Origin of the sequence: Terasakiella brassicae, from assembly GCF_014641495.1 — a bacterium.
GTDB lineage: Bacteria > Pseudomonadota > Alphaproteobacteria > Rhodospirillales > Terasakiellaceae > Terasakiella > Terasakiella brassicae.
The window spans coordinates 114,149-166,578 of record NZ_BMHV01000006.1 but is presented as its reverse complement, the minus strand read 5'-3'; the positions used below and the strand labels follow the sequence as shown (position 1 = coordinate 166,578).

Below are 52,430 nucleotides of genomic sequence, written 5' to 3'. Positions count from 1 at the left end.
TCGATTTTACAATCCCAAACGCCGACATTCATATCTGGGAAACATAAGTCCAATGCAGTTTGAATTGAACGCCGCCTAAATGGAGAAGGTGCTCTCCAGTTTTAGGGGACGGGTCCAGGGAACCGCTATGAGGCGGGTAACACCGACATTACGTATCCTTGGCGTTCATGCAGAAAAAGGCAAGATACAAGGAAACCGACATTGGATCATTAACAAGAATGATACCGAATAAATAAAAGATTGAGGGGCTGTTGCTCCTCTTTTTTTATACATCAATCCCGCCCCCTCTCTGCTCTGAAAGCCGCAATGTGCCTCACATGACCCGCGCGAAACCTGATGCCATGTCACGTTTGGTCTAAAACCGCGACAGTCTATAGCACTTACCCCCCCCTGATACAGGTAACGGGTCCTTCTGGCCAATGAGTTGAGGAGCGGGTAATGCACACCCCGACCTGTGAGAGAATATGTATTATTTTTTTGGTTGTGGTTGTTGTTGTGGTTGTTGTTTTTCTTATTGCTTAACAAGGCCTTAAGCGTATTTTATCCATTTAACACATAATTATATTTCAAGAATTTAGGGGGTTTTTCGGATATCCGGACAGGTGTTGGACAGGTTAAAATCAAAGGTGCCCCTATTTAACTATCTGATTTTGCAGGAATTAGGACACTTGGACACGTTGGACACCTTGTTTTCTATAGAATCTTAGAAAAATAAGAAAAGACGTAATATAATTACCAAGGAAGAAGGTCGTGAAATCGCGCCAACTGCGTCCAAATTGCGTCCAAATGAAAAATGGCCTAGCGTTGGATATACGCTAAACCATTGAAAATACTGGTGCCGAAGAGAGGATTTGAACCTCCGACCTACTGATTACGAATCAGTTGCTCTACCCCTGAGCTACTTCGGCAACCTGCTTTGATTTTAAGCTATGATCACCCTTTGGAAAAGGGGGAAATACGTACAAGGGTCTCATCGCGGTCGATAAAGTGATGTTTCAGAGCTCCCACCACATGCAAACCCAGCAGAACGAATGTTAGCGGTACCATTGCTTTATGGATGCTTTCAAACAGCTCGCCTAGGTCTTTGCTTTTTTCGACCATCGGGGCCAGTTCGAACAGGCCGAAAAAGGCCGCAGGATAGCCTTTAAACCAAGACATGAGCACCCCGGAAATCGGCAAGACAATCATCACGATATACAAGGCAATTTTCACAAGCTTTGCGGCCCAGACTTCCCAGTTCGCATGGCTTTCAAGGGCAACAGGTTGTGCGCTACGCACCCATTCTAAAAGACGGAGGGCAACCAGTCCCAGAACAGCCAATCCAAGGCTTTTGTGAAAAAACATCAGTTGGAATTTTTCCGGCCCCCGTGCCATATCTTCCATGACAATTCCCAAAACAAGAGCCGCAACAAAAACAAGCCCGCCGATTATGTGCAGGTTTCGCAAAATAAAAGAATATTTGGTTTTCTGTTCCATAATATTTAAAGTCCTCTAGAGTTCCACGCAACCTAAAGATACCTCATTTGCTGTAACAGAATGATTGCATATAAGAAGGTTTTTCGTAACAGAATGTAACAGACACAAAAAAGGACCGGCAGACAAGTCCACCGGTCCATTTTTCATTAAATCTGGAAAAGACAGCTTATTGCGGCAATTTACCGACAACGCCTTCGACATACCAGTTGAAGCCCAGCATATCGCCATCACTCATGGTTTGACCGCCAGCCACACGCTCTTTACCTTCGTTATCGTTGATCGGGCCTGCAAACGGATGCAGTTTACCCGCGATAATGTCGGCTTTGGCTTGTTCGACATGATCACGCACTTCTTGGGGAACATCGTTGTGGAACGGCGCAACTTGTACCATGTCTGCGCTCAGACCTTCCCATGTGTCCTGATTGCCTTTCCAGGACCCATCCAGAATTTCGCCCACACGTTTCACATAATAAGGCGCCCAGTTGGTCACAGAGGACGTCAGGTGAGAATTAGGACCGAATTTAGAGAAATCAGAGTTATATCCAATCGCATAGATACCAGCGTCTTCTGCCGCCTGAATGGTCGCCGGGCTATCCGCATGCATGGTCAGAACATCGGCTTTTTGACCGATTAGTGTATCTGCGGCTTCGCGTTCTTTGCCCGGATCAAACCACGAGTTCGTCCAGATCACACGTACCTGCGCCTTGTCATTCACCGCACGAATACCACGGGTAAAGGCGTTAATGCCCCGCACCACTTCCGGGATTGGGAAAGCAGCGACATAACCGATAACATTGGATTTGGTCATAGAACCGGCCACCAGACCTGTCAGGTAACGGCTTTCATAAAAGCGCGCCAGATAGGTATTCACATTTGCCGCCCGTTTGTAGCCCGTTGCATGTTCAAACGCGACTTTCGGAAAACTTTTAGCAACTTTCAATGTTGGGTTCATATAACCGAAGGATGTGGCAAAAACAGCTTTATAATCGCTTTTTGCATAATTCATAATCACACGTTCGGCATCCGGGCCTTCTGCCACACTTTCAACAAAGCTGACTTTGATTTTGTCACCGAATTTTTCTTCAATCGCTTTGCGACCCAGATCATGTTGGTAGGTATAACCCGCATCCCCAATCGGGGACACATAAACAAAACCAATTTTAACCGGCTCAACTTTTTCCGGTGCTTTTTGCTCTACCGCTTCTTTCTTCGCAGGTGCGGCTTCTTTTTTCTGCTCAGTGGTATCATTGTCTCCACAGGCAACCAATGTCAAAGAAATCGCTGCACTTGCCAAAACAGCTTTTAAATTACGCATTCATTTAAACTCCCAACCAGAATTTATTTTCGACAATACAATATTCTATTTATCAATCAGCCCGGAAGGGTTTCCCCAAACAAGCCGGTGCATTCAGTCTGATCTTGGTTTCATCACGTGAAATCAGCACGAGAACCAAAATCGTTGCGATATAAGGCAACATATTCATCAAGTGCGCAGAAACATCCACGCCCAAACTTTGTACGTTAAGCTGCAAGATGGTGACACCCCCAAACAGGTAAGCCCCGATCAAGGCACGTCCCGGCTTCCATGTGGCAAAAACCACCAGTGCCAACGCAATCCAACCACGTCCCGCTGTCATATTTTCCGCCCACATCGGCGTATAAATCAGTGAAATATAAGCCCCGGCCAAACCACACATGGCCCCGCCAAATAAAATCGCAGCAAATCGGATCGCCACAACCGGATAGCCGATGGCATGGGCGGCATGATGGGATTCACCCACCGCCCGCAAAATCATACCCCAGCGCGATTTTCCAAGGAACCAGGCCGTTGCCGCCACCAGAACAAACGCCAGATACACCATGATATCGTGACCAAAAACCAACGGCCCGATGATCGCAATATCACTAAGGCCCGAAATATGAATTGCCTGCAACCCCTTAATCGGCGTGCCGATATATCCTAAACCGAAAAAAGCCGACAAACCGATCCCGAAGATGGTTAAAGACAACCCGCTCGCCACCTGATTGGTATGGAGAAACAAAACCAGCACGGCAAACAAACTGGACAGCAGCGCCCCGGCCAGCATGGCGGCAAAGAAACCAAGGATCGGACTGCCCGTCACAACCACCGTGATAAAACCGGAAACGGCCCCCACCAGCATCATGCCTTCGACACCAAGGTTTAACACACCGGATTTTTCCGTAATCAATTCCCCGATCGCTGCAAAAACAAGCGGTGTCGCCCCGCGTGCAACCCCCAGCAAAATCGCAATCAGCGTTTCAACCTCAAACCCGATCATGGTACGGCCTTTCTTTTGCTGCCCAACACAAAACGGAAATTGATTAAAACATCACAAGCCAACAGGAAGAATAATAACATCCCCTGAAAAACACCCGTGACCGCCAAGGGCAAACTTAATTCCATCTGAACCGTTTCCCCACCCAGATAAGACAAGGCCACCAACAGGGCGGCACATAAAATACCGACCGGATGTAAACGCCCCAAAAATGCAACAATAATAGCCGTGAACCCATAACCGGGTGAAATAACCGGCTGAAGCTGTCCAATGGGGCCGGCAACTTCAAACATGCCCGCCAAACCAGCCAGACCACCGCCAAGCAGAAGGCTCATCCAAATAATTTTTTTCGGGCTGAACCCGGCGTAATGCGCCGCCAGTGGTGTCAGGCCGACCACCTTGATCTGGAAACCGATCAGGGTGCGGCTCATAATCAACCACGCCAGCAACACAATAAACAAGGCAATCAACGCCCCGATGTGCAAACGCGAACCTTCCACCAGCAAAGGCATCAGGCCCGCATCACCAAACATGCGTGATTCAGGGAAGTTAAAACCTTCCGGATTACGCAACGGCCCATTAACCAGATATCCCAGAAAAAGTGAGGCTACATAAGTCAGCATCAAACTGGTTAAAATCTCGTTGGCGTGAAAGCGTGTTTTTAAAAAGGCTGGAATTGCCGCCCATGCCAGACCGCCCAGAACCCCGGCCATCATCATAATTGGTAAAAGCAGGAAACTGGTACTGTCATGCCATGTCACCGCAATTGCCCCAGCAGCGATTGCCCCCATCGTCAATTGCCCTTCGGCCCCGATGTTCCAGACATTGCCCCGAAAGCCAACCGCCAAGCCAACCGCGCATAATGTTAAAGGCGTAGCCTTAAGGAAAAGCTCGGTTAAGCCATAAGAATCACTAATAGGTGCAATGAAAAATAAGTACATAGACCTTGTCGGGCTATAGCCCAACGCGCCAAACAACAACGCCCCGGCGACCAAAGTCAGACCAACCGCCAACAACGGTGCCCCATAGACCATGATTTTGGAGGGACTGAGACGTGGCTCAATTCTAATCATCGCTGCGCATCCTCGTCCCATTCATCCACTTGATCAAACATGCCCCCCATGAGCAAACCAACCTGTTCCACCGACATATCGTGACTGGGTCGTGCCGGTGATAAACGGCCATTGGAAATCACCGCAATCCGGTCACTGATGGCAAACAGTTCGTCCAAATCCTGTGACACAACCAAAATCGCACAGCCCTGATCGCGCAAATCCATCAAGGCCTGATGAATAGCCGCCGCCGCCCCGGCATCTACCCCCCATGTGGGTTGGGCAACGATTAACAGCTTGGGATTTTTTAACAGTTCCCGTCCGATAATAAATTTTTGCAGATTGCCACCGGACAGGGATTTGGCTTCGGATTTTGATCCGCCTGTACGCACATCAAAGGCCTCAATAATCTTTTTGGCCAGCGCATGGGCTTTGGAAAACCGCAACCAGCCCATTTGCACCAGATCAGATACCCCATGCCCGGACAAAACCGTATTATCAGCTAGGGACATTTCCGGCACCGTGCCATGCCCCAAACGTTCTTCCGGGACAAAGGCCAAGCCAAGCTTGCGCCGTTTTTGCGGACCTAAATGGGCAATTGATCGCCCGTTCATCAAGATAGAACGATCATCCGGGCATAATCTTTCCCCGGCGAGAATAGACAGCAAATTGTTTTGCCCATTGCCTGCCACCCCGGCAATTCCAAAAATTTCACCGGATTTAACGCTGAAAGATACACTGTCCAAATCAGCAACAAACACATCACCGGACGACATCGACAGGTTATTGACCACCAGACAGTCATCACCTGCCTGCACCCCTTCTTTCTTCGCCGGAATTTTGATTTCTTCGCCCACCATCATTTGCGCCATAGAACGTGCACTTTCCTGTGACGGATCACAATAACCGACAACTTTGCCCGCCCGCAAAATGGTGGCGCGGTCACATAAGGCTTTAATTTCATCCAGCTTATGAGAGATATAAAGGATGGAGCACCCTTCTTCACGCAAACTGCGCAGGGTCACAAATAATTTATCAACTTCTTGCGGGGTGAGAACCGAGGTCGGTTCATCCATAATAATAAGACGGGGGTCTTGTAAAAGGCAGCGCACAATCTCAACCCGTTGGCGTTCACCAACCGACAAGGTGTGAATGTGGCGCATCGGATCCAAGGGCAGACCGTATTTTTCAGAAACTTCAATGATGCGTTTGGCGAGGTCTTTCAACGGACCCTTTTCATTAATGCCAAGCGCAACATTTTCCAGAACGCTCATGGATTCAAATAAAGAAAAATGCTGAAAGACCATACCGATTCCCAGCTTGCGCGCCATTGCCGGATTATCGATTTGAACGTTCTTGCCTTCCCATCGGATCTGACCGGCATCGGGCTGCATAATGCCGTAAATCATCTTCACCAAGGTGGACTTGCCCGCACCGTTTTCCCCCAAAAGGGCATGAATTTCACCGGGCTTCACCTCAAAATTCACCTGATCGTTGGCAATACAAGCCGGGAATTTCTTGGTAATGCCTTGTAACTCAAGGCGCAAATGTTCAGGCGACATGTTTGACCTCACCCTTTTGTGCGTCAACCAGATTGTAAATCGCCTGCGGGTCTTTCAGGGCTTTCACCTGATCAAACAGAACTTTGGCTTGCGGGTATGTCCGGCCCAACAGTTTAATCCATTGTTTCATACGACCTTCCCCCCATTTGGGTCGTTTGGTATCCATCATCAAAGAACAATAAATTTGCAGCCACGCTAGGACTTCCGGCCATTGGGCAAACTCGCCGCCTTTGATCTCACGCGCCAGCGAAGGACGGGCAATCGCGCCGCGCCCGATCATAATATCTTCACATCCGCTGATTTCGCGACATTTCAGCGCATCTTCGGGCGTCCAAATCTCGCCATTGGCCACCACCGGGATATCAACGACCTCGCGAATACGGGCAATCCATTCCCAATGGGCAGGTGCTTTATAGCCTTCCAGCTTGGTGCGGGCATGAACGGTCAGTTTTTCAGCCCCCGCACTTGCCAAGGCCTGTGCATTTTCAAGGGCCAATGACTTATCTTCAAAACCCAAACGCATTTTTGCGCTCAAAGGCACCGCGCCGTTTAACGCAGATGTGACCGAAGATGTAATTTCATACAGTTTTTCCGGCCATTGCAGCAAAGCCGCCCCCGCCATATGGCGGTTGACCGTTTTCGCCGGACAGCCAAAATTTAAATCAATGCCGATGGCCCCTAAATCATGGGCGGCAAAGGCCGCGTTTTCAGCCATGACATCGGCTTCCCCCCCCATCAATTGCACATGCACGGGGGTGCCGCTGGGGGTATGGCTATTTTGATCCAGTTCCGGGCAATATTTTAAATACCATTCACGCGGGGCAACACTTTGGGAAACGCGCACAAACTCGGTCACACACAGATCAAACCCGGTGATGCGTGTCATCATATCGCGCATATGGACGTCAACAACCCCTTCCATCGGGGCAAGTGTGATCGTCATGGTGCGGTCCAATCCTTGACCAGTTGGTAAAAAAATCGTTTTAGCAAATCACCTTGGCTTTGTCTTTAACTAAACGCAGTAAATTCACATGAAAACGTGGGTAAACCCGCCCTTTACACAATGACGGGTTTGTTCGCCTCTGTTTGATGCTCGATCTGGGCCACACTGGCCTGTGGGGGTGTCTGCCATTTCTGGGTATCAAAGCCCTGACATTTCGGACAAACCGCCGTCCACCGGGCACTCACATCCCCGCAACTGTCACATACCCATGCCGGATTGGACGGGGCTTCAGTTGCTTTGCGCAGCCATTCCCGCGCCCCGCTGAGATCCCCATTTTCAGTTTCAACCAATTCGGCCATCAAGGCATAAACACGCGCACTTGGGGCTTCGATCAACAAGGTTTCCAACTCGTCACGCGCTTCCCCCCAAAGCTGTGCCTCAAGGGCGGCACGTGCGATAATCACACGGCTTTCCACATGCTGACGGTATTTGCCTGCCAATTTTTCCGCCAGACGAACCCGTTTCAAGGCATCCGGTTCCCCCTGTAAATCCTGATAAAGATCATAAAGCGCAGGGTGAGGATTGCGCATCCACATTTCTTCGATCACATTAATCGCCTTGCGGGTCTTATTGGTTTTTGCCAACAAACGGGCCAATTCCTGCGCGGCCGGGATCAAAGTGCTATCCAGTTTCAAGGCCTGACCCAGCAATTTTATGGCGGCTTCCATCTGGTTTTCAGCTTCGGCCTGTTTGGCACGCTCCACCATCAAGACGGCTTTTTGACGAATGCCTTTATCCCCATCAACCTGCTTATTCTTGATTAATCCAGCCAAGGTATTTTCGGCTTCTGCCCATTGTGCTTTTTCCAGTTGCAGTTCAAACAGATTGCGCGACAACCATTCGGTTTTCGGTTTTAAACGATACATCTGTTTGGCCAGTTTCAAGGCTTCTTCGTTATCACCGCGCGAAATGGCCTGATTCAACAAACCGCGCAAACCCAAAAATTCCATCCCCTTGGTTTGCGACATTTCATCAAAGAAACGGGTCGCGGCCTTGTCATCGCCTTCCAACTGGGCGGCTTGCGCCGATAACAACATGGTCAAGGACGGGTCTTCCAAAAGACTGTCTGCTTTACGGGCATGTTTGCGCGCTTCCTGCGTATCACCGGCGGCAACCGCAACCATGCCTTTGGTCAGAGCGTCATATCCTTTATGGGTGCGCTGCTCTTTTCGATAACTGCCAAATGCCTTGGGACTGCGGCGCATAAACAGCCAAGCGCGATAGATCAGGGCACAGACCCCGATGATAATCAAGGTCGCAATCAAGGCCAGAATAATCGGCACATCAACAATCAAACCCTGCCATTCAATGGAAACATGACCGGGATTTTCGGCAAACCAAATCCCGATTGCCACCAGCACCAGCAGCAACACAATATATTTAACAATGCGGCTAAACATTATCCCTGTCCCCCTGCTGTTGCCAGTAAGGACAAGATATGGGCTTGGATCAGCGACAGGGTTTCATCACCCTTTAGGCGGGCATCCACCGCATCAATCCACGGGGTTGCAGCCTCCAACGGCTTACCTTGCAACTGACGCAATTCCCCAATCGCCCCGGTAAAATCGCCAGCGCGCACATTATGTTCAGCACGCGCAACAATCCCCAGCGGGCCTTCGCCGTTCAGATTGCCCGGTGCGTTGCGAATCGTCACCAAAGACGTAATATTTTTCACCGTCTGTTCGACCCATCCGGCACTTTCAGGCACGGCACTGGCGCGCACAATCTCATTGGCGGTTTTTTCAAATGAAGCCTGCAGGGAACTATAAGACGCCAGACCTGTTTCTGCATGATCCTGCAATTTCTGCACAGCTTCTTCCAAAACCACATCACCTTGGGCCAAAACGCTCAAAGCTTGTAATTCTGCACGATAAGGGGTGGAGGTTTGCAAACGTTGGCGCAAGACGCTTAACCCCGCAATCAGGGCTTGGGCATTTTCCCCGCTGCTGCGTGCTTCAATCCGTGCGACTTCCACATCACTTAGGCGAACATTCAATTCCTGCACCAGTTGGTTGAGGCGTTGGGTTTCTTCCTGCAAGGGGGTTAAATCCTGAGGCTCACTGCCTTCTACCGCTTCCAGACGAGCGGCCAACTCTTTAAATTCTGCTAATTTTTCTTCGCTACCATTACCAATTTGAATAGTTGAAACGTTTTCTTTCAAACTGTTAAGGCTGTTTTCAAGTTCCACAATGCGATCCAGCAAAGGTTGAACATCAACTGATTGTACAGAAGGTGCAGGCTTATTTTCCAAAGCCTCTATCCGACCCACAAGGGCTTGTATATCTTCAGCCGACACTTGCGCCTGAGCCGAAGCTGTTTCAATATTCAATGTCTCGGCAATCTGGGCTTTGATTTTCGGTACCCACATGTTTTGCGTGAAATAGGCCCCCGCCCCACCAGCCGCCAAAATCAAAACACCGGCCGCAATCGCTTTGGTCTTGAATGACCCTTTCTTTTTCACTGGCTCATTTTTTTTCGCATTCAGTGCTTTTTCAACCGGGTCTTCTGGTTTAGGCGGTGTTTTGCCATCTTTAGAGGCCGCGCCCGGTTTATTTTTTTCATCCGGCTTTGTTGTGTTTTCTTTTGGTGTCTCTGGTTTTTGAGCCGTTTCTTTAATTTTTACCTCTTCGGCTTTGACATCGATCACCTTCGGATCAGTTGCTTTCTTATCGTCTTTTTTCTCAGTCATCTTCTCATCCTCGGGTTCACGAATGATTTTGAGCAAGGCCTCCTGGTCCGGCGTGGCCGCAATTTTTATATCTTTAAATGCCAGATGTTTGATTTTTGACGCAACCGCCTCGCTAAGTCCATAGGCGAGCATGTTTTTTATGTCATTTTTCAAACCGTCTTGTTCAATCAGCTCGGCAAAAGAGGCGGCTGTACGTGGTGAATACAGCAAAACACCGTCAATCTTTCCGGCTTTGATCTCTGCTTTTAACGGATCGCTAAACCCTGTAACTTTATCGGCGCGATATAAAACGGCCCGATCAAAATCGAATCCATCTTTTTCAAGCAGACCCTTTAAATCCCCGGCAACACTGGAACCCGCGATATGTAACAACTTTCCTTTTTCTGGCTTACATTTTTCACGAACCAACTTTTCCAAGGAAATAACATCGCCTTCGGCACTATCCACATGTTTAAAACCAGCTTCACGTGCCGCTTCGGCTGACGCTGCCCCCACGGCCAAGACATGAAAAGAACGGCGTTTATCAACTTGTGCAAACGCACGCACCCCGTTGGCACTGGTAACCAACAGGGCTTGAATATCAGATACTTTATAATCTTTAAGCTGCTTTTCCCCGTCCGGCTGCGCCACAATTTCCAGCAGAGGAAAAAGGACGGCTTCATGCCCTTTTTCCTTTAAAAGCGTAACGAGGGACGCGGCATCTTCTTTCGGACGCGTGACCAACAAACGCATGCTAAACCCCTTTCAATCCCCATTTGAGTCAAAAACTCGTTATCGGGGAGTGTACTAGGCTTGCGTTGCTTCCGCTAGAAAATCTGCGCCGGCGCGGTCTTTTAACTCTTGTCCCGCTTTTGTACCCAATCCATCCGGGTCACTGATCGGACCGCGCATTTCATTGGTTAAAACTTCTGTGCCGTCCGGCTTTGCAATCAATCCACGCAAGACAATTTCATCCCCATCCAACACCGCAAGGGCAGCAATCGGTGTGCGGCAAGACCCGTCCAGAATACGCAGCAACGCCCGCTCAGCCTCAATGCGAGTTGCAGATTGCGCACAGTGCAACGGTTCGAGATATTTTTTCATGCGTGCGTCATTGCTGCGACAGCTGATCCCGATGGCCCCTTGGGCAACAGCGGGCAAAATCTCGTCTTCTTCAATCACAGAAGTAATGACATCTTCACTTTTCAGACGGCGCAATCCGGCATGGGCCAGCAAAGTCGCATCCACAACGCCTTCGTTCAATTTGCTCAGGCGGCGCTGGACATTCCCACGAAAAGTAATGACTTCCAGATGCGGATAAAGCGCCTTAATCTGGGCCTGACGGCGCAAAGAAGCCGAACCGACAACAGAACCGGCTGGCAAGTCGGCCAGACATTTGGCTTTATTGGAAATAAAAACATCACGCACATCTTCGCGCGGCAAAATACAAGGCAGATCAATACCCTCAGGCAACCATGTCGGGACATCTTTCATGGAATGGACCGCAATATCAATCCGGCCTTCCAGCTGCGCATTGTCGATTTCCTTGGTAAACAGACCCTTCCCGCCAATTTCAGATAGCGGACGATCCAAAATCATGTCGCCTGTGGTTTTAATCACTTCGATCTCAATAATGCCTTCCCCGCGCAGTTCTTCATGTGCGGCCTGCAAACGATCACGTGTTTCGTGCGCTTGTGCCAAGGCAAGGGGGCTACCACGGGTTCCGATAACGATTTTGGGCTGATCCGACATAATGAAGTCTCTATTTCTAAATGTTGAATTAAGTAAACTGTAACGTTGAAGACTGCCTACAAGACAATTACGACATCTTTAAGACAAAAAATCATGTAAAATCCATAATTCTTTTTACATCTAAAAACCCTGTGTTTGGTCAAAAGCCATTTGTCTTTTAAGCGGGCGAGGGCTAAAACGGGCGAACAACAAAACCATAAAGGATTGTTTTTCGATGATAGTGCTGGGCATTGAAACAAGCTGCGATGAAACCGCTGCCTCCGTTGTGACCGATCAGGCCAATGGAGACGCACGCATTCTATCCAACGTGGTTTTATCCCAACTGGATGAACATCGTCCTTATGGCGGGGTTGTCCCGGAAATTGCCGCACGTTCCCACTTGGACCATATCGACCGCATTGTTGATGAAGCCATGCGTGAAGCCGGTGTTTCCTTTGACGATCTCGATTGTGTCGCCGCAACGGGTGGGCCGGGTCTGATCGGCGGGGTCATTGTCGGGGTGATGACCGCCAAAGCCATTGCCCTTACTCATAACAAGCCTTTTGTCGCCGTTAACCATCTCGAAGGTCACGCCCTCACCGTACGGCTCAGCGAACAGGTTGAATTTCCCTATCTTTTATTGCTGGTATCCGGCGGGCATTGTCAGCTTCTGTCCGTGGAAGGCATCGGTAAATATAAACGTCTGGGCACCACCATTGATGACGCATTGGGCGAAGCCTTTGATAAATCCGCCAAACTATTGGGATTGGGTTATCCCGGTGGTCCCCATGTGGAAAAGGCTGCCGCCTTGTCTGAAAATCCTGAACGTTTCAACCTGCCACGCCCCATGAAAGGCAAACCGGGTTGTGATTTTTCCTTTTCCGGCCTGAAAACCGCTGTACGCCAAACCGCAGAAAAACTGCCCCCCGGCCCGTTCAAAGACGAAGATTTAAACGATCTGTGCGCGGCTTTTCAAATGGCAGCCGCTGACACACTGGTTGATCGCTGCACACGTGCCATTAAAATGTTTAAACACGATTATCCAAGCGGAAATACGCTGGTGGTTGCCGGGGGCGTTGCTGCTAACAAGGCCATTCGCGAACGCCTGAGCCAAATGTGTGACAAACATAAAATGGCAATGGTCGCCCCGCCTTTAAAATTATGCACAGACAATGGGGCCATGATCGCCTGGGCTGGACTGGAGGCTTTCAAGGCTGGACAACGCGACACACTGGATTTTGCCCCGCGCCCACGCTGGCCCCTGGACCCGGATGCCCCCAAAGCGGCTTATGCCGGAGGGAAAAAAGCGTAAAACACAAATGAAAAAGGGCCGATGCACAAGACAGCGGCTCCTTTATCATAACGATTACAGAATGAACTTGGAAAGATCGGTATCTTTTGCCAATTCACCCACGCTTTCCTTCACCATGTCACGCGTGATAATAATTGTCTCGCCACTGCGGTCCGTTGCCGTGAAACTGATTTCTTCCAACAGACGTTCCAGAACGGTATGCAGGCGGCGTGCCCCGATATTTTCCACATTCTGGTTAATCTCTGCCGCTTGCGTTGCAATTTCATCAATTGCACCGTCATCAAATTCCAAGGTGACATCTTCGGTCCCGATCAATGCCACATATTGCTTGATCAAGCTGGCTTCCGGTTCCGTCAAAATGCGTTTGAAATCTTCCTGTGTCAAAGCCGACAATTCGACACGGTTGGGCAGACGACCTTGTAATTCCGGTAACAAATCACTCGGTTTGGCCACATGAAACGCACCGGAGGCAATAAACAGGATATGATCGGTTTTGACTGTGCCGTGTTTGGTGGTCACCGTCGTGCCTTCCAACATGGGCAGCAAGTCGCGCTGTACGCCTTCACGAGACACATCCGCACCCGCCTTGTCCGAACGTGTCGTGATCTTATCAATCTCATCAATAAAGACGATCCCGTTATTCTCAACAGAATGCAGGGCTTCACTGACGACTTTATCGTTATCCAGCAATTTATCGGCTTCTTCATCCAGCAACAGGCCGTAACTGTCTTCAACTGTCACTTTGCGTTTTTTACGACGACCGCCAAAAGCATCGCCAAACATATCGCCTAAATTCAACATGCCCATTTGTGCACCGGGCATACCGGGGATATCCATTGTCGGCATGGACAGGGATGAATTATCGGCCAATTCCAACTCGATCTCGCGATCATCCAGCTTGCCTTCGCGCAGCATCACACGGAATTTCTGACGCGTTTCAGCCGAAGCACTATCGCCCACCAATGCATCCAAAACACGTTCTTCTGCGGCGATTTCCGCCTTGGCCCGAACCTCTTTTTTCATCTTTTCGGAAACGATATGAATGGCGCTTTCGACCAGATCGCGGATCATTTGTTCCACATCGCGCCCGACATAACCGACTTCGGTAAATTTGGTGGCTTCCACCTTGATAAACGGGGCTTGTGCCAGCTTGGCAAGGCGGCGGGCTATTTCGGTTTTCCCGACACCGGTCGGGCCGATCATCAAAATATTTTTTGGCAAAACTTCGTCGCGCATGGGGTTTTCCAATTGCTGACGGCGCCAGCGCGAGCGCAAGGCAACAGCAACAGCGCGCTTGGCATTTTTTTGACCAATAATAAAACGATCTAGTTCCGAAACAATTTCACGAGGGCTGAAGTTTGTCATAATTTACAGAGTCTCTACAGTCAGGTTGTTATTGGTATAAACGCAAATGTCTGCCGCAATGCCCATCGCTTTGCGCGCCATTTCTTCTACGCTCAGATCTTCGCGGTCCACCAGCGCACGCGCAGCCGATAAGGCGTAATTTCCGCCAGATCCAATGGCAATCACCCCGTCTTCGGGTTCCAACACATCGCCGGTTCCGGTCAAAACGAGGGAAACATCTTTATCCACCACAATCATCATGGCTTCCAGCTTGCGCAAATAACGGTCCGTGCGCCAGTCTTTGGCCATTTCCACGCAGGCGCGCGTCAACTGGTTGGGATATTGTTCCAGCTTGCCTTCCAATCGTTCAAACAAGGTAAAGGCATCCGCCGTTGCACCGGCAAAACCGACGATGACCTTACCCCCGGCCAAACGGCGAACTTTGCGGGCATTGCCTTTTAAGACCGTCTGGCCCAGACTGACCTGACCGTCACCGGCAATAACGACCTCGTCGCCTTTTCGAATGGAAAGAATAGTCGTTCCGCGCCAACCGGGGAACTTGTGATCTTGTGACATGGAATTATCCCGTTTTTTGATTACATGCTTGCGGATTTGGCCGGATTTGACCGTTTTGTCAAGTCTTGCCTCTTTTTAGACCTTCATATTTTCGTTCGTGTTTTCACAAATAAACTCATTAACCCTTAAGGATTTTGGTGTATAAGCGTTCCATATCCAATTTTTATTAAGTCGTGGAGATCAAAGACCATGCGCACTGCATCCGTCGCGCGAAAGACCGCCGAAACCGATATTGCCGTTGAACTGAACCTGGACGGCAGCGGCGAGTATGATATTCAAACCGGGATCGGATTTTTCGATCATATGCTGGAACAACTGTCCCGTCACGGTCTGATTGATCTGAAAATCCGTTGCACAGGTGATCTGCATATCGATGCCCACCATACGGTCGAAGATGTGGCGCTGGCCCTAGGTGAAGCTTTTTCCCAAGCGTTGGGGGATCGCAAAGGCATCACGCGTTACGGCAGTGAATATATCCCGATGGACGAAACACTGGTGCGTTGCGCGCTGGATCTGTCCAACCGTCCCTATCTGGTCTGGAAAGTTGATTTCACCCAGGACCGCTTGGGCGAACTGGATACGGAAATGTTTCAACATTTCTTCCAGTCCTTTGCTTTCAAGGGTGGGGTCAGCATGAACGTGGCCATGATTGACGGCGATAACAACCACCATATCGCCGAAGCCTGTTTCAAGGCCTTGGCCCGTGCATTACGCAAAGCCGTTGAAATCGACCCGCGTAAATCTGACGCAATCCCCAGCACCAAAGGCGCGCTTTAACATAGAATTGGGAGGTTATCACCCCATGACACTGACCCTTTATTCCGATCAGGGTTCCGGCAATTGCTATAAAGTGCGCTTGCTGATGCATCAACTTGGCTATGATCTTGATATTATCGAGGTCGATGTCGCCGGTGATGGATGCCGCACACCTGAATTCAGAGCCATTAACCCGTTGGGCAAAGTCCCGACAATGATATTGGATGAGGGCATGGTTCTCTCAGAATCCAACGCGATTTTGCTGCATTTCGCCGATGAAACCCAATATATGCCAATGGATCATTTTGATAAATCGCTCATGTTTCAATGGCTGTTCTGGGAACAATACAGCCACGAACCCGCAATCGCGGTGGCCCGTTATGCCATGCATTATCTGGGCAAAACAGAAAAAGAAGATCCACGCCTGCCGCAATTGTGGGAAAAGGGCTACGGTGCACTGGATATGATGGAAAACCATCTTAAAGACAAAACGTTCTTTGTAGCGGAACGTTATTCCATTGCTGATATTGCCTTATTTGCCTACACCCATGTGGCCTATCAAGGTGGGTTTGATCTGAACAATTATCCCCATGTACGAGCCTGGATTGAACGGGTGAAAAGCCAGCCCCGCTGGAAATCTATGGATGAAATTTAAGCCATGAAGCTTTACACCGTCCACATTCAAAAATACGGCATCGATCCGGCCCCTGATATCCGCCTTGTCAAAGAAGGCTTTAACTGGGCCGCTTTTATCTTTTCCGTGCTCTGGTCACTAGTCAAAGGCTATTGGTGGGTCAGTGCCGGAATTTTCGGTGTTTCCATCGTGATTAGTTTGCTTTTGGGCCTGTTTGGGCTTGATCTTTTCGGGCAAGCTGTGGTCAATATCGCTTTCAATCTGTTGGTAGGTGTATATGCTAACGATCTGGCGCGCTGGACATTAAAACGGCGTGGCTTTGTGGAAGAAGATGTGGTCAGCGGCGTTTCGTACGATCATGCATTACGCAGCTATATCGCCACACTTCAAACAGAATAGAAATGGGCTAAAAGACGATCATGTCTGTTGTCATTATTGATTATGGGTCGGGCAATCTGCGCTCGGCTGAAAAATCCTTTGAACGTGCTGCACGCGAGGCTGGCCTTGGCCTTGATGTGTTGGTTTCCAATAACCCCGACGATGTCCGCAACGCAGACCGCGTGGTCCTGCCGGGTGTCGGTGCCTTTGGGGATTGCGCCCAAGGTTTGCGCAAACTTGATGGTATGCTGGACGCATTAAACGAAGCCGTCCACCAACAGGGAAAACCGTTTATGGGGATCTGCGTTGGTATGCAATTGATGGCAACGCGCGGGCTGGAACATGGCACTTATGACGGCCTTGGCTGGATCGACGGCGAAGTCGTCGCCATTGAACCGGACGATCAAAGTTTGAAAATCCCGCACATGGGCTGGAACGAACTCAGCTTTGAAGACAACTGCCACCCGCTGCTGGCCGATTTGCCGCATGCGAATGTCTATTTTGTACACTCTTATCAATTTAAAACGGCAAATCCGGCGCACCAACTGGCAACTGTTGGATATGGCGGTGATGTCACGGCTGTTGTCGGCAAGGACAATATGGTGGGCACCCAGTTCCACCCGGAAAAAAGCCAAGCCATCGGCCTGAAAGTCATTACCAATTTCTTGAAGTGGAAACCCTGAGATGAACCTTTATCCTGCAATCGACCTGAAAGACGGCAATTGCGTCCGCCTTCTGCGTGGCGAAATGGATGCGGCAACCGTTTTTAACGACGACCCCGGCGCACAAGCCGCCCAGTTTGTCAAAGACGGATGTGAATGGGTTCATATTGTTGATCTCAACGGCGCGTTTGAAGGCAAACCAGTTAACGAAGACGCCGTCATCCAGATCGTCACCGCCGTTGACGGCAAAGCCCAAACTCAGTTGGGTGGCGGCATTCGTACATTTGAGACGATAAAACGCTGGCTCGATCTGGGGATCAGCCGGGTGATTTTAGGCACCATTGCCCTGCGTGATCCCGATTTTGTTATTGAAGCCTGCAAACGTTTCCCCGGTCAGGTTGCCGTCGGTATTGATGCACGCGATGGCTATGTTGCCGTTGAAGGCTGGGCAGAAGTTTCCGAAGTCAAAACATTGGACCTTGCCCTGAAATTTGAAGATGCCGGGGTTGCAGCCATCATCTTCACCGATATCAGCCGGGACGGGGCCATGCAGGGGCCAAACCTTGAAGCCACAAACGAACTGGCCGCTGCTATTTCCACACCGGTTATTCTGTCCGGCGGGGTCTCTTCGATGGATGATATTAACACCATCAAGGAAAAAGGTGTTGCCAATCTGGACGGGGCCATTTCCGGTCGGGCCATTTACGATGGGAAAATTAATGTGGCAGAAGCCATGAAAGTATTGAAAGGCTAGGGGAAAACCATGCTGAAAGTAAGAATTATCCCCTGTCTGGATGTGGCAAACGGACGTGTGGTCAAGGGCGTTAATTTCGTTGATTTAATCGATGCCGGTGATCCGGTGGAACAAGCCAAGGTCTATGACGCTGCCGGGGCGGATGAACTGACTTTTCTGGATATCACCGCCACACATGAAAATCGCGACACCATTTATGATGTGGTTCGTCGTACCGCTGAACAATGTTTTATGCCTTTGACCGTTGGCGGCGGGGTGCGCACTGTGGATGATATCCGCAAACTGTTGTTGGCAGGCGCCGATAAAGTCTCAATTAACTCCGCAGCTGTCACGCGACCTGAATTTGTGAAAGAAGCCTCGGAAAAGTTTGGTGCACAATGTATCGTCGTTGCCATTGATGCCAAATCTGTCGGGCCGAATAAATTTGAAATTTTCACCCACGGTGGACGCAAGGAAACCGGTATCGATGCGGTGGAATGGGCCAAAAAGATGGAAGCCTATGGGGCAGGGGAAATCCTGCTGACCTCAATGGATCGTGATGGCACGAAAATCGGTTTCAATCTGGAACTGACACGCGCCATTGCGGATGCGGTACGCATTCCAGTCATTGCTTCTGGCGGTGTTGGTAATCTGGATCACTTGGTCGAAGGGGTGACAGAAGGCCATGCTTCAGCCGTTCTTGCCGCTTCCATCTTCCATTTTGGGACCTATACAATCCGTGAAGCCAAGGAACATATGGCAAAAGCCGGTATTGCGGTGAGGTTGGACCAATGACAAACGCAACCGTACTTGACCAGCTTTATCAAACCATTGCCGCACGCAAAGGGGCGGACCCCAGCCAATCTTATACCGCCAAACTCTTTGCCAAAGGGCGCAATAAAATCGCCCAAAAAGTCGGGGAAGAAGGCGTGGAATGTGTGATCGCCGCCCTGAGCGAAGGCAATGATAAACTTGTTTCAGAAAGTGCCGATCTGTTTTACCATCTTCTGGTTCTTTGGGCGGAAACGGGTGTGAAACCTGAAGAAATTTGGGCCGAACTTGCCAAACGTGAAGGTATTTCCGGTCTGGACGAAAAAGCCGCACGAACCGAAACATAAAATAAGGAAGTCCCCCATGCCGCATTTGGTCGTTTCATACGCAAAACTATTGGAAAAGAAAATCGATATCCAGAATTTAGTACAAGAAGTCTGGAATGGTGCTGATGAGTCAGGTCTTTTTACGCCTGCTGCCATTAAGGCCCGCGCCTTGCCGGTGGAACATTTTATCACAGGCGGCGGTGATACCTTATTTGTCCATGTGGATTTTAAACTGTTTGTCGGGCGCACCGACGACCAAAAACAACATATGACAAAATGCGTTTTTGACCGTATCGCCAATCTGGTCGATGACGATGTCGCCATCAGCATCCTACCCATTGATATGGATACGCCAAACTATCTAAAACGCGGGTAAGTCACGACAAAAAGCGCTGGAATATATTATTTCCAGCGCGCACACCAGCTTTGTAACATCAAAATATCCCACAGGTGATATTGCCAATTCTGCTGACCACTTTGATGTTCCTGCCATTTTTGCAAGATAAGCTCGTTATCCAGTAAATCATTATCCATATGTAACAAATCGCCCGCCCAGTCCTTGAGGGGACCGCGCAGCCATTGATCAATGGGAACGCCGAAGCCCATTTTCGGGCGTTCGATCAATTCTTTCGGGACATATTTATAAAGAACCTGACGCAAAATCCATTTACCCTGTCCATCATGGATTTTAAAATCTTTTGGCAAACGCCAGGCAAATTCCACAAGACGATGGTCCAGCAATGGAACGCGCGCTTCCAATGAAACCGCCATACTCGCCCGATCCACTTTGGTCAAAATATCATCGGGTAAGTAAGTCAGAACATCCAGATATTGCATCCGTTCAATCAGGTCAGGCACAAGGCTTTTACTACACTCAGACCAGATCGGGCCGTCACGGCGTTCTGTTGCGCCCCTGACCAGCCTGTCCGGTTCCCCCCAATGGCTGACCAAATGGGGGTAAAGGTCGTCCAGATCACCATCTAACAATCCGGCTAGTTTCTGGACCTTATTGCTCGGCTGCGCTGGTCGTTTTGATTTGGGAACAAAATTAAACATCCCGTCCCAAAAGGCTGGCGGCAGCGCGTTTAACGTCCCGGCCGCGATTTTGCGCACCATTGCAGGCAGGGCAAAAATCGTCTTGGCATATTTTTGTGCCAGAAAATAGCGGTTATAGCCGCCAAACAATTCATCCCCGCCATCCCCGGATAAGGCCACCGTGACATGATCACGCGTCATTTTTGACACCAGATATGTCGGAATTTGCGAAGAATCAGCAAAGGGTTCATCATAATAATCGGGCAGGGATGGGATAACATCACGTGCCTCTGTCGGTGTCACGTACAATTCGGTATGATCCGTGCCCAAATGTCTGGCAACTTCGCCGGCATGGACAGCTTCGTTATAACCTTGGTCTTCAAACCCAATAGAAAACGTTTTGACCGGATTTTTGGATTGCGCCTGCATCAAGGCCGCCACCAAAGAAGAATCAATCCCGCCGGATAAAAATGCCCCCAACGGTACATCGGAAACCATGCGCCGTTTGACCGCATCACGGGCCAGTTTTTCCAATTCTTCAACCGCTTCAGCACGGCTCATATCCGTTTGACCTTGGCTCACCACATCATCCATAGACCAGAAAGCCCGGATTGAAGGATTGAAATCACGATCAAGGCGCAGAATATGCCCGGCCCTTAATTTCTGCGTCTTTTCATAGATGCTGTAAGGTGCGGGAATGCAGTTATGGCGCAAATAGGAACTCACCGATTGGCGATCTATCTTTTTTTCAAACGCCGGATGCTGATGAAAGGCCTTAAGTTCGGACGCAAACAACAGGGTTTTATCGTTTAAATACCAATAAAGCGGCTTAATCCCCAAACGATCCCGGATCAGATACAGACCCTGTTCGCGCTTATCCCACAAGGCAATGGCAAACATACCGATCAAGCGCTTTACCGTAGTCTCAATTCCCCATTGGGCAAAACCATTCAAGATCACTTCGCTATCGGAATGACCATTAAATTGATGGCCTTGGGCTTCCAGTTCGGGACGCAAATCATCGGCGTTATAGACTTCACCATTATAAACCATGACAAAGCGCCCATCATGGGATGTCATGGGCTGGTGCCCGGCTTCGCTTAAATCAATAATGGCAAGACGACGATGGGCCAACCCCAAACCACAGGAGGCATCTATCCAACTGTCCCCGCCATCAGGGCCGCGATGATAAAGCGACTGCCCCATTTTTTGCGCCAAGGCAAAGGTTTCTTCTGGTGTAACAACCGCATCAGGGGTGAAAAATCCGGCAATGCCGCACATTATCCGGCCTCACGCTCTTGCATGATCTGCGGTAATTCCCCGACCAAACCCATGGCAGAACGGGTAAAGAATTTTTTGGCAAAGGGCATTTGCTCCACCAAGGCCAGCCCAATATCGCGCACAAAACGCACCGGACCGATATTGTTTGAAAATAACTTCACAAGCGCATCTGTTGAGGCCAGCATCAGGTGATTATCAAAATGGCGCCAGCGATCATAATCATCCAACACACGACCCGCGCCAATATCCAGACCCAGTTTTTTTGTTTCAATAATCAATTCAGCCAACGCGCAAGCATCACGCGCGCCCATATTGAATCCTTGTCCCGCTACCGGATGCATACCATGAGAGGCATCACCCACCAAAACAAGACGTTGATCAATGGATCGTTTGGCAAATTGCAGGGTTAATGGATAAGACCAGCGCGGCCCCACCACTTTGACCTCGCCCAGATAATCACTGAAACGTTCTGCCAGTTCTGCCTGAAAATCTTCTTCGCTCAAGCCCATCATCACCGGGGCATTGCGGCTGGTTTCCGTCCAGACGATTGAGCTACGATGGCCCGGCATCGGCAAAATGGCAAACGGGCCGGAAGGCAGAAAATGTTCCTGTGCCACATTCAAATGCGGTTTTTCCGTCTCCACCGTTGTCACAATCGCGGTTTGATCATAGGACCATTTCGTCAGATCAATATTGGCACTGCGCCGTACCCACGACCCGCGCCCATCGGCACCGACAACCAATTTTGCCTCAAGCGTTGTGCCATCACTTAAAACCGCATCAACCTTGGCCGCACTGCGTTCCAGCTTTTCCACACGCATCGGGGCCAGATAGGTCGCATGATCCATTTTTGGTACGACTTTTAACAGGGCGTTGCGTACCGTGCGGTTTTCCAGCATATAACCGAACGGCACCCCAACCAGATCAAGGGAGTCAAAATGCAAAAATAGCGGGGATTGACCATCGGTCACACGGATATCTTCAATAACACCGGCTTCGGCTTCCATATGTTCCCATAAACCAAGGGCGACAAAGGCGTTGTGAACGGAGCGGGCAATCGCTGAACATCGACCATCATATTGGGCATTCAGCAGGGTTTTCGGGTCATCGGCATCGACAACCACCACATCGACCCCGCCGCGCGCCAACGCACAAGCCGCCAGAGCGCCAACCAATCCGCCGCCGACAATCAGAACGTCCGTTTTCAGATGTTGTGACATGGGAATCCTTTTTTTGTCGCTCAAACCGTTCCAAACTTATGGGATTTTTTTCCATCAATGTCTAGTTTGGAATGGTTCATCTTATAGCTGAAAATCAAAATATCCATTGTAACTGGTTTTGATATCCAGCGTTGTCCCCATCTGAAGCTGCGGACGTTTTAATAAAATTTGCGCAGCTTCGCGCCAATGGCTATCCGGCGCCGGATCTTTGGTTGATAAAACATGTTCCGCATTCAATTGTAGTTCAAACCACAATAAGATGGCATCGGCTTGGCCTTCTTTAACAACCGAAACCGTGGCCAGAGTATTGAAACGGGTTGAGAGCGGTTGTTCGAAATCAAACGCCTTGACCAAAAAAGGCGTACTTAAAACCTGATGATAAGGGCTGTCCTGCGGCCCCAACAACGCCTCTTTATATAGAAGGGGATGGGATAAGACATTCATGGCGCTGAGATCAAAGCCATTCACCGTTTCGATATGATGAAAACGTTGCAAATGATCACATTCGATTAACGCCCCATATAAACGCGCCCCTTGGGGAACCACACGGGCCATCGGTTTTAATAATTCCGCCTGTGCATGCGCAATACTGGGTAAGGCCCCTTCGCCAACAAGGGCACGATCAAAAATTTCAGTCACCAGCACATCGCATTTTTGCGGGAGGTCTTGGCCCAGCACTGCCTGAGTTGAATGTTTGGCAATAACCGTGATTTTATCTGCCAATCCGTTTTGTGCAATCACATCACGCGCCAACTGGGCAATCATGGGTTGGGCCTCAAACGCATACACATGGGCCGCGCCTGCACGCGCCGCCATCATGGCCAATAAACCGGACCCCGTACCGATATCTAAAACAACATCACCGGGACGAACTTGCGCATTGATCGCTGCCTCATAAAGATCATTGCGGCGTTGGTCCGCCAACATGGGCAGATGCCAACCGGGAAACAGCTGACTGGCGACCTGCCCGCGCATATAGGTCAGATCGTGACTGTTTTCAAAGCGTTCTTCGGCCGCACGCAAAACCACCAGCGCCTTTTCTTTTTTACCCAAAAAGAATAGAACATGCGCCAATTGCACATAGGCCTGTCGCATGGTTGGATCACACGCGAGAACTTTTTCGTAATAGGTTTCAGCCTGATCAAAATCTTTTTCTTCTTCGGCAACCGTCCCAAGATAATAGTTCAGCGGTGCATGAGAGGGATTAAGGGCCAAGGCTTCCAATAAAAAACGCTTTGCCTCCTCATATCGGCCTTGCGCGAAATAATTCGTACCTTGCTTGAAAAGCTCTTTAAATGCATCGGACATATTGGGTTCGCGCTCTTAACGTTCAGATTGAAACCACAGGATATTCAATTGAGAATGGCTTGTCATATTTAATTGAAACAAACGCTTCAAAAAATTTGCCTAAATTTTATACATACAAGCCATAATGATCAAATTATAGGCAATTAGATTGTGCAATATTTCATCATTTTTCTAGACTTATATTCTAAGTCATTGTTTTTATGTATTTTTAAAAGTTGGCACGGTCCTTGTAATAGAAGAGGCAAGAGCATGTAAGCTTTTGTTTTGAATCAAGTTATTCAGTTACTCGTTATTAGGAGAGTGCAAAATGAAAATGGTAATGGCCGTCATCAAGCCCTTCAAGCTTGACGATGTTCGCGAAGCCCTCACGCAATTGGGCGTGCACGGCTTAACCGTTTCCGAAGTTAAAGGCTTTGGTCGACAAAAAGGGCAAACAGAAATTTATCGCGGCGCAGAATATGTCGTGAATTTCCTGCCGAAAGTCAAAATTGAAATCGTTACCTCCGACGACATGGTTGAAAGCGTTGTGGAAACCATCCGCACCTCTGCCGAAACCGGTCGCATCGGTGACGGTAAAATCTTTGTTTATGACGTTTCCAAAGCCGTGCGCATCCGCACAGGTGAATCAGACGACGAAGCACTTTAAGGAGTTTTGATAATGACTGTGTGGAAAAAATTCTCCAAAATCTCATGGATCGCCCTGCTGGGGCTGATCGTCGCCATCGAACCAGCCTTGGCTGAAGATGCACCGACAACCGAAGTCCAATATATCCTCAATACCTTCCTCTTTCTTGTTTGCGGCTTCCTCGTCATGTTTATGGCAGCAGGCTTCGCCATGCTGGAATCCGGCCTTGTGCGTTCTAAAAACACCGCAACCATCTGCCTGAAAAACATCGTTCTTTACGCGGTTTCCGGCTTTATGTTCTATCTGGTTGGCTACAACCTGCTGTACGCTGGTGTTGATGGCGGCTTTATCGGGTCTTTCTCTATCTGGGGACCGGATGACGCAACTGCACTTGGCGGGGATTTCTCCGGTGGGTATGCCTCTTCTTCCGATTGGTTCTTCCAAATGGTTTTCGTTGCAACTGCGGCTTCCGTTGTTTCCGGTACTGTAGCTGAACGTATCAAATTCTGGCCGTTCCTTGGTTTCGTTGTCGTCTTGTCCGGTTTCATTTATCCGGTCATCGCTGCATGGCAGTGGGGCGGCGGCTGGTTGTCTGAAATGGGCTTTGCCGATTTCGCAGGTTCCACGCTGGTTCACTCAACCGGTGGCTGGTGTGCACTGACTGGTGCGATCATCCTGGGTGCCCGTAAAGGCAAGTATGACGCTGAAGGTCGCGTTGCTCCGATCCCGGGCTCCAACCTGCCGTTGGCAACATTGGGTACATTCATCCTGTGGCTCGGCTGGTTCGGTTTCAACGGTGGCTCACAACTCGCCCTTGGGACTGCAGCGGATGCCATTGCGATTTCCAACATCTTTATCAACACCAATATGTCAGCCGTAGGCGGGACAATCGCCGCAGCCATTCTGACACAAGTTATTTACAAAAAAGTCGATCTGTCCATGACACTCAACGGTGCCATCGGTGGTCTGGTTTCCATCACGGCTGGCCCGGATACACCAACGCTGGCTTCGGCCTTCCTGATCGGTGCTGTCGGTGGTGTCATTGTGGTCTTTGTTGTACCGCTGCTGGATAAACTGAAAATCGACGATGTTGTCGGTGCAATCTCCGCTCACCTGGCATGCGGTATCTGGGGCACAATGATCGTCCCGGCCACCAATGCCGATACCTCATTTGTCACTCAAGCGATCGGCGTTCTGTCTATCGGTGCATTCGTAATCGTTGCGTCTGCTATCGTCTGGACTGTGTTGAAAGCAACAGTTGGCATCCGTTGCTCCGCTGAAGATGAGGAGCTTGGTTTGGATCGTGCCGAATTGGGTATGGAAGCATATCCGGAATTCGGTCGCGGCTCCCAAACTATGTAATCGGCCCTCGATTACAATCATCTCTACCTTCCCAAAGGTCGTCCCGTTACTCTTCATTGAGTAACGGGACTTTCTTTTATCCATATACTCCCCTCAGATTAAAAAATGTGCACGCTGCATAATGATTAAAAAATAGACAGGTAATTGCCCATATGATTAGCAATTGTGCAAATTTTCCCCTGCATATTTTTTAGACAAATACCCATAAGAATCGGCAGAAAATATGGCGCGCACACGAAAAACACCTCGTCTGGCACAATTCTTGATTAAAAGGGCGCAATCTTCATTTTCAGAAGATCCCTTGCGATTTGGGACGACAGGGATCATTGGGCAAAACTAAGGTAGAGAAATTATGGAAACCGTAAAAATTGGTGCAGATGTTTTCTTCGTGCTTATGGGGGCGATTATGGTCCTTGCCATGCACGCGGGCTTTGCATTTTTAGAAGTTGGTACAGTTCGTCGTAAAAATCAGGTCAATGCGCTGGTCAAAATTATCGTTGATTTTGCCGTCTCAACCGTTGCTTATTTTTTCGTCGGTTATATGGTCGCTTACGGCGTCAGCTTTTTGGCGCCTGCCAGCGTTATTTCAGGGGCAACGGGCGATTTATTCGCCAAAAGCGGCTTTGATCTGGTTAAATTTTTCTTCCTTTTGACATTTGCCGCCGCCATTCCTGCCATTATTTCCGGTGGCATTGCCGAACGTGCCAAATTTTTCCCGCAATTAATGGCCACAGCCATTTTAACCGGCCTTGTTTATCCCTTTTTCGAAGGGATTGTCTGGAATGGTAATTTCGGCCTGCAAGGCTGGATTGAAAATTCCTTCGGTGCGGCTTTCCATGATTTCGCCGGTTCCATCGTCGTGCATGCCGTTGGTGGCTGGATTGCGCTTGGCGCCGTTGTCATGCTGGGTGCACGCATGGGCCGTTATAAAAAAGATGGTTCCGTCATCGGTATTCCACCCAGCAACATTCCCTTTCTTGCGCTCGGTTCATGGATTTTATGTGTCGGTTGGTTTGGCTTTAACGTTATGTCGGCGCAAAGCCTTGATGGTGTAACTGGTCTGGTGGCCGTTAATTCGCTGATGGCAATGATCGGCGGCATTCTCACGGCCTTGATCGTTGGTCGTAATGACCCCGGCTTCATTCACAACGGGGCGTTGGCTGGTCTGGTTGCGGTTTGCGCAGGGTCTGACGTCATGCACCCTGTCGGAGCCTTGGCAACAGGGGGCATTGCAGGGGCTTTGTTTGTTTGGGGGTTTGAGCAATGCCAAAACAAATGGAAAATTGATGACGTTCTCGGTGTCTGGCCCTTACACGGTATGTGCGGCCTGATGGGCGGTATTGCCTGTGGCATTTTCGGTCTGGAAGCCTTGGGCGGCATGGGCGGCGTTACCTTTATGGCGCAATTGGTTGGCTCCCTCATCGGGGTTGCCTTTGCTGCAATTGCCGGATTTGTCGTTTATGGTGTGCTGGCAAAAACCGTTGGTATTCGCCTGGAACAGGAAGAAGAGTTTCGCGGTGCAGACCTTTCCATCCACCAAATCGGTGCCTACCCGGAAGAAGACCTGACCCAATCCGGACGATAAAAGCTACCTAAAATTCAAAGAAACCGCTATAACTGAAAAGGTTTAGCGGTTTCTTATATGTCTTATTAAACATTTTATTTGTGTATATATAATTTATTTTACACAAATTATGTATTTTATCTTTGACTCTGATCCCTGAACACACTAGGTTGCTGTCAAATGACATGTGTCCAAAGATAGGATATAAGATGGATACCACAGACTTAACCCACCTCAAGCAGCTTGAAGCCGAAAGCATTCACATCATCCGTGAAGTCGCCGCTGAATTTGAAAACCCGGTGATGCTTTATTCCATCGGCAAAGATTCAGCCGTTATGCTGCATCTGGCACGCAAAGCCTTTTACCCGTCCAAACCGCCCTTTCCCCTGATGCATGTGGATACCACATGGAAATTCAAGGAAATGATGGAGTTCCGCGACCGCATTGCACAAGAATACGGCTTTGATCTGTTGATCCATATTAACGAAGACGGTGTCAAGCAAGGCATTGGTCCGTTCAGCCACGGTTCAGCCATGCATACTGACGTGATGAAAACAGATGCGCTGAAACAGGCCTTGAATAAGTATAAATTCGATGCGGCCTTCGGTGGGGCGCGCCGGGATGAAGAAAAATCCCGCGCAAAAGAACGTGTTTTTTCCTTCCGTTCAGAAAATCATCGCTGGGATCCCAAAAACCAGCGTCCCGAACTGTGGAATGTTTACAACGCCCGCGTTAAACCGGGCGAAAGCATTCGTGCTTTTCCGCTGTCCAACTGGACGGAACTGGATATCTGGCAATATATCTACAAAGAAAATATCCCCATCGTGCCACTTTATTACGCAAAAGAACGCCCGGTTGTCGAACGTGACGGTATGTTGATTATGGTCGATGATGATCGTCTGCCTTTAAAAGACGGCGAAACACCGATGATGAAATCCGTGCGTTTCCGCACATTGGGATGCTATCCCTTAACCGGTGCGGTGGAATCCGAAGCCGCAACTTTGCCGGAAATCATTCAGGAAATGTTGCTGACCCGCACATCTGAACGTCAGGGCCGTTTGATCGACCATGATCAAGCCGGTTCAATGGAAAAGAAAAAACAAGAGGGCTACTTCTAATGGCTCACCAATCCGACCTTATCGCCGACGACATTCTGGCTTATCTGAACGCACAGGAAAATAAAAGCCTGTTGCGCTTCATCACTTGCGGTTCTGTTGATGACGGCAAAAGCACCTTGATCGGACGTTTGCTTTGGGATTCCAAACTGATTTTTGAAGACCAGCTTGCTGCCCTTGAAGCCGATTCCAAAAAAGTCGGCACCCAAGGCGGAGAAATTGATTATGCCTTGTTACTGGACGGTCTACAGGCCGAACGCGAACAGGGCATCACCATTGATGTGGCTTATCGCTTTTTCTCGACCGACAAACGCAAATTCATCGTTGCCGACACGCCGGGCCATGAACAATATACCCGTAATATGGCAACAGGCGCGTCTAACGCCGATGTGGCTGTTATCCTTGTCGATGGTCGCAAAGGGATTTTGACGCAAACCAAACGTCACAGCTATATTGTCTCCCTCGTCGGTATTCGTAAAATCGTCGTGGCTGTCAACAAGATGGACCTTGTGGATTATGCCGAAGATACATTCCGCAATATCGAAGAAGCTTATCGTGAATTTGCCAAGGATTTAGGCTTTGAAGACATTGCCTGCATTCCCATTTCCGCATTAAACGGCGATAACATCATTGATCGAAGCCCGCAAACCGACTGGTATGACGGCCCGACCCTGATGCATTATCTGGAAACCGTTCAGGTGGCGTCCGACCTGAAAGAAAAACCGTTTCGCCTGCCGGTTCAATGGGTCAACCGTCCCAACCTCGATTTCCGTGGGTTTAGCGGAACGATTGAAGCCGGCAGCGTCAAGCCGGGTGATGAAATTGCCATCCCGGCGTCTGGTCAAACCTCCATCGTTGATCGTATCGTCACACTGGATGGGGATTTGGAAGAAGCCATTGCCGGACAAGCCGTCACCATCACCTTGAAAGACGAGATTGATATTTCGCGTGGTGACATGCTGGTCGATGTCAAATCCCGTCCCGATTATGCCGATCAATTCGAAGCCAAGATCATCTGGATGCATGACGATGCCCTTTTGCCCGGTCGATCTTATCTGATTAAATTCGGTACTCAAACGGCAGGTGCGCAAATCAGCGAGCTGAAACACAAGGTCAACGTCAATACCTTGGAAGAAGCCGCCGCCAAAACATTGGAGCTTAACGAAGTCGGTATTTGTAATGTTGCCCTTGACCGTAACGTAGCCTTTGACAGCTATGTGGATAGCCGGGGAACAGGTCGTTTCATCTTGATTGATCGTTATACCAACGCCACTGTCGGTGTCGGCATGATCGACCATGCCCTGCGCCGGGCCAGCAATGTGCATTGGCAAGCCCTTGATATCAGCAAAAAAGAACGTGCTGAACGTAAAGGTCAACGTTCCTGTGTCTTGTGGTTTACAGGTCTGTCCGGTTCGGGCAAATCCACCATTGCCAACCTTGTGGAAAAGAAACTGCATTCCCTGCATAAACATACCTATGCACTGGATGGCGACAACATCCGCCACGGTTTGAACAAAGACCTTGGGTTCAGTGATGCCGACCGGGTGGAAAATATCCGTCGTATCGGTGAAACGGCCAAATTGTTTGTCGATGCAGGTCTCATAACCCTGACTTCCTTTATCTCGCCATTCCGATCAGAGCGCAAAATGGCGCGGGATTTGTTGGAAGAAGGTGAGTTCATCGAGATTTTCGTTGATACACCACTGGAGATTTGCGAAGAACGCGATGTCAAAGGCCTTTATGCCAAGGCGCGCGCTGGTGATTTGCCCAACTTTACAGGTATTTCATCACCTTACGAAGCGCCGGAAGACCCCGATATTCATCTTGATGGGTCCAAACTGAATGCGGAAGAAGCGGCAGAAGTTGTCGTTCAAAAGCTGGAAGAATTGGGCATTTTGGACGTCTGGTTCCCGGAAATCTAATTTTTTGTACAACATCCCCCTTCTTGGCGATCCGTTTTTTTCAAAAGACGGATCGCTTTTTTTTGCGCACATCTTGTGCCTTTTCGATGAACCTGATAGGTAATAAATGTGATTTCTGTTGCATCGCACATTCTTTTGCCCGAGATGGTTTTATGTCATTGAAACATAAAGAAAATATCCATGAACAACCCTTATGGCAAAAAGGGTTGAACAAAGTGCGCGCCTTGCTTTATCGCTCGCCGCTCTATCTGGTTACCCTGCGCAAAAATCCACAGTTGGACGTTATCGCCTTGCCTGATAACCTGAAGGTGAGCCACCCGGAAAATGTCGCATTGCTGAAGGACGGAAAGTTCCCTTTTGCCGGACGCACCTATAAAAGCGGTGACCATCCCTGGACAACCGCACAGGATGATCTTGCTTGGCAAAGCTGGGTTCATGGTTTTTCATGGCTCAACGATCTCGCCCAAAGTGATGACGCAGATGCCATCATGACGGCCCGCCAATATATCCAAAGCTGGCTGGACCTTCACGGTGTCTGGAGCCCCCTTGCATGGCGCGCCGATGTCATGGGCGAGCGTCTGATCAACTGGATGGCCAATCTTGACAAAATTTGTGCCCGTGCCGATGATGATTTTGTCCGTGATTTCAAAAGCAGTCTGTCTTTACAAGCCTCGCACCTGTCGCGTGCCCGTTTTCACGATTTAACGGGTTATACGTTATTACGGGCCTTGCGTGGTCAACTTTACATCTGTTTGTTTATCAAAGGGTTTGAGAAAAAGACACCGCGTGTTCTGGAACGCATGACGCAAGAACTCGATCGTCAAATTCTTGCCGATGGCGGTCATATTTCACGCTCGGCTGAAACGCTGTACGATGTCTTGCAGATGACTCTTGAACTCATGGATATTTTTAATGAACTGCACAAGGAATGCCCGACCAGTTTCCGTCTGAATATTGATCGAATGGCCCCCATGATCCGAACGCTGCGCCATACAGACGGTGGATTTGGTCTGTTTCATGGCTCCCAAGAAGGCCAGCGTGACGCAATTGATCAACTATTAGATCGCACCGGTAATATCGGACAACCGCTTAGCGATGCCCGTCACAGCGGTTATCAACGTATTGAGGCCGGACGCACCGTCCTGTTAATGGACGTGGCCGGACCACCCGATATTGAACGCCATCCCTTCGGACATGCCGCCCCGCTCAGTTTAGAAGTCAGTTCTGATAATGAACGACTGCTGGTCAATTGCGGCTGCGCCGTTGGCGGGGATCCCAGCTGGCATGATGCCTTGTCTGCCACTGCCGCACATAACTGTTTAACTGTTGATGATAAAAACTGTTTCAGCGTCTTGCATGGCGGCGGCATCAAACCCTATCAGGTGGACATATCGGCACAACGGTTTGAAGATAACGGGCAAGTCCTGATCGAGGCCCGACACAATGCCTATCAAGCCAGTTTCGGCCTGATCCATCAGCGTAGTGTCTATATGAATAAAACCGGCACCGATCTGCGTGTTGAAGACAAATTAATCGGCATGGGTGGGTCAACCTATGCCATCAGTTTGCATTTGCATCCCGATGTGCATGCCTCGTTGGTTCAAGACGGGCAGGCCGTTCTTTTAAAAACCCACAGCGGGGCAGGTTGGCATTTGCGGGTACAGGGTGGCAAGCTGGATATTCGCGAAAGCATCTATGTTGCACGTCCCGGTTATGTGCGACATACCGATCAGATTGTCATGCAAGGCCCGTTGCGCGGCGAAGGTGTTTGCGTCAAATGGCGTCTCAGCAAACTGTAAACCAACAAAGCAGATAAAAGAAAAACGCCTTTAAGCCTGTTCTTTAAAAAACGGATGGTCCAGTTCCGGCACCAGTTCCTTAACCACATACAAGGCGGCGATTGTATCGCGATTGCGACATTTGGTTTCAATACGATCCAACGTCTGCGCCAACATATCCACATCCAGCACACGCGGTGTGGCAATTAAAATGCCTTCTTGGGTAGAGGGCGTTGGCGGTTCATCCCCGTGGAAAATCTCTTCATACAGTTTTTCACCGGGGCGCAAACCCGTGAACTGAATATCGATATCCTGATAAGGTTGCAAACCGGATAATTTAATCATTTGTTCCGCCAAATGAAGAATTTTAACCGGTTCCCCCATATCCAGAACGCAGATTTTCCCATCCAGCACATTGTCTTTTTGCGCCAAAACGGCGGCTTGTAAAACCAGTTCCACCGCCTCGCGGACCGTCATAAAGAAACGGTTCATTTCTTTATCCGTGACGGTCAACGGTCCACCCGCACGCAACTGCTTTTCAAACAAGGGCACAACCGATCCGGTTGATCCCAACACATTGCCAAATCGAACGGTCGTAAAACGACATCCGGCTTTTTTAATATCCAAGGCCTGCGCGTAACTTTCGGCAATGCGTTTGCTCGCCCCCATAATATTCGTCGGGTTCACCGCCTTATCGGTGGAAATCTGCACCATTGCCTGAACACCGTGGGCCACGCAGGCGTCTGCCACATTGCGGGTGCCGATCGCGTTGGTCAAAATCCCTTCCACCGGGTTTTCTTCCACCAAGGGCACATGCTTTAGGGCCGCTGCATGAAACACCAAGTCCGGTTTATTGGTTTCGAAAATATCGTTCAGGCGATAACGATCACGGATATTACAAATTAAGGCCTGGCGTTTTAAATCCGGGAAGGTGCGCGATACTTCCATATCGATGGTATACAGTGCATATTCCGAGGCCTCCAACAACAAAATCTCGCAAGGATCAAAACTGCAAATCTGGCGGACAAGTTCACTCCCGATGGAGCCCCCAGCCCCGGTTACCAAGACTTTTTTACCGGAAATCAAATCCTTAGGCAGCGATTTATCCAAGGCCTTCTGCGGGCGCCCCAATAAATCTTCCACATCAATGGGGCGGACCTCAATCTGATCCACTTGACCGCTGCGCAAATCGGTCATCTTGGGCAAACGTGACAAGGGAACCCCCAATTCATCCGCCAAAGCCAACAATTTACGCACTTTTTCACCGGGCCAATCGTCCTTCGTTAAAATCAGGCGCTGCGGCTTTTTATTCTTCTTTGCCAAGCTGGCAATAATATCGGGCAATTCATCCAATGTCCCTAAAACGGGAACACCCAACATGTCCAACCCCGCGCGTGATTTTTTTTCTGCCACCAGACCCACAGGCTGATAAGGGATGTTAGGATTGCGTTCAATGGCGCGCAGGAACAAATCCGCCCCATCGCTCGCCCCGATCAGAAGTGCTGGAATTCTGGGGGTTTCGCTGACCAAATGGGACAAATCCAAACGACGGTCTTTCAGCATGCGATAAATAAAACGCGGCGCTCCCAACAAAGCCATCAAGACAAACCAGTTGATGACAGGCACAGAACGGGGCAGGGCCTCCAATCGCGTTGTCATAAACATCACGAGCGCGAAAATCAGGATCAAAATACTGGCAGATTTGGTAATGGCGATCAAATCACGCATGGAGGCATAACGCCAAATTCCCTTATAAAGCCCCATCAGATAAAAGACAGCTGCCGCCAAAATAACCAGAATGGGCGTGCCCGTGCGCACAACTTCCAGATAATTATGGAAATCATTACCCAGTCGCAAATAAAGCGCGACATTAAACGACACTGCCGTCATCAACAGATCATGGAACAGGGCAACCCATCCGCGCCCGGGTATTTTGCTAAAAGTAAACGCCATGACATCCCGGCAGACTAAAGAAAAACCGAATAATTCAAGTACCTTGTTTTCAGGCTGACTTCAACCTTTATACCAACTCACCATCTTTTCAAAACCGCTTTCCACCGAAACAGGCGGGGTCCAGTGCAATTCTTTTTGGATGGTTTGTCCATCAACTTGCAAACTTTGCGTCAACCGATCAATCGCGGCTGATTTGCCCGTTATTCTTCCCAATATTTTCAGAACAAAGACAGGAACCGGGATCATCCGGCAAGGGCGTTTCAGTTTTTGCGCCATCAAGGCAAACATGTCAGCCACGCTTAAATCATGCCCATCACTGATCAAATAGGTTTTATGGGCCGCGTTCGGATGTTGGCTGCATACCATCAATGCATCCGCCAAATTATCCACATTCACAAGGCTGCGTTTATTGTGCAGACATTTAAACGGCACAGGCAGGGCCTTGTTTGCCAATTTTAAAAAACTGAGGAAATTGGCTTTGACACCGGGGCCATAAACCAACGGCGGGCGCAGAATGCAAACTTCCAGTTCTGTCTGTTGTGCCAAAGCGCGCAGACCTTCTTCCGCTTCCCATTTTGACAGACCATAGGGGTCAACAGGGGGCTGATCAATTACCGCCCCGAAGGGCTGACCTTTTTGCGTTTTTTCTCCATTCACCTTGATGGTGCTTAAAAAGACAAAGCGCGTTACCCCTTGGGCCTGTGCCGCTTTTGCCAGACACAAGGTCCCATCCCGGTTGATCGAACGATATGTCGCCAAGGGATCGCTCGCGTCTTCCTGCATCATATGAACACGGGCAGCAAGATGGATAACCACATCAATCCCGGTGAGTTTATCACTCCAATCGGTCTTTCCATCCATATCGCCGATTTGAAGCCAGTCACAATTCAAATCGGTTTTATGCGTTCGATAAGTCGCAACAACCCGATGCCCGTGCCTCAACAGGTGTTGACACAAAGCCTGCCCGACAAAGCCTGTGGCCCCTGTCACCAGAATATTAGACATCGTTTTGCGATCCTTTTTTAAAATGGAACAACAAAACAGTGACGCTTAGAATTGCCAAGGCCAGTCCGCCCAACAAAGTGACGTCATAAGCCACCCAAGCCGAAGCTATCAACACAACATTCAGCGCCAAAATACGCAACGCGACCTGATCATGGCGCAAACCCTTTTGCGTTGCCTGTTGGTAAAAATGTTCCCGGTGAGCTTGCCAGACCTTTTCCCCGCGCAGCAGGCGTTTGATCAAGGTGAACGTTGCGTCCACCATATAATAAAGCGCAATTAACACCGCAATCAGAACAAAGCCTTGCCCGGCCAACAAAATCAACATCCAGCCCAAAAGAAAGCCGATCGGGATACTCCCGACATCACCCATAAAAACCTTGGCGGGATGCCAGTTCCATTTCAAAAAACCAAGGGCAGATGCGCATAAAACAAGGGCTGTCAGAATAAAGCTATCGCCCAGATGCAAAACAAAGCCGAACAGGGCCAGCCCCGCCCCGATAGAAGCAATCTCAACACCGGAAATACCATCAATCCCATCCATAAAATTAAAGAGATTGATAAACCAGACCCAACCCAGAACCAGCAGGATTTTTTCCAGCCACAGGGGCATAAAGCCGCCAATATAACCTGTCTCACTGGGGGGTAGGAAAAAGACACATAACCCGACGCAGATAAATTGCACCGCAAAACGCACTCCGGCCCCCAAATCACGCAAATCGTCCAACCACGATAACAGGGCCAGCACCAGCGCACCAGCCAAGGCAAACGGCGCAATCGTTAAAGGGTTTTCCCAGAAAAAATTAATCGCAATCAAGGCAGGCAGAATAACGAATAACATCCCGATCCCCCCGCCACGCGGTGTCGGTATGGAATGGGAACTGCGTTCATTGGGATGATCCAGAATGGCCTTATGGCGTAAATAGGCCAACACGCCGCCGGTTGCCAGCACACTGAGGATCAAAGCAGCAATGAAAATGGTCAGATAGTGCATAACGTCTCCCAAATTCTGCCCATTAAGCCGTTATCTGATGAATAACAGACATGGTTTTATCCATGATGGCCTGATCGTTTAATTCTTCATCGACAAAACGACGCGCTGCGGCACCAAATTCTGCGCAAAGGGCAGGGTTATTGGCGAGGCGTTCCATCGCATTCGCCAAAGCAACACTATCTTGAAGCGGAACCAAAAGGCCATTTTCCTGATCCCGTACAATCTCGCGACAGCCCGGCACGTCAGTTGCAATCATCGCCAGCCCACAAGCGGCGGCTTCCAACAGGCTTTTGGGCAACCCTTCGCGCCATGACGGCAATAAAGCCACGGTGGATTGGCGATAAATATCGGCAATATCCGTTCGTCGCCCCCAACATTCCACCAATCCTTCGGCTTGCCAGCTTTCCAGATCGTCCTGTGATGCACTTTGTGGATTAAGCGCATCAATATCACCGACAAGCGCGATACGGATATCTTGTCCGCGTTCTTTTAATAACCGGGCGGCCTCGATTATTTCCCCCACACCTTTTGCCCATAACAAACGCCCGACAAAAGTGATTAAAGGCGGCTGGGGAAGGGCCGGTGCGGGATAAAAATGCACCGCATCCACACCGGAACCACGCACCAGAAACAGATTACGATCTTCGCAAAACCCAAACCCCGACATCAAGGTAAGATCATCCCGGTTCTGGACCAGCATATTCACCTTCTTTGTCCATGCAAACCCCCGAAAGGCAATCGAGACAACTGTGCGAATGACACGGGCTTTCAGGCTATTGGAAATAAAGGAAAATCCAAGCCCGGTTACAAGGTTTAGTACGTTTTTAGCCGGTGAGAAAATAGCCGCTATTGTACCGAGAAGCACGGTAAACAAGGCAACATGGACCACCAGATCAGGGCGTTCCTGTTTATAAATCGCACGCAAAGCCGAAACCGTTTTTAAGGCCTTAAGTGGTGAAATGCCATCACGTTGAAAATTCACAGAAAAACAGCGTACGCCGTGGTTTTCAATTTCTGCACGCTTGTCAGAAAAACGACACGCGAGTGCCACATCATAGCCTTCTGCCTTCAATCGTTTTGCCAAAGGAAGACGATGGGATAAAAAATACCAATCTTCCGAAACAACGATCAGGGCTTTAGGCTGCATGGCAGATGCCTCGCTTACAGGCGCCAAAGTTCGATATCTGCCGGGCAGCTATTGCGATCCAGACAGGATTTAATATCAATAACCGCGCCTTTCTTCTCTTTCAACAAGGAAACAGGCAGTGCCCAGCCTTTCTCAAGGAATTTCTGATGCGATACCGCCATGATCACCACATCGGCTGGCGCAAGGTCGCTTTCATCCATCAGGTTTACACCGTATTCTTCATGGGCTTCGTCTTTTTCCGCCCACGGATCGGTAATTTGGACCTGAATGCCCATATCCTGCAATTCTGTAATAATATCCACAACTTTGGAATTACGCAGATCGGGAACGTTTTCTTTGAATGTCAGACCCAAAATAGTCACGACCGGATCATCCTTGCGCCCGCGCTTCATCAGCATTTTGACCGCCTGCATGGCGATATGATATCCCATACGGTCATTCACACGGCGCCCTGCCAAGATCACTTGCGGATGATGGCCCAGTTGTTCGGCCTTATGCGTCAGATAATAAGGATCCACACCGATACAATGACCGCCCACCAGACCCGGTGTAAATTTCAGGAAATTCCACTTTGTGCCGGCAGCTTCCAAAACATCGTGGGTATCGATACCGACACGTTCGAAAATTTGCGATAATTCATTGACGAAAGCGATATTTAAATCCCGTTGCGTATTTTCAATCACCTTTGCGGCCTCTGCCGTCTTGATGTTCGCCGCGCGATAAACGCCCGCCGTGACAACGGACTCATAAACTTTCGCCACGATATCAAGTGTGTCTGCATCCTGACCGGACACCACCTTCAAGATGGTTTCAAAACGGTGTTGCTTATCGCCCGGATTGATCCGTTCCGGCGAATAACCCACCGCAAAATCACCTTGATTGGACAAGCCGGAAATTTGTTCCAGAACCGGGACGCATTCTTCTTCTGTTGCACCGGGATAAACGGTGGACTCATAAACAACGATATCGCCTTTTTTCAAGACAGAACCCACTGTGCGCGAGGCCGCCAAAACAGCCCCCATATCGGGACGATGGGCATCATCAATCGGGGTCGGAACGGTCACGATAAAGAAATCGGCCTTGCGCAATTCATCCAGATCACATGTATAGGTCAGGCTGTCGTGCAAGACATCGCCTTCATCCACTTCTTCGGTACGATCATAGCCAGTGTTCAATTCCGCAACGCGGCCCTGATCAATATCAAAACCGATGGTTTGATAACCCGCCCGCCCATAAGACACGGCAACCGGCAACCCCACATATCCAAGGCCGATAACGGCAATTTTGCGATTATGCATCATACGTCCACATTATAAAAATCAAGATACCATTCAACAAACCGACCGACACCTTCTTCAATGCTGGTGTTGGGGGCATAGCCGGTAATTTTATTTAATTCACTTGTATCCGCCCAGGTTGCCGGGACATCGCCATCCTGCATGGGCAACATATTCTTTTCTGCTTTGCGGCCCAGTTTTTCTTCCAACACTTCGATATAGCGGGTCAGTTTTTCACAGCGCGAATTCCCGATATTGACGATACGATAGGGACCAATGCCGCTGGTACAGGGATCCGGGTTTTTGGCATCCCAGTTTTCATCTTTGTGCGGCGGTTTGGACAACAGGCGGAAAATTCCTTCAACGATATCTTCGACAAAGGTAAAATCGCGTTCCATATTCCCATGATTGAAGACATTGATCGGCTTGCCTTCAAGAATAGCCTTGGTAAATAAAAACAATGCCATATCCGGTCGCCCCCACGGCCCGTAAACCGTGAAAAAGCGCATTCCGGTTGCCGGAATATTGAACAAATGCGCATAGTTATGGGCCATCAGTTCATTGGCTTTTTTAGTTGCCGCATACAATGTCATGGGATGTTCGGTACTGTCATGTTCGGAAAACGGCATATTCTTATTGCCGCCATAAACAGAACTGGTCGAGGCAAAGACCAAATGATCCACCGGATGATGACGGCACGCTTCCAAAATGCTGAGAAAACCGTCAATGTTTGAATGGGTATAAGCTGCCGGGTTTTCCAGCGAATAGCGCACGCCTGCCTGTGCCGCCAAATTCACACAATGGGTCGGTTTATGATCGGCAAAAACCTGCATAATGACCTCGGCATTGGCCAAATCTTCGCGAATTTCCGTAAACGCCGCATGTCGTTTTAAACGGGCCAGACGCGCTTCTTTTAAGGAAACATCGTAATAATCGGTGACACAATCAATACCAATCACCTCATGGCCGTTGGCGATTAATTTTTCAGCCAGATGATAACCGATAAAACCGGCCGTTCCTGTAACGAGGACTTTCATGTTTTTAAGATTTTCCTTATGCGAAGCTCAGCTTGGCGGCATCATAGCTTCAAGGGGAAGAAGGGTAAATAACGAATTCAGCGTTTTTCCGGCCTAATTTAACAAATCATTTTCAATATTTTCTTCAATCTGTTCTTTCAGGCTTTGTGCCCGCAAAATATTCTTGTCGATCACATGCGCCAATTGCACTTTGCCGTTTTCCGCATAATAGGCCCGCGCTTCGTTAAAACACATCAGGGCATGTTCGATCCAGGCAACCGTTGACGGGTCACGTTTGGCCAAGGCAAATAAGGTTGCCCCCAGATTATTTTGCGTATTCGCCCATTGGGCGGGATATTTTTCCGGTGTATAGACTTTTAACACCGCCTGAAAGGCCACACCGGCTTGTTCCAATGACTGCGCACCTTTCACCATTTGTCCATGCAACATCAACGCCTTTGCCATGTGCGACATGGCATCAGCCCAATTCAGCGGATATCGTTTCTGTGTATAAACATCCAAAGATTTTTTAAAATAACGTGCTGCTTTTTGCAGATAATCCGGCTCGCTTAAACTACGGCCCATGCGCGCGCACATACCGGCGATACGCATCTGAACAGCGGCCCATTCCAACGGATAGGATTTAGGGGTGAAAACAGTGCAAACCCCTTCAAAATGGCGAATGGCCTGTTCAATATGTTCTGCCGCCTGCTTATCGTCCTTATGGGCAGCCATTTCTTCAAACAACCAACCATAATGATTATTGACCAAGGCCCATTCCTGCGGCGTTTTGTCTTTTTCAACCAAGTCTTCCCAAGTCTTAAACGCTTTCAAGGCCGGGTCAAACCAGCCAAGTTCCTTGGCACGGCGCGCAATATTGGCCAGAACAACCGCACACATGCCCATTGTGGAAACTTTCACCGGCTGACTGGTTTTACGCGGGCTTAATCCGGCAGGTAATCTGGTCAACGGATCAACCGCATTCAATAAATGTTCACCGATCTTCAACGCCTGACTGGGATGAGACGGCACACAGGCGGCAAAAATGGCCGCATACAAAACGTCCAGTGATCCCATATCCGGTTCAAACGGCACCAACAGGTTTTCGGCAAAACCGGGCATGCCCAAATTGGCATTTCCCACAATCCCACTTAAAAAATACCACCGCACAGACTGTAATTCAGGTTCCACCTTGCCCCAGATCAACAGGTCGGCCCCTTCTTTTTGCAATAACGCGCGCCCATCCCGCAGAACATCTTCAAATTGATTTTCCAACGTTCCTTTATTGGTTCGCTTAAAAACATGGGCCGTACGACGCGCAGATAATCCAACACGTTCATTTAAGGGGATAACAAGCCCTTGAAGCAAGGCTTCCTTGGCTTCATCACTGGCAAATTTTCCTTCAGGCTCGGCGATTAACACATGGACGTCACCGATATCCTGCATAAGCGCCAACGGCCCCTGACCTTCTTCGTCAGTGCCTTCTTCGCGCTTTAAAAACCAGTCGACAAATTGGTTGAAAATCGAAACCATTAACGTATCCGTGCGTCACCTTCAGCACTAGGGATAGCGCAAAGACTGTTAAGATGGAATAAAAATCACGGACACCATGAACGGCGTTTTTTACCGTCATAGGGTCGCGCCAACCCCTTTTCGATCAGGAATGCGACCGGATCCACCCCTTGATCGGTTTCCAATTGCGCTAAAACCCGGCCCGCATACTTGCCATAATGGATATTTTTTAACCAGATTTTGCGAGATTTGACAATGTCTGTCAGCGCATTCTTTGCCTGCTGCGCGCGATCCATTTCCGCCGCGCACCGCCCACGTAATTCCGGTGTATCAATTTGGGATAACCGTACACGGGTTTGAATATACTGTCCGAGCCAGATTTGCGCACGAACATCCAATGTATCGCCATCAATCACCTGCAAAACCTCGGCACGGATCGGACCGGGCAGAACATCCCTGGCCTCAGCCTTCTCTGCCAACAACATCATGCACATTGATATGATAAGAAAGAAAACTGGCCGCATTGATCATTCCTGCCATCCTGACGACAACAAAAATATATCATAACGGGTATAATTTTATCTACACACCAATAAGTGTATTTGATCAATGCTAAAATATTATTTAAAAATCGACACAGCGGCCGCCTTTTTCCCAATCGCCAAAACGGGTCGGGTCTGGGCCTTCGCGTCCGCCAACTTCTGCCGGTTTATCTTCCTGATCCGCCATTGTTTCAAATTTACGGGCCGGTTGCGGGGCAATGGGACGACCATCTTCATTGCGTACAACGTCGGTTGCTGTAAATTTTGGCTTATTTTCGGATGTTTCAGACATGACGGAACCTCAAAGGGGTTGCGGATTTAAGTTCTTTCTCCCTAAATACTCAGTGTTCAGTAATTTTGCAATGGAATTAGAGCCTATGAGCTACGCACGCACCGCCTTGTTACTGGCTGGCATGACCGGTTTGTTCCTCGCGATCGGATATATGATCGGTGGCGAAAGCGGCATGGTCATTGCCTTTGTCATTGCCTTGGGCATGAATGCCTTTTCCTACTGGAATTCCGATAAAATCGTTTTGCGTATGTATGGCGCACGACCCGTCGATGCCCAAAGCGCACCGGAATTTTATAAAATGGTCGCAGACCTTGCCAAACGGGCCAACCTGCCCATGCCCAAGGTCTATATCATGGAAAACCCGCAACCCAATGCCTTTGCCACCGGGCGCAATCCTGAAAATGCTGCCGTTGCCGCCACCACGGGCTTGCTGAACATGCTGTCACCTGAAGAAATCGCAGGCGTTATGGCGCACGAACTCGCCCATGTTAAAAACCGCGATACCTTGATTATGACCATCACCGCCACAATCGCCGGGGCTATTTCCATGCTGGCAAACTTCGCTTTTTTCTTTGGCGGGTCCAGTGATAACCGCAATAATCCACTGGGTCCCATCGGCGGGATTTTAATTATGATCCTCGCCCCAATGGCGGCTATGCTGGTGCAAATGCTGATTTCCAGAACCCGTGAATATGAAGCCGACCGCATCGGGGCCGAGATTTGCGGGCAACCCATGTGGCTGGCCAGTGCCTTGAACAAAATGCATCAAGGGGCTTCTCTCATTGATAATCATACGGCGGAAAATAATCCGGCAACCGCCCATATGTTTATTGTCAATCCGTTGCATGGACGCAAAACCGACAGTTTATTTTCCACCCACCCCAATATGGAAAACCGTATCGCCGCCCTCAAAAAAATGGCCCAAGCACAACCCACGCGCCGCACCAACCGTTCGCGCATTCCCGACAGTCATAATGGCCCGGCAAAAGGACCGTGGGGCTAGCATCGTTGAAAATTGTAGAGTATAAGGCGGACAGTTTCCTTTTTATTTAAATGAAAGTCCGCCCTATGCCCCGTCGTATCGCCTATGATGTACTTTGTCAGGTTTTGGGTAAAAAACGCCCGATGGACGAGGCTTTTAATTCGCATCCCCATCTGGATAAGCTCACGCCGAAAGCCAAGTCTTTTTCCCGCGCGCTTCTGACCACAACCATGCGTCATAAGGGTTTTATCGATCATTTAATCAATGAATGTCTGGAAAAACGACCCAAAGGGGCGGCCCGTGATATTCTGAACGTGATGCGTCTTGGCGTCGCCCAGCTTTATTTTATGCATGTACCGGCGCATGCGGTTTTGTCCGAAGCACAAATTCTGACCGGGCGGGTCGATTTTATGCAGTATAAAAAGCTGGTCAATGCGGTCCTGCGCCGGATTGACCGTGAACAAGCTGAAAAAGAATTTGCCCCGGCCTTTATCGCAGAAAAAAATATTCCCATCTGGTTGATCGAAAGCTGGAAAAACGCCTATGGCGAAGAGGCCGCCCAAGCCATTGCTCTGGCACATCTCAAAGAACCCCCGCTGGACATTACCCCAAAATACAACGACGAAGCCGCCATTTGGGCCAAGCGTTTAAACGGGGAAATTCTGCCCAACGGCAGCATCCGTTTGCCCATTGGTGGGCGGATTGAGGAACTGGACGGTTATGGCAATGGATCATGGTGGGTACAGGATGCGGCTGCCACCCATCCCGTCACCCTGTTGGGCGATGTCAAAGGCAAGACCGTGCTGGATCTCTGCGCAGCACCCGGTGGTAAAACCATGCAGCTTGCCGCCCTTGGCGCAAACGTAACCGCTGTTGATAAATCAACCAACCGTTTGAAAAAATTGGAAGAAAATCTGGCTCGCACCCATCTGAAGGCAGACATTCTGACCAAAGACCTGATGGAATGGGAACCGGATTGTGAATTTGATGCCATATTGCTGGATGCGCCCTGCACCGCAACCGGCACCTTGCGCCGCCACCCGGACGGATTATGGACAAAAAAATCAGACGATATCCGCGCAATGGCCGATATTCAGGGCACCCTTTGGCACCGCGCAAGCCGTTGGGTAAAAACAGGCGGCACCATCGTTTATTGCACCTGTTCCCTGCAACCCGAAGAAGGCGAACTGATGGTAAAAGCCTTCTTGAAAGGCCATGCTAATTTTGAACAAATCGGGGATGTCTATCGCAACCTGCCCGGTGCAGGTGGTGACGGTTTCTTCGCCGTTGCAGTTAAACGAACATCCTGAAAAGAAACATCCCGGCCTTAAGCCGGGATTTCTCTTTATAAATTATATCACTTAACCCAGCTTTACCGCCGTGCCGTTGGCAGACACCATCAACATGGTTTTTTGATCGCCGCCGATGACTTCGTAATCCAGATCAACCGCAACAACCGCATCGGCCCCCAAACTTTGTGCTTCCGCCCTCATATCAGCCAAGGCGGCTTCTTTGGCTTTGCGAAATTCTTTTTCATAGGCACCGGATCGACCGCCCACCACATCACGGATCCCGGCAAAGAAATCCTTAAACAGGTTCGCCCCCAAAATGGCTTCACCGGAAACGATCCCGCAATATTGCGTTACAGATTTGCCTTCAACACTATCGGTCGTGGTTACGATCATATCTTCCATCCCTTAAATCAAAAAACAATTCACAACAGAATAGCAGGATCACAACGAGAGGGAAGGAGAAAAGGCACAAGACATGCAGGCCATTTTCATAAACAAAAAAAAGAGCCTGCCATTTCTGGCAAGCTCTTCAGACTGCTGACAAAGTGTTTTCAGTAAATAATTGACCAAAAGCCGTCATCCCGCGCTTGACGCGGGATCCATTTAAAATCAATGGATTAGATGTTACTCATTGAGCAAAGATGGATCCCCGATCAGGGTCGGGGATGACAGTTTAGGGGCTTTGTCAATAATCTGAAGAGCTTGCCATTTCTGGCAGGCTCTTTTTGTCTTTGGATAATACCCTTCTTCGCCTTAGTGGCGGAAGTGGCGCATCCCGGTGAAGACCATGGCAAGACCACGTTCGTTGGCTGCGGCAATGACTTCTTCATCCCGGATAGAACCACCCGGCTGGATGACGGCTGTTGCACCGGCTTCAGCTGCCTCGATCAAACCGTCCGCAAACGGGAAGAACGCATCAGAGGCCACAACAGACCCTTTTGCCCAACTTTCAGAATCCCCAGCGGTTTTTGCCGCTTGTTCCGCGCGAAAAGCCGCGATACGGCAAGAATTGACCCGGCTCATTTGACCTGCGCCAACACCAACGGTCATGTTGTTTTTGCAATAAATAATCGCGTTTGATTTCACATGCTTACAAACCGTAAAGGCAAAACGCAGGTCTTTCATTTCCGCTTCTGTCGGTTGACGTTCGGTCACAACCTTGAAATCATCGGAGAAAATCTGGTTGTCTTTGGATTGCACCAACAAACCACCAGACATGGTTTTGACCATATCTGCCGTATCGCCTGCATTGGGCATGCCACCAGTTTGCAAAACACGGACATTTTTCTTACCGGACAGGATCGCCAGTGCGTCTTCGTCAATTTGCGGGGCAATCACCACTTCGAGGAAGATTTTTGACAATTCTTCTGCCGTTGCACCGTCCAATGTTTTGTTAAAGGCCACGATCCCGCCAAAGGCACTTTCGGTATCACACGAATAAGCGCGCAGGTAAGCGTCTTTCAGGTTATCACCGACAGCCACGCCACAAGGGTTGGCATGTTTAACAATCACACAGGCCGTATCGTCTTTAAATTCAGACACCAGTTCAAAAGCGGCGTCCGTATCGTTGACGTTATTATAAGACAGTTCTTTACCGTTCAACTGTTCTGCCGTTGCCACACCGGGGCGATTTTCGCCTGTGACATAAAAGGCCGCAGACTGATGGGAGTTTTCGCCATAACGCATGGTTTGTTTCAATTCCCCGGCAAAGACTTTTCGTTTCGGGTAATCAATTTCCAGCTGTTTGGCATACCAGTTTGAAATGGCCGCATCATAAGCACCTGTTCGCGCATAAGCCGTTGCCGACATTTTTTTGCGGAATGCTTCGGTTGTGCCGTTGTTTGCGTTTAGCTCTTCCAAAACCAGCGCGTAATCTTCAACATCCACAACGGTACAGACACCTTGCCAGTTTTTTGCTGCCGCGCGGATCATCGCTGGCCCGCCGATATCGATATTTTCAATGCAGGTATCAAAATCCGCACCCGCCGCCACAGTGGATTCGAACGGATACAGGTTGACCGCCAGCAAATCGATCGGGGCAATATCGTGTTCTGCCATCGCGGCGACATGTTCGTCATTGTCGCGCAGGGCCAGCAAGCCACCGTGGATTTTAGGATGCAAGGTCTTGACACGACCATCCATAATTTCCGGGAAACCGGTATGGGAAGAAACCTCGATCACCGGAATACCGGCATCTTTCAATGTTTTGAACGTGCCGCCCGTGGACAACAGCTCAACACCTTTGTCTGCCAGGGCCTGAGCGAACTCAACAAGGCCGGTTTTATCGGAAACGGAAAGCAATGCGCGACGGATGGGAGTAGCCATGATACGACCCAAGCTCCTACAAAATAATATGGGTTGGAATATATGGCGCACCTCATACCAGATGTAGGGGCACTTGTTAAGTCTGCAATGCGAAATATCGTGCCTTTGGCAGAATTTCTATTATTACACTTCTGCATAATAGAAATTGCATAATTCAACTGTTAGAATATAAAACAATAAAAAGAAAAGACCGTTACCGTCCGAAACCGCCCTTCATTCGGAGTTGTGCATGCAACGGGTTTTCCTCCTTCTTGTCTTTCTTCTGGTATGGCACACGCCTGCGCAGAGCAAACAAGTATTGACGGTCGGCGTTTATTCTTTTGACCCCTATTTCACTATTGCCGAAGATGGAACCCTGAGTGGCATATGGAAAGACCTGTTGGATCAACACCTAAAAACATTAGACCTGCAACCGGTTTACAAGGCCTTGCCGCCGCCGCGCCTTGCCAAAAATATTATTTTGGGGCGCACAGATATGACCATTTCCGCCCATCACATTGATGTGAGTGATCATGTTTTTTATAGCAATCAACCCGTCAGCCACATTACGTTAAATGCGTATCATAAAAAGGACCGCCCCCATATTTCCGGCCTATCCGGATTACGGGGCAAAAGCGTTTTGATCATTCGGGGATATGCTTATGATGGGCGCATTCAGTTCTTAAAAGACCCCGCAAATAAAATTACCGTCCTTGAAACGGCTGAACATCAGGATGCTATTCGCCAATTGCAAAATGGCAATGTCGATTATTTGCTGGATTATGCACGCCCCATACAAAATGCCATGAAAAAAAATCAAATGGCCCCCGATGACTTCCTTGTGGATTTAATCTCTCAATATTCCGCCTATTTGGTCATTTCAAAACGATCCAAAAATGCCAGAACCATAATGGATTCACTGGATCAAAGGCTTTTGGATACACAACCGGCCCAATAATTGGCTCTAGAGCAAAGGTTTTGCCAATTTCTCCGTCAAATAATCGATAAAAATCCGCACTTTGGAAGATAAATGGCGGTTCGGTGGATAGATGGCCCAAATGCCTTCGCGTTCGGGCTGAAAATTTTTCAGGATCGTCACGATCTCGCCACGCTTTAACACGTCCCCCAGATAATATTCCGGTAATTGAACAATCCCGCGCCCAGCTACCGCCATACTTAACAATGTCGGGCCGTTATTACAGCGCATATTGCCGCTTACCCGGATATTGCGTACTTTGCCTTCCACCGTTAAGCGCCAGTAATCCAACGTCCCCAGCAGGCAATTGTGATGTTCAAGTTCTGACAAAGTGTGCGGTTCCCCATGCCTGTTCAAATAATCGGGGGCCGCACAGATATGCAGGGTGCGACTCGCCAGTTTTTTCGCAATCATGGATGAAGCTTCAAGTTTACCCAAGCGGATCGCCAGATCAAAACCCCCATCAATCAGGTCCAGTTGTCGATTGGTCAATTCCAGATCAACCTGCAAGCCATCGTGCAAGGCCATAAAATCCCCGATAAGCGGGGCCAGAATCTTTTCCCCATAGGCCACGGGTGCGGTAAATCGCAACTTGCCCACGGGTTTGTCCTGAAGGTTTAAAACCACGCGTTCCGCCTCCCGCAGGCCATCCAGCAAGGGCCGACAATGTTGAAAATACAAATGCCCGACCTCGCTTAAGGAGACCTTGCGTGTGGTGCGATGAAACAGCTTTACGCCCAAACGGTCTTCCAATGCGCTGACCTGACGACTGATATGGGCAACAGAACTGCTTAAACGCTTGGCAGCGCTTGTAAAACTACCCGTTTCCGCCACATGGATAAATTCGAGAAGCCCGTCAAAATCTTTCATTATTTCTATTTAGTAAAAATGTTTTGTTATTTTCATATATTATCATTCCAACAGAAACAATTATACTCCTTTTAACGCATTCATTCTTTGAAAAGGACAAAACCATGATCAAGTGTAAAGCCGCCATTGCCTGGGGTCCGAAACAGCCCCTTTCAATCGAAGAGATTGAGGTCATGCCCCCAAAGGCAGGCGAGGTCCTTGTAAAGATCGTGGCAACCGGGGTTTGTCATACTGATGCCTTCACCCTGTCCGGCGACGACCCTGAAGGGATTTTCCCCGCCATTTTGGGCCATGAAGGCGGTGGGATCGTGGAACAGGTTGGCGAAGGCGTCACCAGCGTGGCTGTTGGGGATCATGTTATTCCGCTTTACACACCGGAATGTGGGGAATGTAAGTTCTGTAAATCCGGTAAAACCAACCTGTGCCAGAAAATCCGCGAGACACAAGGCAAGGGCTTGATGCCGGACGGAACCACCCGTTTTTATAAAGATGGAAAACCGATTTATCACTATATGGGCACCTCGACTTTTTCCGAATATACCGTCCTGCCGGAAATTTCGTTGGCAAAGGTCAACCCAAAGGCCCCGTTGGAAGAAGTTTGTTTGCTGGGTTGCGGCGTCACCACCGGTATGGGCGCGGTTATGAATACCGCCAAAGTACAGGAAGGCGACACGGTCGCAATCTTCGGCCTCGGCGGGATTGGCTTGTCTGCCATCATCGGTGCGGCAATGGCCAAAGCATTACGCATCATCGGTATTGATATTAACGAAAGCAAATTTGAACTTGCCAAAAAACTGGGGGCCACTGATTGCATCAACCCACAAAAATTCGACAAACCCATTCAAGATGTAATTGTGGATATGACCGATGGCGGGGTCGATTATTCCTTTGAATGTATCGGCAATGTCAATGTTATGCGCTCCGCCCTTGAATGCTGCCATAAAGGCTGGGGCGAGTCCGTTATTATCGGGGTGGCCGGGGCCGGTCAGGAAATCAGCACCCGTCCATTTCAGCTTGTCACCGGGCGTGTCTGGCGCGGAACCGCCTTTGGCGGGGTGAAAGGGCGCTCAGAACTGCCCGATTATGTGGAACGTTATCTCGCCGGTGAATTTAAACTGGATGATTTCATCACCCATACCATGAAGCTGGAAGACATCAACGAGGCCTTTGATCTGATGCATGAAGGCAAAAGTATCCGTAGTGTTATTCATTTCGATAAGTAAATAAAAAGGATAACCCTGCCATGACCTTGGAAAATCTATTGACCAACAAAAGCTTCGGCGGGTGGCATAAACAATATCGCCACCCAAGCCAAAGCCTGAACTGTGACATGCGCTTTGCGATTTTTCTACCCCCACAAGCCAGCGAAAAGTCACCCGTTCCAGTACTTTACTGGCTGTCCGGCCTGACTTGCACGGATGAAAATTTCATGCAAAAAGCGGGCGCCCATCGCATCGCGGCAGAACTCGGCATTGCCATTGTCGCCCCGGACACCAGCCCACGCGGCGACGATGTCCCCGATGACGCGGACAGGTCTTACGATTTTGGTCTGGGGGCAGGGTTTTACCTGAATGCCACACAAAGCCCGTGGAACACACATTATCACATGTATGATTATGTGGTGTCTGAGCTGCCCGCCTTGATTGAAAAGACATTTCCGGTTACGAAACAACGCTTTATCAGCGGACATTCTATGGGTGGGCACGGAGCCTTGACCATCGGGCTTAAAAACCCGGATCTTTATAGCTCCATCACCGCCTTCAGCCCCATTTGCAACCCAACCCAGACCCCGTGGGGACAAAAGGCTTTTCAACATTATCTCGGCGACAACCGCGAAAGCTGGAAAGATTATGATGCGTGTGAATTACTGAAAAAAGACAAAGCCTCACAAGCCATTCTGATCGATCAAGGCCTGAGTGACGACTTTCTGGAAAAAGAACTCAAACCGGAACGTTTAGCTGCGGCCGCACAAGAAAACAGCACAAACCTCACCTTGCGCCAACACGAAGGCTATGACCACAGCTACTACTTCATCGCCAGCTTTATTGAGGATCATTTGTGTTTTCATAATAAGCATCGGGGATAAACGCTCACCTAACGATCAAGTTCTATATAAGCCGTGAACTGCACATTGACAAAGTAAGTCAAACGCCTTACCTTATATGTAAGTCAAATGTCTTACTGTATGAGGCTCTCATGTCTTCACAAATTACATCAAAAGTTTCGGTAAAATCTCAAACTGTCATCCCCTTGGCCGTACGCCAACATCTACATATTCAAGCGGGTGATGAACTGGAATATGAACTCATGGACGGGGCCGTTGTTATGCGCCCCAAACATGTTTCTACTGCATTAGGCGATGATCCTTTCGGCACCTTCACTGAATGGTTTTCTCAGGCTGACGAGGACGCATATGGCGACCTTTAAACCTTTTGATATTGTTGCCGCTCCCTTTCCATATGTGGAAAGACCCATTTTGAAACGCCGCCCTTGCCTGATTGTGGGGGAGCCAAAAAATACAGGTCTTGTCTGGGTAATTATGATCACCAGTGCAAAAAACAAGGCATGGCAGGATGATGTTCATATTCAAGACCTCGATCAAGCGGGGCTAAAGGCCGCATCTATTATCCGTACCGCCAAGATCGCCACCGTCGAAACCAGTGCTTTAAAACCTGTTGGTCACTTGGATGAAAAAACCAAGGCGCTTGTTGTTAAGAAGTTGGTTAAACACTGGAAATTGCCATTAGATTCTAAGTAGTAGGACAGAACAAATGGATTTTGAGAGTTCGATAGTTCAAGATTTGAATAATACCTCTTTCCTAAGATCACAAAACAAAAACAGCCCCTTCCGCATTACACAGAAGAGGCTGTTTTTTTTAGCTAAACCTGTCAAACAATCAAAAGATTAGTCTGAACGGTTCTGACGGTTTTCGATGAGTTCATCGACGACGCTCGGGTCAGCGAGGGTCGATGTATCGCCCAAGGAACCGAAATCGTCTTCGGCGATTTTGCGCAGGATACGGCGCATGATTTTACCGGAGCGGGTTTTCGGCAAGCCCGGTGACCATTGCAGCCAATCCGGTGACGCAATCGGGCCGATTTCATGGCGCACCCATTTTACCAGCTCTGTCTTCAGCTCGTCACTGGGTTCTTCATCGGCGTTCAAGGTCACATAGACATAGATCCCCTGACCTTTCAGGTCATGCGGTGCCCCGACAACGGCGGCTTCGGCCACTTTCGGGTGGGCCACAAGGGCGGATTCAACTTCGGCTGTGCCCATACGGTGACCGGAAACGTTGATCACGTCATCCACACGCCCTGTAATCCAATAATAGCCGTCTTCATCCCGGCGTGCACCGTCACCTGTGAAGTATTTACCCGGATATGTGGAGAAATACGTCTGGATAAAGCGTTCGTGATCCCCGTAGCATGTGCGCATCTGGCCCGGCCAGCTGTCCACAATACACAGGTTGCCTTCGGTCGCACCGTCCAGCGGATTACCTTCGTTATCCACCAGTTCTGGCTGAACACCAAAGAACGGACGGGTTGCAGAACCCGGTTTCAGATCGGTTGCCCCCGGCAGCGGCGTAATCAAGATACCGCCTGTTTCGGTTTGCCACCATGTATCAACGATCGGACATTTGCCTTTACCAACAACCGTATTGTACCAGTTCCAGGCTTCCGGGTTGATCGGTTCCCCTACAGAGCCAAGAATACGCAGGCTGTCCAGTGAGCATTTTTTCACCGGCTCATCGCCTTCACGCATCAAGGAACGAATAG

At 49.3% G+C, this 52,430-nt stretch carries 49 protein-coding genes and 1 tRNA gene (1 of these 50 cut by a window edge); 22 read left to right on the top strand and 28 right to left on the bottom strand.

Annotated elements, in window-relative coordinates:
* Positions 1–833: 833 nt before the first annotated feature.
* From IEW74_RS05995 to hemC, 10 genes are all read right to left on the bottom strand, one after another.
* Positions 834–908 (bottom strand) — tRNA-Thr (locus IEW74_RS05995).
* 25 nt (positions 909–933) lie between these two features.
* Positions 934–1,476 (bottom strand): cytochrome b, encoded by a 543-nt coding sequence (locus IEW74_RS05990; RefSeq protein WP_188662748.1) that lies wholly within the window; start codon positions 1,474–1,476, stop codon positions 934–936.
* Between the two features lie 166 nt (positions 1,477–1,642).
* Complete coding sequence (locus IEW74_RS05985) at positions 1,643–2,791, bottom strand: BMP family ABC transporter substrate-binding protein (protein ID WP_188662746.1); 1,149 nt, start codon at positions 2,789–2,791, stop codon at positions 1,643–1,645.
* Positions 2,792–2,843: 52 nt separating this feature from the next.
* Positions 2,844–3,776, bottom strand: a complete 933-nt coding sequence (locus IEW74_RS05980; RefSeq protein ID WP_188662744.1) for an ABC transporter permease — start codon at positions 3,774–3,776, stop codon at positions 2,844–2,846.
* Entirely contained in the window at positions 3,773–4,846 is a 1,074-nt protein-coding gene (locus tag IEW74_RS05975) for an ABC transporter permease (protein WP_188662742.1), read from the bottom strand. The genes IEW74_RS05980 and IEW74_RS05975 overlap by 4 nt, the downstream gene beginning before the upstream one ends.
* On the bottom strand, positions 4,843–6,387 hold the full coding sequence (locus IEW74_RS05970) for an ABC transporter ATP-binding protein (RefSeq protein WP_188662740.1): 1,545 nt from the start codon (positions 6,385–6,387) through the stop codon (positions 4,843–4,845). Before IEW74_RS05970 ends, IEW74_RS05975 begins: the two co-directional genes overlap by 4 nt.
* Entirely contained in the window at positions 6,377–7,330 is a 954-nt protein-coding gene (locus tag IEW74_RS05965; RefSeq protein WP_188662738.1) for a tRNA dihydrouridine synthase, read from the bottom strand. The genes IEW74_RS05970 and IEW74_RS05965 overlap by 11 nt, the downstream gene beginning before the upstream one ends.
* 113 nt (positions 7,331–7,443) lie before the next feature.
* Positions 7,444–8,790: a heme biosynthesis protein HemY gene (locus tag IEW74_RS05960; RefSeq protein ID WP_188662737.1), complete on the bottom strand. Its 1,347-nt coding sequence runs from the start codon at positions 8,788–8,790 to the stop codon at positions 7,444–7,446.
* Positions 8,790–10,811: a uroporphyrinogen-III synthase gene (locus IEW74_RS05955; protein ID WP_188662734.1), complete on the bottom strand. Its 2,022-nt coding sequence runs from the start codon at positions 10,809–10,811 to the stop codon at positions 8,790–8,792. The genes IEW74_RS05960 and IEW74_RS05955 overlap by 1 nt, the downstream gene beginning before the upstream one ends.
* 54 nt (positions 10,812–10,865) lie before the next feature.
* Complete coding sequence (gene hemC, locus IEW74_RS05950; protein ID WP_188662732.1) at positions 10,866–11,810, bottom strand: hydroxymethylbilane synthase; 945 nt, start codon at positions 11,808–11,810, stop codon at positions 10,866–10,868.
* Positions 11,811–12,024: 214 nt separating this feature from the next.
* On the opposite strand from hemC, the gene tsaD reads away from it, so the two are divergent.
* Positions 12,025–13,101: a tRNA (adenosine(37)-N6)-threonylcarbamoyltransferase complex transferase subunit TsaD gene (gene tsaD / locus IEW74_RS05945; protein ID WP_188662730.1), complete on the top strand. Its 1,077-nt coding sequence runs from the start codon at positions 12,025–12,027 to the stop codon at positions 13,099–13,101.
* Between the two features lie 54 nt (positions 13,102–13,155).
* On the opposite strand, the gene hslU is transcribed toward tsaD, so the two are convergent.
* Together hslU and hslV are read right to left on the bottom strand one after the other, a co-directional pair.
* Positions 13,156–14,466, bottom strand: a complete 1,311-nt coding sequence (gene hslU, locus IEW74_RS05940; protein WP_188662728.1) for an ATP-dependent protease ATPase subunit HslU — start codon at positions 14,464–14,466, stop codon at positions 13,156–13,158.
* Between the two features lie 3 nt (positions 14,467–14,469).
* On the bottom strand, positions 14,470–15,021 hold the full coding sequence (hslV, locus tag IEW74_RS05935; protein ID WP_188662726.1) for an ATP-dependent protease subunit HslV: 552 nt from the start codon (positions 15,019–15,021) through the stop codon (positions 14,470–14,472).
* A gap of 189 nt (positions 15,022–15,210) precedes the next feature.
* Here hslV and hisB point away from each other — a divergent pair, with 189 nt between their 5' ends.
* The 8 genes from hisB to IEW74_RS05895 are packed head-to-tail and all read left to right on the top strand — an operon-like array spanning position 15,211 to position 19,657.
* Positions 15,211–15,798, top strand: coding sequence for an imidazoleglycerol-phosphate dehydratase HisB (hisB, locus tag IEW74_RS05930; protein WP_188662724.1), 588 nt, complete (start codon positions 15,211–15,213; stop codon positions 15,796–15,798).
* A 25-nt stretch (positions 15,799–15,823) separates the two neighbouring features.
* Positions 15,824–16,432: a glutathione S-transferase family protein gene (locus IEW74_RS05925; RefSeq protein ID WP_188662722.1), complete on the top strand. Its 609-nt coding sequence runs from the start codon at positions 15,824–15,826 to the stop codon at positions 16,430–16,432.
* Between the two features lie 3 nt (positions 16,433–16,435).
* Positions 16,436–16,810: a DUF2628 domain-containing protein gene (locus tag IEW74_RS05920; protein ID WP_188662720.1), complete on the top strand. Its 375-nt coding sequence runs from the start codon at positions 16,436–16,438 to the stop codon at positions 16,808–16,810.
* A 20-nt stretch (positions 16,811–16,830) separates the two neighbouring features.
* A complete protein-coding gene (gene hisH, locus IEW74_RS05915; RefSeq protein WP_188662718.1) occupies positions 16,831–17,472 on the top strand; it encodes an imidazole glycerol phosphate synthase subunit HisH in 642 nt (213 codons plus the stop codon).
* 1 nt (position 17,473) lies between these two features.
* Positions 17,474–18,205: a 1-(5-phosphoribosyl)-5-[(5-phosphoribosylamino)methylideneamino]imidazole-4-carboxamide isomerase gene (gene hisA, locus IEW74_RS05910; RefSeq protein ID WP_188662716.1), complete on the top strand. Its 732-nt coding sequence runs from the start codon at positions 17,474–17,476 to the stop codon at positions 18,203–18,205.
* 9 nt (positions 18,206–18,214) lie between these two features.
* Positions 18,215–18,979: an imidazole glycerol phosphate synthase subunit HisF gene (gene hisF, locus IEW74_RS05905; protein WP_188662714.1), complete on the top strand. Its 765-nt coding sequence runs from the start codon at positions 18,215–18,217 to the stop codon at positions 18,977–18,979.
* A complete protein-coding gene (locus IEW74_RS05900) occupies positions 18,976–19,302 on the top strand; it encodes a phosphoribosyl-ATP diphosphatase (RefSeq protein WP_188662712.1) in 327 nt (108 codons plus the stop codon). Before hisF ends, IEW74_RS05900 begins: the two co-directional genes overlap by 4 nt.
* Positions 19,303–19,318: 16 nt before the next feature.
* Positions 19,319–19,657 carry a 5-carboxymethyl-2-hydroxymuconate Delta-isomerase gene (locus IEW74_RS05895; RefSeq protein ID WP_188662709.1) on the top strand — a complete coding sequence of 113 codons (339 nt, stop codon included), beginning with the start codon at positions 19,319–19,321 and terminating at the stop codon, positions 19,655–19,657.
* 26 nt (positions 19,658–19,683) lie between these two features.
* On the opposite strand, the gene asnB is transcribed toward IEW74_RS05895, so the two are convergent.
* The 3 genes from asnB to IEW74_RS05880 all read right to left on the bottom strand — a co-directional run bounded on the left by asnB (position 19,684) and on the right by IEW74_RS05880 (position 24,125).
* Positions 19,684–21,597, bottom strand: a complete 1,914-nt coding sequence (gene asnB / locus IEW74_RS05890; RefSeq protein ID WP_188662707.1) for an asparagine synthase (glutamine-hydrolyzing) — start codon at positions 21,595–21,597, stop codon at positions 19,684–19,686.
* Positions 21,597–22,817: a UbiH/UbiF/VisC/COQ6 family ubiquinone biosynthesis hydroxylase gene (locus IEW74_RS05885; protein ID WP_188662705.1), complete on the bottom strand. Its 1,221-nt coding sequence runs from the start codon at positions 22,815–22,817 to the stop codon at positions 21,597–21,599. The genes asnB and IEW74_RS05885 overlap by 1 nt, the downstream gene beginning before the upstream one ends.
* An 81-nt stretch (positions 22,818–22,898) precedes the next feature.
* Complete coding sequence (locus IEW74_RS05880) at positions 22,899–24,125, bottom strand: tetratricopeptide repeat protein (RefSeq protein ID WP_188662702.1); 1,227 nt, start codon at positions 24,123–24,125, stop codon at positions 22,899–22,901.
* Positions 24,126–24,432: 307 nt separating this feature from the next.
* Between IEW74_RS05880 and IEW74_RS05875 the strand changes: the two genes are divergently transcribed.
* The 6 genes from IEW74_RS05875 (at position 24,433) to IEW74_RS05850 (ending at position 32,512) form a co-directional block, all read left to right on the top strand.
* Positions 24,433–24,771, top strand: coding sequence for a P-II family nitrogen regulator (locus IEW74_RS05875; protein WP_188662700.1), 339 nt, complete (start codon positions 24,433–24,435; stop codon positions 24,769–24,771).
* Between the two features lie 12 nt (positions 24,772–24,783).
* Entirely contained in the window at positions 24,784–26,112 is a 1,329-nt protein-coding gene (gene amtB, locus IEW74_RS05870) for an ammonium transporter AmtB (protein WP_188662698.1), read from the top strand.
* Between the two features lie 352 nt (positions 26,113–26,464).
* Entirely contained in the window at positions 26,465–27,697 is a 1,233-nt protein-coding gene (locus IEW74_RS05865) for an ammonium transporter (RefSeq protein WP_188662696.1), read from the top strand.
* A 188-nt stretch (positions 27,698–27,885) separates the two neighbouring features.
* A complete protein-coding gene (gene cysD, locus IEW74_RS05860) occupies positions 27,886–28,794 on the top strand; it encodes a sulfate adenylyltransferase subunit CysD (RefSeq protein WP_188662694.1) in 909 nt (302 codons plus the stop codon).
* Entirely contained in the window at positions 28,794–30,713 is a 1,920-nt protein-coding gene (gene cysN / locus IEW74_RS05855) for a sulfate adenylyltransferase subunit CysN (protein ID WP_188662692.1), read from the top strand. Before cysD ends, cysN begins: the two co-directional genes overlap by 1 nt.
* Positions 30,714–30,865: 152 nt before the next feature.
* Complete coding sequence (locus IEW74_RS05850) at positions 30,866–32,512, top strand: heparinase II/III family protein (protein ID WP_188662690.1); 1,647 nt, start codon at positions 30,866–30,868, stop codon at positions 32,510–32,512.
* Between the two features lie 30 nt (positions 32,513–32,542).
* Here IEW74_RS05850 and IEW74_RS05845 read toward each other — a convergent pair whose 3' ends face one another.
* The 9 genes from IEW74_RS05845 to IEW74_RS05805 all read right to left on the bottom strand — a co-directional run bounded on the left by IEW74_RS05845 (position 32,543) and on the right by IEW74_RS05805 (position 42,226).
* Positions 32,543–34,444 carry a polysaccharide biosynthesis protein gene (locus IEW74_RS05845; protein WP_188662688.1) on the bottom strand — a complete coding sequence of 634 codons (1,902 nt, stop codon included), beginning with the start codon at positions 34,442–34,444 and terminating at the stop codon, positions 32,543–32,545.
* Between the two features lie 60 nt (positions 34,445–34,504).
* Positions 34,505–35,449 carry a UDP-glucose 4-epimerase family protein gene (locus tag IEW74_RS05840; RefSeq protein ID WP_188662686.1) on the bottom strand — a complete coding sequence of 315 codons (945 nt, stop codon included), beginning with the start codon at positions 35,447–35,449 and terminating at the stop codon, positions 34,505–34,507.
* Positions 35,442–36,440: an MraY family glycosyltransferase gene (locus IEW74_RS05835; protein WP_188662684.1), complete on the bottom strand. Its 999-nt coding sequence runs from the start codon at positions 36,438–36,440 to the stop codon at positions 35,442–35,444. The genes IEW74_RS05840 and IEW74_RS05835 overlap by 8 nt, the downstream gene beginning before the upstream one ends.
* Positions 36,441–36,462: 22 nt before the next feature.
* Complete coding sequence (locus tag IEW74_RS05830) at positions 36,463–37,587, bottom strand: glycosyltransferase family 4 protein (protein WP_188662681.1); 1,125 nt, start codon at positions 37,585–37,587, stop codon at positions 36,463–36,465.
* A 14-nt stretch (positions 37,588–37,601) separates the two neighbouring features.
* On the bottom strand, positions 37,602–38,888 hold the full coding sequence (locus tag IEW74_RS05825) for a nucleotide sugar dehydrogenase (protein ID WP_188662679.1): 1,287 nt from the start codon (positions 38,886–38,888) through the stop codon (positions 37,602–37,604).
* Positions 38,885–39,901: an NAD-dependent epimerase gene (locus IEW74_RS05820; RefSeq protein WP_188662670.1), complete on the bottom strand. Its 1,017-nt coding sequence runs from the start codon at positions 39,899–39,901 to the stop codon at positions 38,885–38,887. The genes IEW74_RS05825 and IEW74_RS05820 overlap by 4 nt, the downstream gene beginning before the upstream one ends.
* Before the next feature lie 93 nt (positions 39,902–39,994).
* Positions 39,995–41,413 carry a hypothetical protein gene (locus IEW74_RS05815; RefSeq protein WP_188662668.1) on the bottom strand — a complete coding sequence of 473 codons (1,419 nt, stop codon included), beginning with the start codon at positions 41,411–41,413 and terminating at the stop codon, positions 39,995–39,997.
* A gap of 65 nt (positions 41,414–41,478) precedes the next feature.
* Complete coding sequence (locus IEW74_RS05810) at positions 41,479–41,916, bottom strand: thermonuclease family protein (protein WP_188662666.1); 438 nt, start codon at positions 41,914–41,916, stop codon at positions 41,479–41,481.
* A gap of 100 nt (positions 41,917–42,016) precedes the next feature.
* Complete coding sequence (locus IEW74_RS05805) at positions 42,017–42,226, bottom strand: DUF1674 domain-containing protein (protein ID WP_188662664.1); 210 nt, start codon at positions 42,224–42,226, stop codon at positions 42,017–42,019.
* An 85-nt stretch (positions 42,227–42,311) separates the two neighbouring features.
* Here IEW74_RS05805 and htpX point away from each other — a divergent pair, with 85 nt between their 5' ends.
* Positions 42,312–43,229 (top strand): zinc metalloprotease HtpX, encoded by a 918-nt coding sequence (gene htpX, locus IEW74_RS05800; RefSeq protein ID WP_188662662.1) that lies wholly within the window; start codon positions 42,312–42,314, stop codon positions 43,227–43,229.
* A 65-nt stretch (positions 43,230–43,294) separates the two neighbouring features.
* On the top strand, positions 43,295–44,518 hold the full coding sequence (locus IEW74_RS05795) for an RsmB/NOP family class I SAM-dependent RNA methyltransferase (RefSeq protein WP_188662660.1): 1,224 nt from the start codon (positions 43,295–43,297) through the stop codon (positions 44,516–44,518).
* Positions 44,519–44,569: 51 nt separating this feature from the next.
* On the opposite strand, the gene IEW74_RS05790 is transcribed toward IEW74_RS05795, so the two are convergent.
* Positions 44,570–44,893, bottom strand: a complete 324-nt coding sequence (locus IEW74_RS05790) for a heavy metal-binding domain-containing protein (RefSeq protein WP_188662657.1) — start codon at positions 44,891–44,893, stop codon at positions 44,570–44,572.
* A gap of 360 nt (positions 44,894–45,253) precedes the next feature.
* Positions 45,254–46,825 carry a bifunctional phosphoribosylaminoimidazolecarboxamide formyltransferase/IMP cyclohydrolase gene (gene purH, locus IEW74_RS05785; RefSeq protein WP_188662655.1) on the bottom strand — a complete coding sequence of 524 codons (1,572 nt, stop codon included), beginning with the start codon at positions 46,823–46,825 and terminating at the stop codon, positions 45,254–45,256.
* 229 nt (positions 46,826–47,054) lie between these two features.
* Here purH and IEW74_RS05780 point away from each other — a divergent pair, with 229 nt between their 5' ends.
* Positions 47,055–47,762 carry a substrate-binding periplasmic protein gene (locus IEW74_RS05780; RefSeq protein ID WP_188662653.1) on the top strand — a complete coding sequence of 236 codons (708 nt, stop codon included), beginning with the start codon at positions 47,055–47,057 and terminating at the stop codon, positions 47,760–47,762.
* A 6-nt stretch (positions 47,763–47,768) separates the two neighbouring features.
* Here the strand turns inward: IEW74_RS05780 and IEW74_RS05775 are convergent, their stop codons facing one another.
* The gene (locus IEW74_RS05775; RefSeq protein WP_188662651.1) at positions 47,769–48,650 is read right to left on the bottom strand and encodes a LysR substrate-binding domain-containing protein; all 882 of its coding nucleotides are present in this window, start codon (positions 48,648–48,650) and stop codon (positions 47,769–47,771) included.
* Between the two features lie 107 nt (positions 48,651–48,757).
* Here IEW74_RS05775 and IEW74_RS05770 point away from each other — a divergent pair, with 107 nt between their 5' ends.
* The 4 genes from IEW74_RS05770 to IEW74_RS05755 all read left to right on the top strand — a co-directional run bounded on the left by IEW74_RS05770 (position 48,758) and on the right by IEW74_RS05755 (position 51,408).
* Entirely contained in the window at positions 48,758–49,873 is a 1,116-nt protein-coding gene (locus tag IEW74_RS05770) for an S-(hydroxymethyl)glutathione dehydrogenase/class III alcohol dehydrogenase (RefSeq protein WP_188662757.1), read from the top strand.
* A gap of 20 nt (positions 49,874–49,893) precedes the next feature.
* Entirely contained in the window at positions 49,894–50,736 is an 843-nt protein-coding gene (fghA, locus tag IEW74_RS05765) for an S-formylglutathione hydrolase (RefSeq protein ID WP_188662649.1), read from the top strand.
* A gap of 110 nt (positions 50,737–50,846) precedes the next feature.
* A complete protein-coding gene (locus IEW74_RS05760) occupies positions 50,847–51,077 on the top strand; it encodes an AbrB/MazE/SpoVT family DNA-binding domain-containing protein (RefSeq protein ID WP_188662647.1) in 231 nt (76 codons plus the stop codon).
* Positions 51,064–51,408 carry a type II toxin-antitoxin system PemK/MazF family toxin gene (locus IEW74_RS05755; protein ID WP_188662645.1) on the top strand — a complete coding sequence of 115 codons (345 nt, stop codon included), beginning with the start codon at positions 51,064–51,066 and terminating at the stop codon, positions 51,406–51,408. Before IEW74_RS05760 ends, IEW74_RS05755 begins: the two co-directional genes overlap by 14 nt.
* A 147-nt stretch (positions 51,409–51,555) precedes the next feature.
* On the opposite strand, the gene acs is transcribed toward IEW74_RS05755, so the two are convergent.
* Positions 51,556–52,430 carry the 3' end of an acetate--CoA ligase gene (gene acs, locus IEW74_RS05750; RefSeq protein WP_188662643.1) on the bottom strand. 1,063 nt of this gene lie beyond the right edge of the window, so only the last 875 of its 1,938 coding nucleotides appear in the window; its start codon lies beyond the right edge, outside the window; its stop codon occupies positions 51,556–51,558.

What these genes read in the sequence shown, in the direction of transcription:
- IEW74_RS05990 (WP_188662748.1), bottom strand. Translation starts at nt 1,476, where the DNA reads ATGGAACAGAAAACCAAATATTCTTTTATTTTGCGAAACCTGCACATA.
- IEW74_RS05985 (WP_188662746.1), bottom strand. Translation starts at nt 2,791, where the DNA reads ATGCGTAATTTAAAAGCTGTTTTGGCAAGTGCAGCGATTTCTTTGACA.
- IEW74_RS05980 (WP_188662744.1), bottom strand. Translation starts at nt 3,776, where the DNA reads ATGATCGGGTTTGAGGTTGAAACGCTGATTGCGATTTTGCTGGGGGTT.
- IEW74_RS05975 (WP_188662742.1), bottom strand. Translation starts at nt 4,846, where the DNA reads ATGATTAGAATTGAGCCACGTCTCAGTCCCTCCAAAATCATGGTCTAT.
- IEW74_RS05970 (WP_188662740.1), bottom strand. Translation starts at nt 6,387, where the DNA reads ATGTCGCCTGAACATTTGCGCCTTGAGTTACAAGGCATTACCAAGAAA.
- IEW74_RS05965 (WP_188662738.1), bottom strand. Translation starts at nt 7,330, where the DNA reads ATGACGATCACACTTGCCCCGATGGAAGGGGTTGTTGACGTCCATATG.
- IEW74_RS05960 (WP_188662737.1), bottom strand. Translation starts at nt 8,790, where the DNA reads ATGTTTAGCCGCATTGTTAAATATATTGTGTTGCTGCTGGTGCTGGTG.
- IEW74_RS05955 (WP_188662734.1), bottom strand. Translation starts at nt 10,811, where the DNA reads ATGCGTTTGTTGGTCACGCGTCCGAAAGAAGATGCCGCGTCCCTCGTT.
- hemC (WP_188662732.1), bottom strand. Translation starts at nt 11,810, where the DNA reads ATGTCGGATCAGCCCAAAATCGTTATCGGAACCCGTGGTAGCCCCCTT.
- tsaD (WP_188662730.1), top strand. Translation starts at nt 12,025, where the DNA reads ATGATAGTGCTGGGCATTGAAACAAGCTGCGATGAAACCGCTGCCTCC.
- hslU (WP_188662728.1), bottom strand. Translation starts at nt 14,466, where the DNA reads ATGACAAACTTCAGCCCTCGTGAAATTGTTTCGGAACTAGATCGTTTT.
- hslV (WP_188662726.1), bottom strand. Translation starts at nt 15,021, where the DNA reads ATGTCACAAGATCACAAGTTCCCCGGTTGGCGCGGAACGACTATTCTT.
- hisB (WP_188662724.1), top strand. Translation starts at nt 15,211, where the DNA reads ATGCGCACTGCATCCGTCGCGCGAAAGACCGCCGAAACCGATATTGCC.
- IEW74_RS05925 (WP_188662722.1), top strand. Translation starts at nt 15,824, where the DNA reads ATGACACTGACCCTTTATTCCGATCAGGGTTCCGGCAATTGCTATAAA.
- IEW74_RS05920 (WP_188662720.1), top strand. Translation starts at nt 16,436, where the DNA reads ATGAAGCTTTACACCGTCCACATTCAAAAATACGGCATCGATCCGGCC.
- hisH (WP_188662718.1), top strand. Translation starts at nt 16,831, where the DNA reads ATGTCTGTTGTCATTATTGATTATGGGTCGGGCAATCTGCGCTCGGCT.
- hisA (WP_188662716.1), top strand. Translation starts at nt 17,474, where the DNA reads ATGAACCTTTATCCTGCAATCGACCTGAAAGACGGCAATTGCGTCCGC.
- hisF (WP_188662714.1), top strand. Translation starts at nt 18,215, where the DNA reads ATGCTGAAAGTAAGAATTATCCCCTGTCTGGATGTGGCAAACGGACGT.
- IEW74_RS05900 (WP_188662712.1), top strand. Translation starts at nt 18,976, where the DNA reads ATGACAAACGCAACCGTACTTGACCAGCTTTATCAAACCATTGCCGCA.
- IEW74_RS05895 (WP_188662709.1), top strand. Translation starts at nt 19,319, where the DNA reads ATGCCGCATTTGGTCGTTTCATACGCAAAACTATTGGAAAAGAAAATC.
- asnB (WP_188662707.1), bottom strand. Translation starts at nt 21,597, where the DNA reads ATGTGCGGCATTGCCGGATTTTTCACCCCTGATGCGGTTGTTACACCA.
- IEW74_RS05885 (WP_188662705.1), bottom strand. Translation starts at nt 22,817, where the DNA reads ATGTCACAACATCTGAAAACGGACGTTCTGATTGTCGGCGGCGGATTG.
- IEW74_RS05880 (WP_188662702.1), bottom strand. Translation starts at nt 24,125, where the DNA reads ATGTCCGATGCATTTAAAGAGCTTTTCAAGCAAGGTACGAATTATTTC.
- IEW74_RS05875 (WP_188662700.1), top strand. Translation starts at nt 24,433, where the DNA reads ATGAAAATGGTAATGGCCGTCATCAAGCCCTTCAAGCTTGACGATGTT.
- amtB (WP_188662698.1), top strand. Translation starts at nt 24,784, where the DNA reads ATGACTGTGTGGAAAAAATTCTCCAAAATCTCATGGATCGCCCTGCTG.
- IEW74_RS05865 (WP_188662696.1), top strand. Translation starts at nt 26,465, where the DNA reads ATGGAAACCGTAAAAATTGGTGCAGATGTTTTCTTCGTGCTTATGGGG.
- cysD (WP_188662694.1), top strand. Translation starts at nt 27,886, where the DNA reads ATGGATACCACAGACTTAACCCACCTCAAGCAGCTTGAAGCCGAAAGC.
- cysN (WP_188662692.1), top strand. Translation starts at nt 28,794, where the DNA reads ATGGCTCACCAATCCGACCTTATCGCCGACGACATTCTGGCTTATCTG.
- IEW74_RS05850 (WP_188662690.1), top strand. Translation starts at nt 30,866, where the DNA reads ATGTCATTGAAACATAAAGAAAATATCCATGAACAACCCTTATGGCAA.
- IEW74_RS05845 (WP_188662688.1), bottom strand. Translation starts at nt 34,444, where the DNA reads ATGGCGTTTACTTTTAGCAAAATACCCGGGCGCGGATGGGTTGCCCTG.
- IEW74_RS05840 (WP_188662686.1), bottom strand. Translation starts at nt 35,449, where the DNA reads ATGTCTAATATTCTGGTGACAGGGGCCACAGGCTTTGTCGGGCAGGCT.
- IEW74_RS05835 (WP_188662684.1), bottom strand. Translation starts at nt 36,440, where the DNA reads ATGCACTATCTGACCATTTTCATTGCTGCTTTGATCCTCAGTGTGCTG.
- IEW74_RS05830 (WP_188662681.1), bottom strand. Translation starts at nt 37,587, where the DNA reads ATGCAGCCTAAAGCCCTGATCGTTGTTTCGGAAGATTGGTATTTTTTA.
- IEW74_RS05825 (WP_188662679.1), bottom strand. Translation starts at nt 38,888, where the DNA reads ATGATGCATAATCGCAAAATTGCCGTTATCGGCCTTGGATATGTGGGG.
- IEW74_RS05820 (WP_188662670.1), bottom strand. Translation starts at nt 39,901, where the DNA reads ATGAAAGTCCTCGTTACAGGAACGGCCGGTTTTATCGGTTATCATCTG.
- IEW74_RS05815 (WP_188662668.1), bottom strand. Translation starts at nt 41,413, where the DNA reads ATGGTTTCGATTTTCAACCAATTTGTCGACTGGTTTTTAAAGCGCGAA.
- IEW74_RS05810 (WP_188662666.1), bottom strand. Translation starts at nt 41,916, where the DNA reads ATGCGGCCAGTTTTCTTTCTTATCATATCAATGTGCATGATGTTGTTG.
- IEW74_RS05805 (WP_188662664.1), bottom strand. Translation starts at nt 42,226, where the DNA reads ATGTCTGAAACATCCGAAAATAAGCCAAAATTTACAGCAACCGACGTT.
- htpX (WP_188662662.1), top strand. Translation starts at nt 42,312, where the DNA reads ATGAGCTACGCACGCACCGCCTTGTTACTGGCTGGCATGACCGGTTTG.
- IEW74_RS05795 (WP_188662660.1), top strand. Translation starts at nt 43,295, where the DNA reads ATGCCCCGTCGTATCGCCTATGATGTACTTTGTCAGGTTTTGGGTAAA.
- IEW74_RS05790 (WP_188662657.1), bottom strand. Translation starts at nt 44,893, where the DNA reads ATGATCGTAACCACGACCGATAGTGTTGAAGGCAAATCTGTAACGCAA.
- purH (WP_188662655.1), bottom strand. Translation starts at nt 46,825, where the DNA reads ATGGCTACTCCCATCCGTCGCGCATTGCTTTCCGTTTCCGATAAAACC.
- IEW74_RS05780 (WP_188662653.1), top strand. Translation starts at nt 47,055, where the DNA reads ATGCAACGGGTTTTCCTCCTTCTTGTCTTTCTTCTGGTATGGCACACG.
- IEW74_RS05775 (WP_188662651.1), bottom strand. Translation starts at nt 48,650, where the DNA reads ATGAAAGATTTTGACGGGCTTCTCGAATTTATCCATGTGGCGGAAACG.
- fghA (WP_188662649.1), top strand. Translation starts at nt 49,894, where the DNA reads ATGACCTTGGAAAATCTATTGACCAACAAAAGCTTCGGCGGGTGGCAT.
- IEW74_RS05760 (WP_188662647.1), top strand. Translation starts at nt 50,847, where the DNA reads ATGTCTTCACAAATTACATCAAAAGTTTCGGTAAAATCTCAAACTGTC.
- IEW74_RS05755 (WP_188662645.1), top strand. Translation starts at nt 51,064, where the DNA reads ATGGCGACCTTTAAACCTTTTGATATTGTTGCCGCTCCCTTTCCATAT.